We start from the raw sequence: 56,609 nt of genomic DNA on the forward strand, positions 1-56,609 counted from the left end.
GCGTCCAGTTCTTCCTTGACGCTCATCACCTCGCACTTTTGCACGAGCACGTTCTTCACGTACTGCTGGGTGACGGAGGAACCGCCGGAGACGTCGCCGCTCTCGTTGAGAGTCGACAGCGCCCCACGGATGGTGCCCTGCAGGTCAATGCCGCCGTGTTCGTAGAAGCGCGGGTCCTCACCGGCGACGACGGCGTCGCGCACGAACTGGCTGGTGGCCTGGAGCGGTACTTCGATGCGGTTCTGGTCGTAGAAGGAGGCCAGCGCATACGGGGTGCCGTCGTTCTGCACGGCGTAGATGGTGCTCACCTGGGAGAGCTCTTCGATGGCGAGGTAGTTCGGCAGGTTTTCGAAGGTGTTGATGGTGCTGCGCGTGGCAACCCCGGATATCGCGAGGGCGGGCGTGATCGCCACGGTGATCAACAGGCCGGCCACGGAGCTCATCGCGACGATTCCGATGAGGCCTCCGACGACGCCGGCGAATGATCTTCTGTAGTCCCCCATGGACGTGAGCCTATTCGAAGATTGCCTTTCGGCCCACTTGGCCCGCCCTCCAATGCCGGGGACGGGCATCCGGCTAGGCCGCGGTGAGGGTCAGCAGGGTCGCTTCGGGCGGGCAGGCGAAGCGCACCGGCGCGAAGATCGAGGTGCCCAAACCCGCGGAAACGTTGAGGTACGCGGTGCGCAGGCCCACGTTCCACAGGCTGAGCCCCTTCACCTGGCGGCGGGGAATATCACAATTCGTCACCAATGCGCCGAACTTGGGGATGCAGACCTGGCCGCCGTGGGTGTGCCCGGCCAGGATCAGCTGGGCGCCGTGGTTGACGAACGAGTTCAGCACCCGCTGGTACGGCGCGTGCACCACACCGACGGTGAGCGTGGAGCGGGCCGCGGCCGGCTGGCTGGGATCGGGCCAGGTTTCCTCGGCGAGCGGGTCGTTGCCGCGCATCTCATCGATCGCGCCGGTGATGAGGTCGAGCCGATCGCGGCGGATGTGCGGGTCGTCCACCCCGAAGATCTCCAGGTGGGTGCCGTTGATGTCCATCGACTCCGCGGCGTTGTTCAGGTCGGTCCAGCCCAGCTCGGCGAACACCCGGTGCAGGTCGTCGGTGTCGAGCTCCACATGACGCACCCGCAGGCTCGACGGGCCGGTGAAGTAGCGAAGCGGGTTCTTCGGCTGCGGGCCGAAGAAGTCGTTCGACCCGTTCACGAAGATGCCCGGGATGCCCGTGAACGGTTCGAGGGCGTACTCCACGCCCGCGATGCCGTCTTCGTGGCCGAGGTTGTCGCCGGTGTTGACCACCAGGTGCGGCTGCAGCCGGGCGAGGTCGCGCACCCAGTCCTGCTTGTCGCGCTGCCACGGCGCCATGTGCAGGTCGGAAAGGTGCAGCACCCGGATCGGTTCGGAGCCGGGGGCGAGCACTGGCACGGTTACCTCACGCAGGGTGAACCGGCGGCGCTCCACGAGCGACCCCCAGGCGAAGGCGCCCAGCCCGGCCGCGGTCACCGTGGCGGCCGAGGCCAGGAGGGCGCGGCCCACTCGTGCTGCGCTCATTCGTCGTTCCCCGCTCCGTTGTTGCCGTTGTTGTTCCCGTTGCCGTTGCCGTTGCCGTTGTTCGTGTCGGCGCCGGCTGCGTCGACCCTGCCCACGACCAGGGTGACGGTGCCGCCCGTTGTGGTCGGGACGCCGGAGACCGGGCTCATCGAGATGACTTCGCCGTCGGCGCCCTCGTCGGTGATGACCTGGTCGGTGGTCACCACGGTGAAGTCCGTGAGGGCCGCCTGGGCGTCCTCGATCGAGTCGCCCACCACATCCGGCAGCAACACCTGGTTGCCGCGGCTGGTGTACAGGGTGACGGTGGCGCCGACAGTGGCGGTGGTGCCGTTGCCCGGGTCGGTGCCGGCGGCGGTGCCCTCCGGCAGTTCGGAATCGACCATGCCGCCGTCGAGTACCTCGAAGCCGGCGCCTTCCAGCGCGTCGGTGGCCTCGTCGATGTCGTCCCCGCGGACGTCCGGCACGGACACCTGCGCGCCCTGGATGACGTTGTTGGTCGCCTCCTCGAAGTCGTCCCCGCCGTACTTGGCGTTGGCGACGCTCATGATGTCCGGCCACATGCGGTGCCGGGCCGTGGCGGCCTGGCCGCTGTCGAAGTAGGTCTGGCGCTGGTTGCGCTCGCCGGTGACGCTCACGACGCCCACGACGGTGGCGATGTTGCTGCTCGCGCCGCTCATCCAGGTGTCCTTGGCGAAGTCGGTGGTTCCGGTCTTACCGATCATCGGCACCTTGGGGAAGGTGTTGCCGTTCGACTGCACGGCGGATCCCTCGGTGAGCACCTTGCCCATGGCATAGGCCATGCCGGCGGCGACCGACGGCTCGACCGACTGGGTGCAGTTGGACTTGGGCGGGTCGATCTCGGTGCCGTCCGCCCCAACGATGCGGTCGATCGCGATGGCGGAGCAGGTCAGACCGTCGTTGGCGATGCCGGCGAAGGCCACGGCCATCGACAGCGGCGCGATCTCCTGGGTGCCGAGCACCGAGCTGGCGCCCTCTGACAGCTCACCGCCATCGGCCCGGGTCACCCCGAAGGACTCGGCGGTCTTCTTGATCTCACACAGGTCGAGTTTCTTGGCCATGCCGATGAAGCCGGTGTTGATGGAGTTGATGGTGGACTGCAGGGCGCTGTAGTTGGTGCCGCTCTCGTTGGCGTCATTCTTGGGGTTGAAGCCCGTGCCGTAGCTGACCGATCCGCTGTCCACGCAGGTGTCCTTGAAGGTGCCCCAGTTGGCCTTCCGGGCCGAGTCGACCCGCTCGTTGAGGGAGTGGCCCTCCTTCAACCATTCGGCCAGGGTGAAGACCTTGTAGGTGGAGCCGGGCTGGAACCCTGACGAACCGCCCTCGGTCTTGTTGGTGTTGTAGTTGATGCTGGTGTACTCCGGGCCCAGCGCGAGCACATCCGGGTCCTGGCTGTAGATCTTGTTCTGCGCCATCACGAGCACCCGGCCGGTGCCGACCTGCACGGTCGTGGCGACCCCGCCGACGTCCCAGGTCTCCCCGGTGTCTTCGTCCACGTAGGTCTCCGGCACGTTGTCGGAGATCGTCTGCTCGGCGGCGAACTGCAGTTCGAGGTCGAGGGTGGTGTAGATGTCGTAGCCGCCGCGACGGAAGTTGAGCATCCGGGTCTCTTCGTCTTCGCCGAAGGTCGGGTCGCTCTTGAGGATGTGGGTGACGTAGTCACAGAAGTAGGCGCTGCCGCCGGCGGTCTGGCATCCGGTGCTCGGCTCGGTGATGGTCGGCTCGATGACGGTGGCCACGGCCTCGTCGTACTGCTCCTGGGTGACCTTCTTGTACTTGAGCATCTCGCCCAGGATGTAGTCGCGGCGCTCCTTGTTGGCCTGGTAGGCGTTGGCGGCGCCGTTGGTTTCGCTGTTCGGCTTGTCGAGGCGGAACTTCTCCGGGTTGTTCACGATCGCGATCAGGCTGGCCGACTGCGCCAGGGTGAGGTTGGCCGCGGTGGTGTTGAAGTAGTAGTTCGCGGCGCTCTCGATGCCGTAGGTGCTGCCGCCGAACAGGGTGATGTTGAGGTAGCCCTGCAGGATCTCGTCCTTGCTGTAGGTCTTCTCCACCCCGATCGCGTACCGCATCTCGCGCAGCTTGCGGTCGGGGGAGGTCTCGGTGGCGTCGAGGTAGCAGGCGTCGAGTTCTTCCTCGTCGGTGAGCACCTCGCACTTCTGCACGAGAACGTTCTTCACGTACTGCTGGGTGATCGACGAGCCACCCTGGGTGCCGCCGCCGGTGATGGTGGAGAGGGCGCCGCGCACGGTGCCCTGGATGTCGACGCCGCCGTGCTGGAGGAAGCGCGGGTCTTCACCGGCCACCGCGGCATCCTGCACGAACTGGCTCATGCTCTCCAGCGGAACCTCGATGCGGTTCTGGTCGTAGAAGTTGGCCAGCGGGTACGGGTTGCCGTCGTTCTGCACGGCCCAGATGGTGCTCACCTGCGACAGCTGGTCGACCTTGAGGTAGTCGGGCAGGCTCTCGAACGCGTTGATGGTGTTCGTGGCAGTCATGCCGGTGATGGCTAGTGCGGGGGTGACACCGACGGTGACCAGCACACCCGCGACGGCGCTCATTCCAATGAAACCGAGGAGGCCGCCGAGCGCTCCACTAACCGTACGTTTTTTGGCAGACATACAATTGAGCGTAAGGGACAATTCTGAATAACAGCCTGAATCGGAGCCGCATGACTGCCTGGGAATACCTCACCACACCGCTGATGATCCACAACACCGCAGCGATCCTGAACAACTGGGGATCCGAAGGCTGGGAGCTCGTGCAGGTGGTCACCGGACCGGAGGGCGGCCTTGTCGCGTACCTGAAGCGTCCGGTCGCCGGCGCGCAGGGCGCCTGATCGTGTCGATGATCGAAGCTCGGCTGGCCGAGCTCGGCATCGAGCTGCCGTCGGTGGTTCCGCCGGTCGCGTCGTACGTTCCCGCGGTGGTGAGCGGTTCGATGGTGTTCACCTCCGGGCAGCTGCCCATGGTGGCCGGCTCACTGCCCGCCACGGGCAAGGTCGGTGACGGCGCCGGCCTGGTGCCCGCCGCGGATGCCCAGGGCTACGCCCGGCAGTGCGCGCTGAACGCGCTCGCCGCCGTCCAGAGCGTGATCGGGTCGCTGGACCGGATCACCCAGGTGGTCAAGGTCACCGGTTTCGTCGCCTCCGACCCGTCGTTCACCGGCCAGCCCGGTGTGGTCAACGGCGCATCCGACGTGCTCGGTGAGATCTTCGGCACCATCGGCGTGCACGCCCGCTCCGCCGTGGGTGTGTCGGTGCTGCCGCTGGACTCCCCGGTCGAGGTCGAGCTGATCGTCACCTTCGCCTAGTAAATCTCTCAGAAAAGCGCGTGGCGCGGCCGGTCCGCGGTCGCGCCACCCCGCTGGTCGAGCTTGTCCGCTGGTCGAGCTTGTCCGAGACCCCGTGACGTGCCTGCGTGTCGCGCCCCGTCCGCTCCGCCTAGGGGTGCGGATGACTGGCCGCGAACGCCTTGCCGGCCCGGTTCGCCAGCTTCTGGGCCGGCAGCTCCACCCAGCGGTACATCAGCTGGGCCAGCAGCAGGCTGAGCGGCAGCGACACCAGCGCGCCCGCCCACCAGTACTCCGGCCCGAACAGCTGCCCGAAGCTGACCACCACCGGGAAGTGCACGAGATACAGGCTGAAGCTGATGGCGCCGAGCCAGGCCAACAGCCGGCCGCTGAGCATCCGCTGCACGGGCGGCCACAGCGCCACGGTCGCCACGATGAGCGCCGCGCCCGGCACCCGTAGCGCCAGGGTCAGCTCGTTCCACGGTGCGGTGAGCACCGGCCGGAACAGCCAGTACGACACGAGCAGCACCGGCCCGAGCACCGCGATGCCCGCCCACACCAGGGTGCCGCCGCGGCTGGCGGCCAACCGCTGCGAGCGGGCCTGCAGCGTCTCGTGGTTGGCGGCGAGCAGCGCGCCCAGGCCGAACGCGGGCAGGTACATCAGCGGTTCGCTGCCGAGCAGGTAGCCGGCGGTCGATGCGGCGAGCAGCAGCGCCACCCAGGCGAGCGTCCACCGGCGGGAGGCGACGGCAAGGATCACGCCCACCGGCAGCAGCAGGGAGAACCACATCTCCCAGGCCAGCGACCAGAGCGGCGGGTTGACGTCGGGCCGGCCGGTGTAGCCCAGGATGCTGGCTTCGCGCAGCAGGTTGCCGATGCCCAGGTCGGGGCTGCCCTGCTTCGCCATCCAGGCGCCGCCCTCGCCGGTGCGCGGCACGAGCAGGATCCACGCGGCGGCCAGCGCCACCGAGACGACCACCGGGATGGCCAGCCGGATGATGCGGCGCGGGTAGTAGGCCAGCCAGTCGTACCCCTGCGGGGCGGTGGTGGTGGCCGCGGTGGGCGCACCCTCGACGGCCAGCGCCGGGGTGCTGGCGGACACGGCCGGGACGCCGGACGTCGGCTCAGCGGAGCCGGCAGCCGGAGCGGGGGCGCTCGCAGCCTGCTCCGGGGCAGGGCGGGGCGTCCACGGCCAGCGACGCAACGGCGTGAGCACGAGCACGAACCCGCTGAGCACGAAGAACACCAGCACGAACTCCGGGCCGGCGAAGAGGATCTTCAACGGCGACAGGGTGACCCACCAGCCGGTGGAGAAGATCGCCACGTTCTCGCTCGACGAGTATGCGGCCGAGACCGAGGGCGCGGTCATCGACACGTGGTGCACGAGCACGATAGCGGCCGCCACCCCGCGCAAGGCGTCGAGGGCGACGAGTCTGGTGCGGGGCTCCTCGCGTGACATTCGGCCTACCGTAAATGCCCTTCGTGAACGTTTCCTCAACGCCTGTCGGCGGTTCGCGCCCGCGCCCGCCGGTCGAGTCGCATCCGCGGACAAGGATTTAGTGAGTAAATTAGGACGCAATCGCCGCAAGGGTCCTTTTTTCCGCACTATCTCCTTGTTCGCGGTCGACGAGCGCGGGGGACGACCTGCGCCGGCCTCGGCTAGCGCATGCCGTCCGTGATAATCTGCATGATCGAGGTGTCGGCGAGGGTGGTGGTGTCACCGATCTCGCGGCCCTCGGCCACATCGCGCAGCAAGCGCCGCATGATCTTCCCCGAGCGGGTCTTGGGCAGCTCGCTCACGATGAAGATCTCCCGGGGCCGGGCGATCGCCCCGATCTGCAACGTCACATGCGCCCGCAGCACCGCGCTGATGTCGGCGTGGCTCACGGCATCCGTCTGGCTGAACTTGATGATCACGAACGCCACCACCGCCTGCCCGGTCGTCTCGTCGTGGGCGCCCACCACCGCGGCCTCGGCCACCGCGGGGTGTGCCACCAGCGACGACTCGATCTCCGCGGTCGACAACCGGTGGCCCGACACGTTCATCACGTCGTCCACCCGGCCGAGCAGCCAGATGTCGCCCTCCCGGTCGAGGCGGGCACCGTCGCCGGCGAAGTAGAGCGGGCCGTTCGGGGCGTCGGGCCATTTCTCCCAGTACGTCTCGATGAACCGGTCTGGGTCACCCCAGATGCCGCGCAGCATCGACGGCCAGGGTTCGGTCACCACGAGCAGGCCACCGTTGCCGTGCCCCACGTGGTGGCCGTCCTCGCCGAGCACGTCAATGGAAATGCCGGGGATGGCGACCTGCGCCGCGCCCGGCTTGACCACCGTGAGCCCGGGCAGCGCGGACACCATGATCGCGCCGGTCTCGGTCTGCCACCAGGTGTCCACGACCGGGGTGACGTGGTTGCCGATCACCTCGCGGTACCACATCCACGCTTCAGGGTTGATCGGCTCACCCACCGAACCGAGCAGCCGCAGGCTGGTCAGGTCGAACTTCTGCGGTTCCTGCCGGCCGATCTTCATGAACGTGCGGATGGCGGTGGGCGCGGTGTACAGGATGCTCACCTTGTACTTTTCGATGATCTCCCACCACCGGCCGGGGTGCGGGGTGTCGGGGGTGCCTTCGTAGAGCACCTGGGTGGCGCCGTTGGCGAGCGGCCCGTAGACCACGTAGGTGTGCCCGGTGATCCAGCCGACATCCGCCGTGCACCAGTAGACGTCCTTCTCCGGCTTGAGGTCGAAGACCTGCTTGTGGGTGAACGCCGCCTGGGTGAGGTAGCCGCCGCTGGTGTGCAGGATGCCCTTGGGCTTGCCGGTGGTGCCGGAGGTGTAGAGGATGAACAGCGGGTTCTCGGCCGGGAACGCCTGGGCCTCGTGCTCGTCGGAGACCGCGGCGAGTTCCTCGTGCCACCACTTGTCGCGCTCGTTCCACTCCACGTCGCCGCCGGTGCGTTCCACGACGAGCACGGTGCGCACCGAGGAGTCGCCGCTGGCCAGGGCCGCGTCGACGGCGGGCTTGAGCGGGGTGACGCGGCCCTTGCGGTAGCCGCCATCCGCGGTGATCACCACAACGGCTTCGGCGTCGTCGATGCGGGAGCGCAGGCTCTCGGCGCTGAAGCCGCCGAAGATGACCGAGTGCACCGCGCCGATGCGGGCCACGGCCAGCATCGCCACCACGGCCTCGGGGATCATCGGCAGGTAGATGGCCACCCGGTCGCCGGCCTGCACGCCCAGGCCGATCAGCACGTTCGCGGCCCGCTTGACCTCGCTGGTGAGCTGCGCGTAACTGATCGAGCGGGAGTCACCCGGTTCGCCCTCCCAGTGCAGGGCGATGCGGTCGCCGTCGCCGGCGAGGACGTGCCGGTCGAGGCAGTTGTACGCCACGTTGAGTTCGCCGTCGTCGAACCATTTCGCGAACGGTGGGTTGGTCCAATCCAGGGTGCGGGTGAACGGTTTGTGCCAGTGCAGCAGCTCGCGGGCCTGGTTCGCCCAGAAACCCAGGCGATCCTCTGCGGCCTGCTCATAGAGCGACTCGGTGGCCACGGACGCGGCGGCGAACTCCGGCGAGGGCGGGAACCGGCGGGATTCATGGAGGAGGTGGTCGATTTGCACGCTCATAGATGTCGCTCCTTTGCGATTGCAGGCAGTGTCGAGGGGCCGCGGCAGCCTCATTCCTGAACCATACACGGCGAAACAAGCCGGTTCGAGGATGTTCCATGGCGGAAGTAGAGTCGTTATTCTGCACCGAACATGATCGGAAAACATCGTCCAATAGCCGATTCTTTCCATGTCCTCATTTAGGGGGACCCAGGGGACTTGCGCATTAGATTTTCCCAAGTATGCTTATCAATGTCTGAACGAAAGTTTTGACCTGTGGTGCGTTTGGTTCCCCCCAATCAACGCGCTGCCGCGGCGGCACCTGTTCCCCCCAATAGGTGCCGCCCCCCCTCTTTTAACGGCACGATTCGCGTCTCTCAACGGCGCTCGTGTTTTCCTCGCACGGCTCGGGCACCCCCCGCCTCGAGCCGTGCACCCGCTTGATCCGCTGTACCGCATCACCGCTGTATTAGCCCCCTCCAGGCAGAACTGTTGCCCGGCCGGACAATTGCGCCCCGCACACCGGACGCAGAAGTCCGTCCGGGCAACAGTTGTCTCCGCCCGCGGATGTGCCCCTCCCACTGGTCGAGCTCGTCGAGACCCCGTGACCTGCCTGTGTGTCGCGCCCCTCGCCGGTCGGGCTCGACCGACGCATGGTCGCGATCCGCCCCCGCCGATTGCGTTCCGCCCGCCCCTCCTCCACACGCGCCGCCCTCGGGCCCCATCGCACCCATCCGGATGCCGCCACCACCGCCACCCGCCCCCGAGCTAGCGTGCCCGCATGCCCGAGCCCTTCGTCGCCGTCCCCTCCTATCTGCCGCATCCCGCCGACCCGGGGGAGCACCCCGAGCCGCCGCCGCCCGACCCGGCCCCGGCGCGCACCGACCTCTCCGCCCTCGGCCCGCTCGCCCGGTTCGCGCGCGACGCCGCCGTCACCGACCTCTTCGTGAACGGTGAAGCCGGCCTGTGGCTGGATGCCGGCGCCGGGTTGGTGCGCGCAACCGACTGGCACGACGACGAGACCGGCATCCGCGACCTGGCCGTGCGACTGATCGCGCTGGGCGGCCGGCACATCGACGAGGCCAGCCCGTGCGTGGACGTGCGGCTGGCCGATGGCATCCGGGTGCACGCCGTGCTGCCGCCGGTGTCGAGCACGGGCACGCTGCTCTCCATCCGGCTACCGCGGGTGCACCGCCTCAGCCTCGAGAACCTGCACGCCGGCGGCCTGTTCGGGGAGGGCGCTGCGGCCGACGACCAGGTCACCCGGCTGCGCGCCGCCGTGCACGGCCGGGAGAACCTGCTCGTGACCGGGGCCGCGGGCAGCGGCAAGACCACCCTGCTGGCCGCGCTGCTCGCCGAGGCCCCGCCGGCGGAGCGCATCGTCGTGATCGAGGACGTCGCCGAGCTGCACATCGACCACCCGCACGTGGTGGGCCTGGAGTCCCGGCAGGCGAACCTGGAGGGCGCCGGCCGGATCGGCCTGGACAGCCTGCTGCGCGAGGCCCTGCGGATGCGCCCCGACCGGCTGGTCCTCGGCGAGTGCCGCGGCGTGGAGATCCGCGAACTGCTCGCGGCCCTGAACACCGGCCACGACGGCGGCGCCGGCACCCTGCACGCCAACTCCCTGGCCGACGTGCCCGCCCGGCTCGAGGCGCTCGGCGCGCTCGCCGGAATGAGCGCCGCGGCCGTCGCCCGCCAGACGGTGAGCGCCATCAACCTGGTGCTGCACCTCGAACGCCACGGCGGTACCCGCCGGCTCGCGCAGGTGGGCCGGTTCGTGCTCGACCCTGCCGATCGGCTGAGCACGGTGCCCGCATGAGCCGGCCCGCCGAGATCCCGCCGATCGAGGAGGTCGCCCGGGTCGCCGAACGCCTCGCGGTGCTGCTCGCCGCCGGGGTGTCGCCGGTGTCGGCGTGGGACTACCTGCTGCCCACCCGGCCGCTCGAGCCGGCGCCGCTCGCGCCTGGCGGACCGATGCCCCTGGGCGCGCAGCCGAGCAAGCCGTGGGCCCGCCGCGCCCGGGCGCAGGCCGAGACCGAGCGGGAGCAGCGCAGCATCCTCGGCGCCGCCGCCCACGCCGCCCGTGCGGGCGACAACGTCGCCGACGCCATCGCCGATGCGACGAGCGGCCTCCCCGACCAGCTCGCGGACGCCTGGCGCGCCCTCGCCGCCGCCTGGGATGTGGCCACCCGCGCCGGAGCGCCCCTGTCCGGCTGTCTGCGCGATCTGGCCGCCGCGTTCCGGGAGCTCGGCCAGCTGCACCGTGACCTCACCGTGGCGCTCACCGGCCCGCGCGCCACCGCCCGGCTGGTGCTGGTGCTTCCTGTGGTGGCGCTGCTGTTCGGCTCTCTGATGGGCTTCGACACCCTGCGCACACTGCTGCTCACCGGTCCTGGCCTGGTCTGCCTGACCGCGGGCTCCGCGCTGATGTTCGCCGCCGCCCGCTGGAACCGCCGGCTGGTGCGGCACGCCCAGGCCGGCGGCCCCGCCCCGGGGCTCGAACTCGACCTCACCGCCATCGGCATGACCGGCGGCGGCTCCCTCGACGGCGCCCGTCGCACCGCCAGGCACAGCGCCGAACGCTTCGGCCTGCGCCCGCCCGGCGCCGCCGACACCACCACGGATGCCGTCATCGACCGGGTGCTCGCCCTCTCGGCCCGGGCCGGCGTGCCCGCCGCCGAACTGCTGCGCAGCGAGGCCGAGCAGCTGCGCCGGGACGCCCGCACCGCCGGCCGCCAACGCGCCGAAACCCTCGCCGTGACCCTGATGCTACCCCTCGGCGTCTGCGTGCTCCCCGCCTTCATGCTCGTGGGCGTCGCGCCGCTGCTGCTCAGCGTGCTCTCCGCCACCCTCACTTCCTTCGACTGACGCGCCCGCGCCGCCGTCCTGCCCCGTCGCGCGGTCGCCGCACCTCTGGTGGCTGAATGCGCCCCCTATAGCGGGCGCATCCAGCCAGAGGGGGTGCGGCGAAGCCAGAGGGGGTGCGGCGAAGCCAGCGGATGTCCGAGCCGCCGCCGACCATCCCGCCAAAACCAAACCTCACAGTGTGCTGTGCCCTGCCGGGGGCTGACAAGGGGCCTGACTTTTCGCGACTCACTCGTACGCAGTCGGAAACAATGGCGGCGCCACTTTTTCGCCTGAACCACGCTGGCCTTTCCAGCGAGTTCATGACGAAAGAGATCCGAGATGACGCAGATCGAGGCAGAGGGCGCACTCCGCGCGGTAGACATTCTGGAGCGCACACTGTCGGAGGAGTACCCGCAGATCGAGCTGTGGGCGGCATCGGCCGCCACCGTGGCCTACCGGCACGACGCGGCGACGACGCCGCGGAACGCCGAGCCCAATCCCGACGTGATCGGCCCCCTGGTGGCCTTCCCGACGAACGCCGAAGAGGTGCAGGCCATCGTGCGCGCCGCCGCCGCCCACGGGGTCACCGTGGTGCCCCGCGGCGCCGGGTCCGGCCTGGCCGGCGGCGCCAGCGCCACCGACCAGCAGCTCGTGATCACCACCGAACGGCTGAACCGCATCCTCGAGGTCTCGCCGCTCGACGAGGTCGCCGTCGTCGAACCCGGCGTGATCAACGCCGCCCTCAACGAGCACCTGGCACGGACCGGGCTGTTCTACGCCCCCGACCCGGCCAGCTTCGAAATCTCCTCGATCGGGGGCAATATCGCCACCAACGCCGGCGGGCTGCGCTGCGCGAAGTATGGCGTGACCCGGGAATCCGTGCTCGCCCTCGACGTGGTGCTCGCGGACGGCAGCCTCGTCAGCGTGGGGCACCGCTCGATCAAGGGCGTGACCGGGTTCGACCTCACGAGCCTGTTCGTCGGCTCGGAGGGCGTGCTGGGCATCGTCGTCAAGGCCACCCTGCGGCTGCGGCCGATCCCGGTGGCCCGCCAGACCCTCACGGCGTTCTTCGACAGCACCGTCGCCGGCGCCGAGGGCCTCGGCGCCATCACGCTGTCGCCGGTGCGGCCATCCGTCATCGAGTTCTTCGACACGGCCACCCTCACCAACATCGACGCGCACTCCGGCACCGGCCTGCGCGACCGCGGCGCCGCGCTGATCCTCATCGAGATCGACGGCTACGGCATCCACGAGCAGGCGGCCGACCTCACCGCCGCGCTCACCCGCGCCGGAGCCCGGGTCACCGTCGAACCCGACATCGACGCCGAGCAGCTGTGGGAGCTCCGCCGGCACGGCCGCGGTTTCCCCGCCGGGCACTGCTTCATCGGCGAGGACATCGCCGTGCCCAAATCCAACCTTCCCCGGGTGTATGCGGCCTTCGCCGCGCTCGAGGCGCGCTTCGGCGTGCACATCTCCGCGGTCGCGCACGCCGGCGACGGCAACCTGCACCCGCTGCTGACCATCGCGGCGGACGCCGGCGCCGACCAGTCGGTCGCGCCACCGGAGTTGCACGAGGCCGCGACCGAACTCGTGCGCATCGCCCTGGCCCTGGGCGGAACCGTGAGCGGCGAACACGGCATCGGCACCCTCAAACGCGACTGGGCCGCCCTCGAACTCACCGAACGCAATCTCGACATCCACCGGGCCCTCAAGGCCGCGCTCGACCCGACGCACACGCTCAACCCGGGCAAGGCCTTCTGACCCGCAGCCGGAAGTACCCCACCGGCACACCGCATCATCCCAAAGCACCGCACAGCCCCACCGCACCATCACCGCCCCCAGCACCCACATTCTCAATCGAAGGACGCCTCATGAAGAACCCCACCCCGCTCAGGCGGGTGCTCCGCGGCCTTGCGGTCGTCGTCGCCAGCACCGCCCTGCTGGCCGCGTGCGCCGGCTCGGCCGCCCCCGCGGCATCCGGCACCGGCACCGGCGAACCCGTCGAGGGAGGCGACCTGACGTTCCTCATCCAGGGCTACGACGGCGGCTGGGTCTCCAGCAAGAGCTCGATCTCCAGCTACGAGGGCAACCTCTGGGGCGAGATCACCGACAAGCTCGTCTACGCCGACGAGGCCGGGGAGCTCAGCCCCTGGATCGCCGAGAGCTGGGAGGAGCTGAACGGCGCCACCGAGTTCGTCCTCAACCTCAAGGAGGGTGTGACCTTCTCCGACGGCAGCCCGCTCGACGCCGCCGCCGTGGTCGCCAACCTCGACCTGTGGGCCAAGGGCAACCCCGACCTGGGCATCCCCAAGGTCGGCCTGTTCCCCGGCAGCAACTACGACCGGGCCGAGGCCACCGACAGCAGCACCGTGCACGTGTACTTCAGCTCCCCGGCGCTGGGCTTCATCCCCACCCTGGGCTACCACGGCACGATCCTGCTCTCCCCGGAGACCCTCGCCCTGCCGCTGGAGGAGCAGGCCGACCTGACCAACCAGATCGGCAGCGGCCCGTTCACCGTGAAGTCCTGGGAACAGGGTGACAGCTACGTGCTTCAGAAGCGCGCCGACTACGAATGGGGCCCGGAGGCGCTCGGCCACACCGGCCCCGCCTACCTCGACACGATCACCTACAAGGTGATCAAGGACACCGCGGTGCGCACGTCCACCGTCGTGTCCGGGCAGGCGGATGTGGCGTTCAACATCGAGCCGCAGGAGATCGAGTCCCTCAAAGCCCAGGGCTTCGGCGTCGCCACCCCGCGCTATCTCGGCTTCACCGACGGGTTCCAGGTGAACACCAGCATCTTCCCCACCAACGACGTCGCGGTGCGCCAGGCCATCCAGAGCGGCATCGACCGGCAGGAGATCCTCGATACCGTCTACACGGAGGACTGGACAGCGGCGACCTCGTTCCTGCAGGGCAACGTGCCCGAGACCGGCGACTACTCCGACCTTCTCGCCTACGACCCGGAGGCATCCGAGCAGCTGCTCGATGACGCCGGCTGGACGGTGGGAGCCGATGGGTACCGCGTCAAGGACGGCCAGACGCTCGAGTTCACCCTCTCGCCCAATCCGTACGTGCCGTCCACCCAGGCCGAGGACGAGCTGATCGCCCAGCAGCTGAAGACCATCGGCATCAAGGTCAACCTCAAGGTGGTGGATGTCTCCGGTTACGCCGCCATCCAGGCCGACAAGCCGCCGCTGTTCCAGACCTCGCGCAGCTTCGTCGACGTCGGCACCGTCGCGGGCGTGCTGACCAGCCAGAACGGCGGGGAGGACTGGTGGAAGCTCGGCACCAGCGACGAGAAGCTCAACGAACTGTCCACCGGAATCGCCACCGCCTCCGACCGGGAGTCCCGCGCGGTCCTCGCCGACGACCTGCAGCAGTACGTGCTCGAACAGGGCTACTCCATCCCCACCGTGCAGCTCGTGCAGCGGCTCTACCTGACCAACCCGAAGCTGCAGGGTGTGAGCTTCAACGGACTGGCCTACGCGAACTTCTACACCGCGTGGTTCTCCGAATGACCGGTCGCTATGGGCGGTACGCACTCCTGCGTGCCGCCCAGGCGGTCATCGTGATCCTGCTGGCCTACGTGCTGACGTTCCTCGTCATCAGCGTGCTGCCGGGGGACCCGATCACCAACACCCTGCGGGACCCGCAGAACGGGCTCAGCGAGGACGAGATCCAGCAGATCGTCGCCCACTACGGGCTCGACAAGCAGGCGATCATCCAGCTGTTCCTCTCCCTGGGCCGGTTCGTCACCGGCGACCTCGGCTTCTCCCTGCAGTCCAACCTGCCGGTGGCGCAACTGCTCGGCGATTCGCTGCCCTCCACCCTCGCCCTGGCGGGCACCGCGCTGCTGCTGGCGGTCGTGTTCGCCGTCGTCATCGCCTACGGCGCCCAGTACCTGCCGGGCAGGGTGGCCCCCGGGCTGCTGCGCTCGGTGCCGTCGCTGTTCCTCTCCGTGCCCAACTTCGTGATCGGGCTGGTGCTGATCGAACTGTTCGCGTTCCGGCTGCACGCGTTCACCATCATCGACCCGGACAGCGCCGTCGCGACCTTCTTCGCGGCGCTCACCCTGGCCATCCCGGTGTCGGCGCCGCTGGCGGAGATCCTGATCGCCAATCTCGACCACGAGTCGCGTCAGGAATACGTGCTCGTGGCCCGGTCGCGCGGGCTGACGAAAACCCGACTCTTCGCCCGGCACCTGGTCAAACCGTCGATGCTGCCCGCCGTGGCGATGGTGGCGTTGATCGTCGGGGAACTGCTCGGCGGCGCCGTGATCACCGAGACGATCTTCGGCCGGGACGGCATCGGCACGCTGGTGCAGAAGGCCGTCACCAGCCAGGACGTGCCGGTGCTCCAGGCGGTGGTGTCCCTCGCCGCGGTGGTGTTCGTCGTGGTGAACCTGGCCGCCGACCTGGTGTCACCGCTGCTCGACCCGCGGCTGCAACCCGACCGGGCCGCGGCCCGCACCGAACCGGGCGTGGTGGTTCCGGCATGACCGCGAACCTGGCCCTCCTCCGCCCCACCGGCATCCCGCGCGCCGTGCGCCGCGCCGCGACCGGCGTGCCGCCCACCGTGCTGCTCGCCGCGCTGGTGCTCGTCGGCGTGCTGCTCTGGTCGGTCGCGCCGGGAGTGTTCACGTCGTTCGACCCGGTCACCGGCAACACCGCCGAGAAACTGCTCGCCCCCAGCGCCGCGCACTGGTTCGGCACCGACTACCTCGGCCGGGACCTGTTCGCCCGGGTGGTCTACGGCACCGCCTCGTCGGTGACCAGCGCCCTCGTCGCGGTGCTGATCGGGCTCGTGCTCGGCAGCGCCATCGGCTTGGCCAGCGGGTTCCTCCGCGGCTGGGTCGACACGGTCCTCGGCCGCGTCGTCGACGTGCTCCTGGCGATCCCCGGTTTCCTGCTCGCCGTCGTCATCGTCAGTTCGCTCGGCTTCCAGACCATCAACGCCGCGATCGCCACGGGCGTGTCCGCGATCGCGGTCTTCGCCCGGCTGATGCGGGCCGAGACCCTCCGGGCGCGCGGCTCCGTGTTCGTGGAGGCGTCCTACCTGCAGGGCGGCAACCGCCTGCACGCGTTGCTGCGCCACGTGCTGCCCAACGCCTACCGCTCCGTGGTGGCGCTGGCCGTGTTGCAGTTCGGCACCTCGATCCTGGTGATCGCCTCCCTCGCCTTCCTCGGCTACGGGGACCCGCCCCCCGCGTCGGACTGGGGCCTCCTGGTTGCCTCGGGCAAGGCCTACGCGACGGCCCCGTGGCTCGTCTACGCGCCGGCGCTTGTCATCGTCGCCACCGTTCTGTCCGTGAACCGCATCAGCAACTGGATGAGGAAAGCCAAATGACCGCGATCGCCCCGCACCCACTGAAACCGTTTCTGACCGGCAGCTCGACCCTGCTCAGCGTGGACGGCCTGTCCGTCGCCTACGGCGACACCACCGTCGTGCACGACGTGAGCTTCACGCTGGGCCGGGGCGAGAGCCTCGCGCTGATCGGCGAGTCCGGCTCCGGCAAGTCCACCATCGCCAAGTCGGTGCTGCGCCTGCTGCCGCACGGCGAGACGTCGGTGACCGGGCGCATCCGCCTGGGCGGCCGGGACCTGCTCGCCCTGCCCGAGAAGCAGTTCCGACCGCTGCGCGGGCGCACCCTGGGCTACATCCCGCAGGACCCGTCCGCGGCGCTGAACCCGGTGCGCACCATCGGATCCCAGGCGCACGAGGCCGCCGCCCTCACCGGCGAGCGGGATGCCGACAAGCGCCGGGCGCTGATCCTGGCCGTGTTCGACACGGTGGGCCTGCCCGACCCGGTGCGGGTCTACAACTCCTACCCGCACCAGCTCTCCGGCGGCATGCTGCAGCGGGTGCTGATCGGCCTGACCGTGCTGCCGCGCCCGGCGCTGATCGTGGCGGATGAGCCGACATCCGCTCTCGATGTCACCATCCAGAAGCTCATTCTCGACCTGCTCACCGACCTGCGCCAGGAGCACGGCATCAGCCTGCTCCTGATCACCCACGACCTCGCGATCGCGGCGGAACGCACGGAGTCGCTGGTGGTGCTCAAGGACGGCGTGGTGCACGAGAGCGGCTCGTCCGCGCGGGTGTTCGCCGACCCGCGCTCCGACTACGCCCGCACCCTGCAGGCGGATGTGCCCGCGCTGAACCCGGATCGCTACTGCAGCCAGCGGGCGGCGGAGGCGCAACCGGCCGAGACGTCGGGTCGCGCCCAGATCGAGGTCCGCAACGTGTCCAAGCGCTTCCGGGTGGGCGGCACCGAGATCGCCGCCGTCGACGGGGTGTCCTTCGCCGTGGGCCGCGGCAAGACGCACGCGCTCGTCGGCGAGTCCGGCTCGGGCAAGACCACCGCGGTGCGGTTGCTGCTGGGCCTTGAGCAGCCCGACTCCGGTGAGATCGCGGTGGCCGGCGAGACCGTTCACGGCACCTCCCGCGCCGAACTGCGCACGCTGCGGCGGCACTTGCAGCTGGTCTACCAGAACCCGTTCACCTCCCTCGACCCCACCTGGCGGGTGCGCCGCATCGTGCGGGAGCCACTGGACCGGTTCCGAATCGGCGCACAGGCCGACCGCGCTCAACGGGTGCGGGAGGCCATTGCGGCCGTGGGCCTGCCCGAATCCGCCCTGTCCCGCCGCCCGACGAACCTGTCCGGCGGCCAACGGCAACGCGTCGCGATCGCCCGGGCGCTGGTCTCCCGGCCCGACGTGCTGGTGCTCGACGAGCCGACCAGCGCCCTGGACGTGACCGTGCAGGCCGACATCCTCGAACTGCTCGCCCGGCTGCAACGCGAACTCGGGCTCACCTACCTGGTGGTCTCGCACGACCTCGCGCTGGTGCGCCAGATCGCCGACACCGTCTCGGTGCTGCAGCGCGGCCGGGTGGTCGAGGACGGCGCGGTCGAGCAGATCTTCGCCCGGCCGCAACATCCGTATACCCGGGCCCTGCTCGACGCCATCCCGCAACCGACCGGTTTGCCCCGGCCGGCGCTCGGCCAGCGCACGCCCGGCCGGCCGACGCTCGGCCAACCCGCCCAGCCCCTGTTCACCCACTGAAGGAATCGACCCTCATGAGCCTCACCACCACCGCGCCCGCCCGGCGCCCCGCCCTCATCACCGGTTTCACCGCGCCGAAGGGGTTCGGCGACGCCACCCTGCGCGACCGCCGCGCCGACGCCATCGAACTGCTCGGCGGCATCCCCGACCCGCAGCTGCTGCCGGCTCTCGAACTGGCGGATGCGACGGCCCGGGTGCTGGCCCGGCCGGGCGTGCCCGCGCTGCAATACTCGCGCACCGAAGGCATCTCCCCGCTGCGGGAGTGGATCGCGGCGCGGGAGGGAGTGCCGGTGGAGCGGATCATCATCACCAACGGCGGCTTCCACGGGCTGTCGCTGGGGATCCAGACGGTCCTCGAACGCGGCGACCTGGTCGCGGTGGACAACCCGGTCTTCCCGCTGTTCCTCCGCGGCCTCGAGCTCTCCGCCGCGCAGATCCTGCCCATCCGCGTCGGCGCCGACGGCCTCGACATCGACCAGCTCGCCGGCCATCTCCGGGCCGGCGCCCACCCGGCGGCGCTCTACACGGTGCCCGACTTCCACAACCCGACCCAAGGCACCCTGCCGGCCGGGGCCCGCGCCGAGCTGGTGCGGCTGGCCGAGCACTACGGGTTCACGGTCTTCGCCGACAACCCGTACCGCGAGCTCTGGTACCAGGGCGGGCCGGAGAGCACGAGCGTCTTCAACGAGTCGGACCGGGTCATCCACATCAACACCTTCACGAAGACCCTCGGGCCGGGCCTGCGCCTGGGCTGGGTGGTGGTACCGGCCCAGTTGGCGCCGGACATCGTGGCGCTGCGCAGCCGCCAGGACTCGCACAGCTCCACCCTCGTGCAGGCGATCGTCGGCGAGCTGCTCACCCACGACCCCGGCCTGTTCGACACGACGCTGGGCCGCGCCCGCCGGGTGTACCGCGGCCGCGCCGAGACCCTCGTGGCCGCGCTGGAACGCGAGGCGCCCGGCGCGTTCGACGCGACCGTGCCCGACGGCGGCCTGTTCCTCTGGCCGCGGCTGACCGACGATGCTCTCGACGCCGACCGGCTCGCCGCGGATGCCAGCGCCGAAGGCATCGAGTACCAGCGCGGCTCGTTCTTCCCGTCCGGACCCGGCACCGATGCCGCCCGGCACCTGCGACTGGCCTACGGGCACGTGCCCGAAGCGCAGCTCGACGAGGCGGCCGCGCGGCTGGGCCGGGCGCTGCGCAAGCAGACCGGGCTCTAGGCATCCACTCGTCGTCGCGGTCGTGTGGTTGCTTCACCGCCGTGAGGTCGGCTCAGGGCCGCTCGCGTGAGGTCGACGGGCACGGTCAGGCACGCCTCAGTGCCGGCCCGGCGAGACGAGGTCAGGTGCTGCTCGGCGGCGCAAACCGAGGTGGTGCGGAGGCCGGAACGATGCGCAGGGTGTGCTGGTGGGTGACCGCGTCGGTCATACCGAAGCTGCCGCCGTACTTGTGCACATAGGCCCCGTCGATCTCCGCGTGCACGGGATCGATCGGGTCGACGTGCGAGAAGACCGCCGGCCATTCCTGATGCTCGACGCGAATGATCCCGCCCCGGGCGGCCCTGGCCCGGGGGAGCCACGTGCTCACCCCGCCGTACCCCGCACCCGAGCGCACGTACACATCGGCGCCGACCCGCACCATCCACACGGTCACGAACGGGCGGATGCTGCCATCCGGCCGCCGGGACGCGATCTGCAGCTCGGGCGCGCGATCGACGAGGTCGAGCTCCCCGGCCGACCACGGTCGAGTGGTGTCGCTCATCCGCGTCCCTCCTCGCTGCACGGTGCTGCTCTCCTCCACAGTCTGCCGTTTCCCCCGACTGTGCACCGACGTGCCGCCGCTGCCTCTGCGCCGGCCGGCGCCGGCACAGGCTGGCTGCACTCCAGCCGTCTCGACCGCGTCTTGTGCGCGAAAGGGGATCCATCATGACCACACTGACCAGCCCGCCCGCTCCATCGACCGAGCCCGATTCAGCCGATGAGGCCGACACCGCCACCGCCACCGGGAACGCCCGACCCGCCGCAGATGCCGCCGGGTCGCGGCATCGCCCCAGCGCGGGGACCGGGGTGCGCAACGGCCTCGTGCGCACCCGCACCGTTCGGTCCAATTCCCGGCGGGCCCTGTTGCGGATGAGGAACGACCGTGGCGCGGCCACGGCCGAGTACATCGTCGCGACCATGGCCGCGGTGGGGTTCGCCGGGCTGCTCATCGTGATCCTGCGGGGCGATGAGGTGCGCGGCATCCTCACGGAACTGGTGCGCAGTGCACTCACCGTCGGCTGACCGGATGCGCCACGGCGCCGGCGATCGCGGAAGTGTCACCGCCGAGTTCGCCGCCGCGCTACCCGCCGTCCTCGTGGTGCTGGCCTGTTGCTTGGGCGCCGTGCAGGTGGTGGGTCAGCAGGTTCGCATCACGGATGCCGCCGCCGACGTGGCTCGGTTGCTCGCCCGCGGTGACAGTGCCGGACCGGCCGCCGGGCTGCTGGCCGCGGCCGGTCCCGGTACCTCGCTCGCCGAGGAGCGGCAGGGCGAGTTCGTCTGCGCCCGGCTCAGCGCGCCGAGCGCCTTCGCCCCGTTCGCCGCCGCCGGCCTCTCCCTGGGAGCCCGCTCCTGTGCTCTCGCCAGCGACTTGGAGGGCGCCGGGCCGTGATCGGCTCGCGCCGTATCGTCGCCAGCTCGCGCCGGGCCGTGACGGGGGACCGCGGCGCAGGTTCGGTGCTCGTCGTGGCGCTGCTCGGCGCGGTGTTCACAATGACCGCGGTGCTCATCCCGGTGCTGGCGCTGCTGCCGGCCAATCAGGCCGTGCAGGGTGCGGCGGATGCGGCAGCGCTCGCCGCAGCGGACACCGCCTCCGGCCTCCAACCCGGCGTGCCGTGCGACACCGCGGGCCGGGCGGCCGAACTCAACGGCGCGCGCCTGGGCGCATGCACGGTCGACGGCTTGATCGCCACGGTCACCGTGTCCCGCACTGCGGGTCTGCTCACGATCCAGTCCAGCGCCCGGGCGGGGCCGGCGCCTTGACCGCGTGCGCAAGCGGCCCGCTGCCGGTTCCGAACGGCGGACAGAACGCGACGGCCAGCAGGAGTGGCGGTCATGAGGTCATCGCCAGCGATCGCAACTGAACGACGGCGTTACCGCCTCCCGAACGCTCTGGAGCGTGCCTGCAGGTACTGCCGGCTAGCTGGTGGCCGGGGGAGCGTCGAAGAGCGCCTCGAGGTAGCGGTAGTCCACGGCGGACGGTTTGTCGGGGTGCTCCACGGAGTCGAACTCGAGGCCGGCGCTGCGGGCGTACAAGTAGCGCTTGCCCTTGTCTGCCGGGATCTCGAGCCGCGGGCGCGGATCACCGGATTCGAGGAACTCGGTGGTGACGGTCTTGCCTTCTAGAGGGCCGTCCGTGAGTTTCGCGGTGTACGTGCCCTGCGCTGGTGTACCCATACCTCTATTGTGCGACTGCGGGCGAAGGAGGCAACCCCCAATCCCGAAGCGAGCCGCCTCGGACGGTGTTCGGCCGCATGTGCAAACGGGCAGGGTCACAGAAGATCCACCCCGCCGACACGCCTTGCGACGCCCCGAACTGGCGCTACCGTTGAAGTGATCGGGGGCACTTCCACGCGGGCTCGATAGGGGCACACTCGATTCCTGTGTGTATGGTGTGGCTTGGTCGTTACACAGACCGTTACCTATAAAGAGGAGTCTGGTGCCAGGCACTAAGAAGCTGGTCATTGTCGAGTCGCCGACGAAGATGAAGTCGATCGCCGCCTATTTGGGCGATGGTTACGAGGTTTTGTCGTCGGTCGGTCACATTCGAGACCTGATCGAGCCCAAGAATCTGCCGCCGGAGCTGAAGAAGGGCCCGCTGGGCAAGTTCTCGGTCGACGTCGACAACGGTTTTGAACCGTACTACGTCGTCTCCGACGCCAAGAAGAAAACCGTCAGCGACCTCAAGCGTGCTCTGAAGAACGCCGACGAACTCCTCCTCGCAACTGATGAGGACCGCGAAGGCGAGGCCATTGCCTGGCACCTGCTGCAGGTCCTCCAGCCCAAGGTTCCGGTCAAGCGGATGGTCTTCCACGAGATCACCAAGGACGCGATCATCGCGGCCACCAACAACACCCGCGACCTCGACACCGCCCTGGTGGATGCGCAGGAGACCCGCCGCATCCTCGACCGCATCTACGGCTACGAGATCTCGCCCGTGCTCTGGCGCAAGGTCGGTCCCGGCCTCTCCGCCGGCCGTGTGCAGTCCGCCGCCACCCGCCTCGTCGTCGACCGGGAACGCGAACGCCTCGCGTTCGTCTCCGCCGGCTACTGGGACCTCTTGGCCCAGCTCGCGCCGGGCGCATCGACCGACAACGGTTTCCAGGCCAAGCTCGTGCGCCTCGGCGGTGAACGCATCGCCACCGGCAGCGATTTCGACGACTCCGGCAAGCTCAAGCCCAAGGTCGTCGCCGCGACGCTGGACGAGGCATCCGCCCTCGCCCTCGCCGACGCGCTCAAGGTGCCCGGCGTGCCGATCACGGTCACCAAAGTCGCCTCCAAGCCGTACCGCCGCAGCCCCGCCGCGCCGTTCACCACCTCGACGCTGCAGCAGGAGGCGGCCCGCAAGCTGCGCTTCACCGCCCGGCAGACCATGAGCGTGGCGCAGTCGCTGTACGAAAACGGCTACATCACCTATATGCGTACCGACTCGCCGTCGCTGTCGCAGCAGGCGATCAGCGCCGCCCGCAAGCAGGCCGCGTCGCTGTACGGCGCGGAGACCGTGCCCGACAAGCCGCGTCTGTACAAGGGCAAGAGCAAGAACGCACAGGAGGCCCACGAGGCCATCCGCCCGTCCGGTGACACGTTCCGCACCCCGTCGTCGCTGGCCAGCACGCTCCGCGGCAACGACTTCAAGCTGTACGACCTGATCTGGAAGCGCACCGTCGCCAGCCAGATGGCGGACGCCACCGGCTCGACCGCATCCGTCACCATCGCCGCGGGCCCCACCGGCCAGGCCGCGCACCCCGCGGCGTCCGAGGCGCTCGCCGAGTTCGCCGCCAGCGGCACCGTCATCACCTTCCGCGGCTTCATGCTCGCCTACGAGGAGTCGAAGGACGAGGAGCGCAACGCGCCCACCGACGCCACCGAGTCGAAGCTGCCGCCGCTGGAGGAGGGCCAGAAGCTGGCTCTCGTCGAGGTGGAGGCCAAGGGACACGAGACCACGCCCGCCGCCCGGTACACCGAGGCCAGCCTGGTGAAGAAGCTCGAAGAGCTCGGCATCGGCCGGCCGTCCACGTACGCGTCGATCATCTCCACCATCACCGACCGCGGCTATGTCACCCCGCGCGGCCAGGCCCTCGTGCCCAACTGGATCGCCTTCTCGGTGGTGCGGCTGCTCGAGGAGTTCTTCTCCGACCTGGTGGAGTACGACTTCACCGCGGAGATGGAAGACGACCTCGACCGCATCGCCGGCGGCACCGCCGACCGGGTGGACTGGCTGACCAGCTTCTACTTCGGCTCGGACAAGCACCGCGGCCTCCGCCAGGTGGTCGACAACCTCGGTGAGATCGACGCGAAGTCGATCAACTCGATCCACATCGTCGACGACATCACCCTGCGCATCGGCAAGTACGGCCCCTACCTCGAGGTCGCCGACCCCGAAGCCGGCCCGGATGTCACCCCCCGCCGGGTCAACATCCCGCCGGACCTGGCACCCGACGAGCTCACCCCGGCCAAGGCCCGGGAACTCGTCGACGCCCCCGTCGTGACCGACCGGGTCATCGGTGTGAACCCGGACAACGGCAAGGAGATCGTCGCCAAGGACGGCCGGTTCGGCCCGTACGTGACCGAACTGGAGCCGCCCGCGGACACCGACGGCCCCGGCGAGACCGTGGACCCGCTCACCGGTGAGGTCACCACGCTGGCCGACACCGCCGCAGCGGCTCCGGCCGCGGTTGCCGGTGCCAAGCCCAAGCGCAAGGCCCCGGCCAAGAAGGCAGCCGCCGCGGTGAAGCCGCGCACGGCGTCGCTGTTCAAATCGATGGACATCGCCACGGTCGACCTCGACACCGCTCTGGCGCTGCTGAACCTGCCGCGCGTGGTGGGCATCGACCCCGAGACGCAGACCGAGATTCTCGCCCAGAACGGCAAGTTCGGCCCGTACCTGAAGAAGGGCGTCGACACCCGCTCGCTCACCAGCGAAGACCAGATCTTCGAGATCGACCTGGCCGGCGCCATCGACCTGTACGCGCAGCCGAAGTACGGCGCCCGCCGTGCTTCCAGCGCGCTGAAGGACTTCGACGAGCCCGACCCGGAGAGCGGCAAGGCCATCAAGATCAAGGACGGCCGGTTCGGCGCCTACGTGACGGATGGCATCACCAACGCCACGATCCCCAAGGCCGAGAGTGTCGAGGAGGTCGACTACGAGCGCGCCGTGCAGCTGCTCGCCGACAAGCGGGCCAAGGGCCCGGTCGTCAAGCGTGGCGCCGCCAAGAAGGCCCCGGCCAAGAAGGCTCCCGCCAAGAAACCGGCCGCGAAGAAGGCCCCGGCTAAGAAGGCCGGCGCCACCACGAAGACCGCTGCGAAGCGGGCTCCGGCCAAGAAGACCGGCACCTCCACGGCCACCCCGGGTGTGCGCGCCGAGCGCACGCCGGAGCAGAAGGCCGCCACCGCCGCGAAGGCAGCGGCGACGCGTGCCGCGACCGCAGCAGCGAAGGCAGCCGCGCAGTCGTGACGGATGCCGTGGCGCCCGGCCTGTTCATCACCCTGGAGGGTGGCGACGGGTCGGGCAAGAGCACCCAGGCGGAGTTGCTGGGGGAGTGGCTGCAGGAGCAGGGGCGCACCGTCGTGCGCACCCGGGAGCCCGGCGGCACCGAGGTGGGCGTCGAGATCCGTCAGATCGTGCTGCACCACCGCGGCGAGGTTTCCCCGCGTGCCGAGGCGCTGTTGTACGCCGCCGACCGCGCCCAGCACATCGCCACCAAGGTGCGCCCGGCGCTGGCCCGCGGCGAGATCGTCATCCAGGACCGCTACCTCGACTCCTCCGTCGCCTACCAGGGCGCCGGCCGGGTGCTCGGCGGACCCGAGGTGCGCGACCTCTCCCTCTGGGCGGCCGAAGGGCTGCTGCCGCACCTGACCCTGTTGCTCGACCTCGACGAGACCGCCGCCCGCGGTCGTCTCGACGCCGCGAACAAGGTCTTCGACCGGCTCGAAGCCGAGAAGGGGGAGTTCCACGCCCGCGTCCGCGCCGCCTTCCTCGACCTCGCCGCCGCCGAGCCGGCCCGCTTCCTGGTCCTGGATGCGTCCCTCCCGGTAGCCGACCTGGCCGCCCAGATCCGAGCTCGGGTCTCCGCCCTGCTCTAAGCTCCGACCCCCGCCCGCTCCGCCCGCTGCGCATCCGCGAGATGCCACTTGGGGCCCCTTCAGCGCTCCGCAATGGGCCCGAACTGGCATCTCGCCGGGACACGCTCCGCGTGCTGCCAGTTCGGGCCGAGTGATGCGCATCCAATGGGCCGCAACTGTTATCTCACCGGGCACCCTCCCGCGAGATGCGGCAATGGCCTCTTCCCATGCGCACAACGCTCGCTGAGCGGCATCTCGTGGGGTTCTGCATCCGCGAGTTGCGCCAAGTACCCCCTTCCCGCGCTCCCATCTCGTCAGGACCCCCCCGCCGCGAGATGCCGGTTCGGGCCCGTTCCTGAGCATCGAGTGGGCCTCAACTGGCAACTCGGCGGATGGCAGATGGTGGGTGCCGCATCCGCACCCGGCTGTCACCGGCGGCAGGTACCCTTGTCCAATGGCAGTGTGGGACGACCTGACGGGTCAAGCAGACGCGATCGCCATCTTCCGCGCCGCCGCTGAGCGGCCCGGAGCGGTCGCCACTCTGGAGCGCCCCGGCAGCGGCAGCGCAGAGAGCGCCCCGACCGAAGTGGCCGCCGCCGGCGCAGCCACGCCCGCCGCAAGCACCTCCACGCCCGCCGACACCACCTCCGCAAGCACCTCCACGCCCGCCGACACCACCTCCGCACTCACCTCCACGTCGATGACGCACGCCTGGCTGATCACCGGCCCGCCCGGCTCCGGCCGCTCCAACCTCGCGTTCGCGTTCGCGACCGCGCTGCTCAGCGACGGGACGCCCCAGGGCGACACGTCCACCGGCCGCCTCGTCAACGCCCGCACCCACCCCGACCTCACCGTGCTCACCACCGAGGGCGTCATCATCAAGATGGATTCCGTCAAGGAAGCCGTGGCCCGGTCCCAGTATTCGCCGTCGGTAGGCCGCTACCGGGTCGTCGTCGTCGAAGACGCCGACCGGATGGTCGAGCGCACCTCCAACGTGCTGCTCAAGGCCCTCGAAGAACCGCCGGAGCGCACCGTGTGGATCCTCTGCGCCCCGAGCGAGGCCGACCTGCTGCCCACCATCCGCTCGCGGGTGCGCACCGTGCGCCTGCGGGTGCCGAGCATCGAGGACGTCGCGGCCCTGCTCATCCGCCGCACCGGCGTCGACCCGGCCGTCGCGGAACGCGCCGCCCGCGAAGCGCAGAGCCACATCGGCATGGCGCTGCGCCTCGCCACCAACGGCGAAGCCCGCTCCCGCCGCGAGGAGACCCTGCGCGCGGCGCTGGGCCTGACCGGCATCTCCAGCGCGGTGAACGCCGCCGCCCGGTTGCTCGCCGTCGCCGGCGACGACGCCAAGGCGATCACGATCGAACGCGACGCCACCGAGCGCGAAGGGGTGCTGCGCTCGCTGGGCGTGGAGCCCGGCCAGTCGGTGCCGCCCGCGCTTCGCGGCCAGATCAAGAACCTCGAAGACGACCAGAAACGCCGCGCCACCCGGAGCCTCCGCGACGGCATCGACCGGATCCTGGTCGACCTCACCTCGTTGTACCGCGACGTGATGATGGTGCAGCTGGGCCGGGAGACCACCATCATCAACCGGGAGTTGCTGCCCGAGCTGCACAAGGCCGCGGCCGCGTGCGACCCCGCGGTGACCGTGGCGACGATGGATGCGATCGCCCTGGCCAGGCAGCGAATCGAAGCGAACGTAGCACCGGCGCTGGCGTTGGAAGCCATGCTGGTCTCGATGATCCGTCGATGACAACATCGACAGTGCGGCAGAGCCTGCCGCGAAGAAAGGGAACTTAGTGACCAAGCGCTCTCGCGTATTCACGACCATTGCGGCCGCGGTGGCAGTGACGCTCGGACTCAGCGGTTGCGTGCCGTGGTTCCTGCCCGAGGCGGCCCCGTCCACCTCCACGCCCACCGGCGAGAACGTGGAGTCCGGGCTCGACCCGTTCTACAGCCAGGTGCTGGACTGGACCGACTGCGACGACGGCATGCAGTGCAGCACCGCGACGGTGCCGCTGGACTGGGATGACCCGGCTGCCGGCGAGGCCGAACTCGCCCTGGTGCGCCAGGTCGCCACCGGGGATCGCATCGGCTCGCTCCTCGTGAACCCCGGCGGCCCCGGCGGGTCCGGCTACGACTTTGTCAAGGACTCCGTCGACTACGCCACGGATGCCGCCCTGCAGAAACGCTTCGACATCGTCGGGTTCGACCCCCGCGGCGTCGGCCGGTCCAGCCCGGTGTCCTGCTACGACCCTGCCGAGATGGACGACTACCTCTACGGGCTCACCACGGCCGACCGCGGAACCGACGCGTGGATCGCCGAGCAGGAGGCCAGTTCCGCCGGCTTCGCCGAGGCCTGCGCCGACAAGACCGGTGCCCTGCTGGGCGAGGTCGACACCGAGAGCGCCGCCCGCGACCTCGACCTGCTCCGCGCCGTGCTCGGCGACGCGCAGCTGAACTACCTGGGCTTCTCCTACGGCACCTTCCTCGGCGCCACCTACGCGGAGCTGTACCCCGACAAGGTCGGCCGGCTCGTGCTCGACGGTGCGCTCGACCCCGCGACGAGCAACTTCGAGGTCACCGCCACCCAGGCGCAGGGTTTCGAGAGCGCCCTCCGCGCCTACCTCACCGATTGCCTGGCCGGCACGGACTGTCCCTTCGACGGCACCGTCGACGACGCCATGGCCACCATCCGGGCGTTGCTCGACTCCGTCGACGCGAACCCGATCACTGCCAGTGACGGCCGGCAGCTGGGCGCGAACGCGCTGCTGACCGCGATCATTTACCCGCTCTACCAGGCCACCGCCTGGCAGTACCTCAGTGACATGTTCGACACCGTCCTGCAGGGCAGTGCGGATGGCGCCATGCAGTTCGCCGACGCCTACAACGGCCGCAACGCCACCGGCACCTACGCCGACAACTCCACCGAGGCGTTCATGGCGATCAACTGCGTCGACTACGCCTATGACGACGACCCGGCCGCCATGCGCGCCCAGGCCGCCGAGATCGAAGCGCTCGCACCCACCATCGGCACCTACATGGCCTACGGGGACATCTCCTGCGCCAACTGGCCGTACGCCTTCACCGGGGAGCGTGAGGAGATCCACGCCGCCGGCGCTGCACCCATCCTCGTCGTCGGAACGACCAACGATCCCGCCACCCCGTACGTGTGGGCTCAGAGCCTGGCGAAGCAGCTCGACAGCGGCCAGCTGGTCACCTACGAGGGCGAAGGCCACACCGCGTACAACAAGTCGAACTCCTGTGTGAACGATGCCGTCGACGACTACCTGATCGACGGCACCGTGCCCACGGCCGATCCGATGTGCTGACCCATGGCCGCGCCATCTGACGAGCTGGGCCTGCGCGAGCGCAAGCGCCTGGCCACACGCCGGGAGATCCAGCGGGCCGTGCTGACGCTGTGCGCGCAGCGGGGGATCGACAAGGTCACGGTCGAGGAGATCAGCCGGTTCGCCGAGATCTCGCCGCGCACCTTCTTCAACTACTTCGCCTCCAAGGACTCCGCCCTGGTCGGCGACGAACTGGAGCTGGCCTGCGAGAGCGACATCCAACGGTTCATCGCCGGCGGCCCGGACGGCGACGTGCTGGTCGACCTGGCCACCCTGATCGGGCTCAGCCTGCAGAACACCGACGGCGACCGGGAGATCCACGAGCTGCGCCGCGCCCTGATGAAGGACAACAGCCACCTGTTCACCATGCGGATGGCGACCCTGCGCGATTTCGAAGCGGGCCTGCAGGCCATCGTGGAGCGCCGGTTCGCGGCCGATGATCCCCGTCTCGCCGTGAACCCGCAGGTTCTCTCGCAGCGGGCGCTGCTGTTCACCCTGGTGGCCATGGCCGCCACCCGGCACGCCTGGCGGTGCTGGGCGGAGGCCGACGACTGCAGCCCCTTGTCGGCCTGGGTGGCCAAATCGTTCCGTGAGCTGTACACCGTGACCTCCCCGACCGACTAAGCTTGGATGCTGTGTCACCGAGCGACTTCCCGTCAGGGAGGACATCCGGTCTCACGCCGCCTTAGCTCAGTTGGTAGAGCGATTCACTCGTAATGAATAGGTCATCAGTTCGATTCTGATAGGCGGCCCTCTCATCTCACCCGGATCGGCGGCCCCCTCGGCCCCGGTCCTTTTCTTGTTGAACAGTGCGCGCTCCGACACGCCCGCGCGCCCGCGGTGTGGCCCGCGGCGCGTGGAAATGCTGGCGGCGGGTAATAGTGCTCGCAGCACGCGATATCTGGCGCATTAACCCACGCCGTGAGCATTTTCCCGTGCCACGAGACTTTTCACCCGCCATGAGCATCCGCGGGGTCGCGAAATATGCGGACGACGCGCGTGGTTGACTCGGGTATGGCTGACACAGGGCGCGAACGGGTTCAGACGGATGCGCGGGCGCGCGGACTGGAGATCGACATCGTCGAGCGGCCCGCGGCCGACAGTCTCGAGAGTGCCGCCCGGCTGTTGGGCCTTGAGCCCAGCGGCATCGTAAAGTCCCTCGTGGTGAAGCGGCACGACGGTGACTACATCTTCGTACTGGTGCCCGGCGACCGGCAGATCAGCTGGGCGAAGTTGCGCGCGCTGGTGGGCGTGAACAAGCTCTCGCTGCCGCACGAAGACCTCGCGCTCTCCGCGACGGGCTACTCCCGCGGCACCATCACGCCGCTGGGCAGCACGAGCGACTGGCCGGTGTACGCCGACGAGCGGATGCGCGGCACCCGGGTCGCGATGGGCGCCGGCGAGCACGGCTACTCCGCGTTCGTCGACGCGGACGCCCTGATCGCGGCGTACCGCGCGACCGTCGCCGACATCACCGACGAGCTCAAGCCCCGCCGGTAGCGCCTCGTCACTACTGTGCCCGCACGGGCAACAGTTGGTCGGTCAGACGGTGAGCGGGTTACCGGACCGACGCGGCCTGCAGGGCCGGCCGAATTGCGGCATCCGCCTCATAGGACATGGCGCGGCTGATACCCACGACCACCCGTTCGCCCACCAGATACCGGCGGCCGGGCACCCGGCAGCGCACCGAGATACCCTGCCAGTGCACCACCACATCGTTGCTGGCCCGACCATAGAGCGACGACGTCACCACGGCCTCCGACGCCGCACCGGTGCCCGGTTCCAGGGTGATGTCTTCCGGCAGCACCGCCAGGGTGCCTGGGCCCATCGCTGCACCGCCGGGTTCCAGCAGCGCGCCAGCCACCACACAGGATGCCCGTCGGCGGCGAACCCGCCCGCGCTGCGGCTGCCCGGGAACAGGGTGGCGTCAGAGAGGAACCGGGCCACCTGCGCGGTCACCGGCCGGGTGACTAGTTCCACCGGGCTGCCCACCTGGTAATGCGGCCGCCGTCGAGCACTACGATCCGGTCGGCCAGGGCGAGGGCCTCCTCCCGGTCGTGAGTGACGTGCACCACGGTGAGCCCGATCTTTCGGGTGAGCGACTGCAACTCCAGCCGCAGGCTGTCGCGCAACGGTTCGTCCAGCGCGGACAGCGCCTCGTCGAGCAGCAGCACCCGGGGGGCGGCCCACGATCGCGCGGGCCAGCGCCACCCGCTGGCGTTGCCCGCCCGAGAGGGTGGCCGGGTTGCGCTTCCCGAACCCGGTCAGGCCGACCAGCTGCATCACCTCGGCGACCCGCGCAGCGCGCTCGGCGCGGGCCACCTTCGCCAGAACCAGCGGGTAGGCGATGTTGCGTTCGACGCTCCAGTGCGGCCAGACCGCGTGCTGCTGGGACACCATGCCCAGGCCCCGCTTCTCCGGCGCGACCAGCGTGCTGCGGTCGGCGACGAGGGTGTCATCGAGTCGGATGGACCCGCTGGTGGGGGGAAGGAAGCCGGCGATGGCACGTAGCAGGGTGGTTTTGCCCGACCCGGATGGCCCCACCAGCGCGATGAACTCGCCGTCGGCAATGGCGAGGTCGTTGCCCTCCAGGCCGATCGTGCCGTTCGGGTAGACGAGGCCCACATCGGTGAGGGTGACTGACGGCATAGCGGGGTCCTTTCCCGTTAGTTCGACCGGCGGGCGGCCAGGCCGAGGCCGGCCAGCCCCACCAGGGTGATGAGAAGCGAGGGCGCCGGTGCCGCGTTGTACGCGCCGGCCTGTTGCAGGCTGAAGATGTTCACGCCCAGGGTCTGCGCGCCGGGCGCGAGCAGCAACACCGAGATTGTCAGCTCCCGCACCGCGGTGAGCACCACGAGCACGCCGCCGGCCACCGCGGCGGGCACCGCCATCCGCCAGGAGATGTCGAATAGGGCGCGCAGCCGGCTCGCGCCGGAGATGCGGGCGCCTCCTCGGCGGTCATCGGGGTGGCCGTCAGCGGCCCGGACACCGACTGCACCACGATCGCCACGAACGCCATCACGTAGGCGCACCGGATCAGCCAGGGCGTATTGAACAGGCCGATCCGCGGGGCGATGATCAACCAGCCCACCGCGATGACCAAGCCCGGAATGGCCTGCGGCAGCATCGCGACGGTCTTCAAAGCGGTGTTCGACCGGGCGGTCGTGCGCGTGACGACGGTGCCGATGGCCAGGCCGAGCACCGCGCAGATCACACCGGCCAGCACCGACAGCATCACCGAGCTGAGCGCGCCGGTGCGGGGGGCCGGTGCGCTGGTGGCCCGCACGATGTTGCCTATGGTCAGGTTTGCCCAGGTCAGCGGCCCCCCTGGCGCCGGCAGGAGCGCCTGGCTGAGCAGTGCGAGCAGCGGCAGCAGAGTGATGGCGAGCACGGCGAGCCAGGCGGCCATGGTGAGTGGTAGCCGGGCTCCGCCCAGCGGCAGCAGCTGCACCGCGGATGCCGAACCGTCCAGTTCGAAGCGCGACCGGGAGACCAGCAGGTCCACCACCATCGCCAGCGCCGCCACGATCAGCAGCACCACCCCGATGGTGGAGATCACCTCGAGCGGCGACTGAACGGTGCCCGACTGGATGTAGCGGTAGATCAGCTGCGACAGGGTGACGTAGCGTTCGGCAGGCCGATGATCGAGGGGATGCCGAAGTCGGCCAGGTTACCCACCGCGATGAGGGTGAACGCCGACAGCATCGCAGGTCTAAGCAGCGGCAGGGTGATGGCGCGGACGGCTCGGGAAGCGGAGGCGCCGGCGATGCGGGCGGCCTGTTCCAAGTCGGTGGGAATGCGGCGGAGTGCGGCGGAGACGATCATGTACGCGATCGGGTACGAGTGGATGGCCAGCAGCACGATCACGCCGTCGCCGCCGTAGATGTTCCACAGCGAGCCACCGAACCATTCGGTCCACGCCACGTTGACCGGCCCGGTGGGGCCGGCGATCCCGATCCAGGCGATCGCGCCTACGAACGGCGGCACCAGCAGCGGCGTGGGTGCGAACAGGCGCAGCGCCTTGCGGCCGCGCAGGTCCGTGCGGTCCAGCAGCAGCGCGAGCAGGGTGCCCACGACGACGGCGATCAGGCCAGAGACGCTGGCGGAGACCAAGCTGTCAGTCCGGCCTGCAGGATGTCCCCGCTGAGCAGCAGCGGCAGGTGGTTGGCCGAAAAGGCGAGCACCACGATGGCGCCGAGAGGCACGAGCACCACGGCGGCAGAGATCAGCCAGAGAGCCAGCCGGAGCAGGTCGATGCCGGCGACGGTGCGCCGCGCATCCGCTCGCGGAGTATTGAGGGGTAAGCGGGCACGGGCCCGGTCGAGGACGACCGGGCCCGTGCCCGTTGCTCTACTGGAAGAGCTCATTGAACCGCGCGACAGCAGCGGCCTTGGTGTCGTTGATCACGTCGAGGTCGGGGGTGAGGGTCTCGATCTCGTCCATGGCCGGGGCGCCCTCGGGGGCGCCGACGTCGTTCCGCACCGGCAGGTAGGACTGCTCGACGGCCCGTTCCTGGCCCGCGGCGCTGACCAGGTAGTCCACGAACGCCTCGGAGGCGGCCTGCTCGTCGGTGCTGGCGAAGATGCCGACCGGCTGGGAGACGTAGGGCACGCCCTCCGTGGGGTAGGCCACGTCGATGGGCGAGCCGGCGGCCTTGAGCTCGCGCACCAGGTAGTCCACGACCACGCCGACCGGCTGGGTGCCGGATGCGACGGCCTGGGAAACCGGTCCGTTGCTGTCGGCGATGACCGGCTTGTTCGCGGCCAGGTCGACGAGCCACTCGTCGCCGAGGTCGGCGTTGTGCAGCCAGACGGCGGCGTTGTACGCGGCCGCACCCGAGACATCCGGGTTGGGCATGGTGATCTTGCCGGCGTACCCGGGGTCGGTGAGGTCAGCCCAGGAGGTGGGCGGGTTGTCGATGGCGGTGGTGTTGTAGGCGATGGCGGTGGGGATGATGCGGGTGCCCACGGAGAAGCCGTCGGGGTCCACAACGTCCTGGTTGAGCGACTCGACGTCGGCGGGGCTGTAGGCCAGCAGCAGGTCGTCGGCCTTGTAGGTCTCGAAGGTGCCGGAGTCGGCGGCGAGGAGGATGTCGGCCTGCACGTTGCCGGTGGTGCGTTCGGCTTCGATGCGGGCGGTGAGGTCGCCGGTGCCGGCGCGGAACACCTCGACCGTGACGTCGGGCTGGGTCTCGTTGCAGTCGGCGATGATCGCGTCGATCTTCTCCTGCGGCTCGGAGGTGTACAGGGTGATGGTGGCCGCCTCGAGCGCGGCCGTCGCGGAAGCTTCCGGGCTGGTCTCGGCGGTGGCCTCTGCGGTGGAGTAGCCGGCCAGGGTGAGCCCGAGGACCACGAGAGTGGCGACGCCGGCGACCTGAGTGGAGCGTGACATGGGGTTCCTTATCGAGTTGTGATGCTGGTGAGGGTGGGAAACGGACCTAGACAAGAGGGGATGCACCGCCTGCAGGCTGACCGGGGCGCAGCTGAGCTGATCGGCGGTGAGCTGCACGAGGGAGAACATTGCGAAGTCGTGCCCGCTGACGGTGGCTGGCCCGGCGTTCATGACCTGGTGGTAGGCGAGCGAGGGGCCCACGGCCACGGGGATGCCGTGGAAGAGGGAGTTCATCGGGTGGTGGTAATGGCCGGCGAGGATCAGCCGGGCGTCGGAGCCTTGGAGGGCCCCGGCGAGCGGCTCGGGCTCGCGCAGGCCGATCTTCGACAGGGTGGGCAGCGGCGACGGCACCGGCGCGTGGTGCACGGCGAGGACAGTGCCCATGCCGAACGGTTCGGCGACGGTCTCGGCCAGCCAGTCCAGCTGCTCGGCGTCGAGCGCGCCGCTGCTGGAATTTAGCAGCACGAACCGCACCGCGCCCACGGTGACCACCCGGTGGTGGCTTGGACCGTGGCCGGTCAGGCGGCGGGCGGCGACCGGGTCGTCGTGGTTGCCGAGCACCGTGAGCACAGGGGCGGCCACCCGCTCACCGAGTTCGAGCAGTGCGGCGTCGACCCTGTCGTAGACCTCGGCGTGGCCGCGCTGCAGGAGGTCGCCGGTGACGACGACGGCTTCGGGAGTGACGCCGGCAGCGGGGCTTCGGCGGCGCGGCCGAGGGTGGCGAACCGCATCGCGGCATCCTGCAGCGGCGGCCCGGAGAAGCCGGTGCCCACCAGCACCAGCCGGCGCGCGCCGGCGAGCACCTCGACGGCCGCGTCTATGCCGGCCGCGTCGACGCTGGCCATGCCGAGGCTGATGGCGACGCCGGCGTCGGCGAAGATGCGGGCAAGCGGATGCGCATCCTCCGCCGGCTCGGCGTCGGTGGGCGCCGCCCGGGCCACCTCGAGTCGCAGGTGCTGGAAGCCGCGGAAGCCGAGGTTCTGGCAGGCGCGCACCACGGTGGCCGTGGAGGTGCCCGCCTCGGTGGCAAGCTCGGCGGTGGACCACTCGGTGACCGCGCCCGGCCTCTCGAGGATCACCTGGGCGACCCGGCGCTCGCTCGGCCCGAGCAGCGGCAGGGCGGCGCGCACGCGCAGCAAAGCACTGCCGTCGGTGGGCCGCGGCAGGAGGGGGTGGAGGCCGGCCATGGTGTGCTCCCGTGCTTGGTCTGCGCGCTGTCCCGGTGATCACAGCGACCCTGATCGTGTCGGCAGCATAGCCAACCCGGGGAAACGGCCGGGGCTCCTAAGCTGGTCCAATGCCTGTTGACCTCCCGACGCGCGCCGCACCCCGTCGGGGCCGGCTCCTGTTCCTCGCCGTACTTGGCCTGATGGGCCTCAGCGGTGCCGGCGGCGCTGTCGCGGGCGGGCACGGCGCGGGCGGCGCATCGGCCGGTGGCCCATCGGCTCCGCCGGCCCAGGCGGCGCGGCCGTTGGCCGTGTTCCTCGGCGACTCCTACACCGCTGGGGCGGGCGCGACCACGGCGTCCCTGCGCTGGTCGACGCTCGTGGCGCGGGAGGCCGGCTGGACCGAGCTGAACCAGGGCGGGGTGGGCACCGGGTACGACACCATCGCCGAATCGAACGGGTGCGGCGCCGGCTACTGCCCCGCGTACGTGCAGCGGGCGATGCAGGTGGTCAAGCGGGCACCCGATGTCGTCGTGGTGGCCGGCGGGCAGAATGACCGGCCGGCGCTCGCCACTGAACCCGATGCGGTGCGGGCGGCGGTCAACGAGACGTTCCGCCTGATTCGGCAGGGCCTGCCGGATGCGCGCATCATCGCCGTCGGGCCGTCCACCCCCACCCCGGCCACCCCGGCCGTCACGGAACTGGACTCCTGGGTGCACGCCGCCGCGGACGAGGTGGATGCCGAGTACGTCAGCCTGCTCGCTCCCACCGTGATCGCCGCGCCGATGGTCGTGCCCGACCGGGTGCACGTGAACAACACCGGTCACCTTGCTATCGCACGGCGGGTGCTCGCAGACCTGCGCGCTCACTGAACGATGCCCGGCGCCGGCGGGCCTGAGTGCGCGGATGCTCTTATGCTGGGGCCATGGACACCGGGCGCTTGCGAACGTCTTCGCCCGGCGCAGCACCCCGGCGCCGGTGGCTGTGGCTGTGGTTGCTGGCCGGCGCGGCGCTCGCCGTCGTGATCGGCGGGGCCGTCGCGGCGGTCGTGCTCGGCGGAGCCGGCCGGAATGTGCCCGAATCGTTGCTGCCGCCGGCCGAGCCGTCGCCCACGATCCCGCCCGGCGACACCGCGGCGGTGTTCCTCGGCGACTCCTACACGCAGGGCTGGGGCGCCTCCGAGCCGTCCCGCCGCTGGTCGGCGCTCGTGGCCGAAGAGGCCGGCTGGGTGGAGGTGAACCAGGGTCAGGGCGGCACCGGATTCGTCACCACGTCGGGGCTCGGCGGCTGCGGCCTGGCCTACTGCCCGACCTACCTGGAACGCGTGCCGGACGTAGTGGCCGCGCAACCCGACATCGTCGTGATCGCCGGCGGCCAGAACGACCTGGCGGCGCTCGCCGCCGACCCCGACGCGGTGCGCGCGGCCGTCACCGAGACCTACGACCTGATTCGGGAGGGCCTGCCGCAGGCCCGGATCATCGCGGTAGGCCCGTCGACGGCGCAGCCGGGGAACGAGCTGATCGTGGAGCTCGACGAATGGGTGCAGGAGACCGCGGCCAGCGTCGGCGCCGACTACGTGAGCCTGATCGACCCGGTGGTGATCGAACCGGGGATGGTGACCGTGGACGGGGTGCACGTCAACGATGAGGGCCACCGGGCGATCGCCGAACGGGTGCTGTCGGGCATCCGCGACCGCTGAGGCGCCGGATGGCGCCCAGACGGTTCGCCCAGTAGCGCGTCCGGTCGGCGCGCGGCGATCTACGCTCGCGCCGGCCGGGCCCGCCGACGGATGACGTATTCCGCCACGGCCAGGTTGATCATCCAAGCGGTCCCCATGGTCACGGCGCGGGGCAGCTGTTCGGTCTGGTCGAAGATCATCGTTTCGGGGATGAGCAGCAGGGCCTGAGTGCCGGCGGCCACCGCAATGGCGTACGCCCGCGTCATCCACTCGCCGTGGCGGATGAAGTCGCGCCGCACGATCGCGGCAATCCCGAGGATGAGGCTGGCCAGCATTGCGGAACCGAAGACCAACCGCACCACCAGCAGGAGCGTGCCGTCACCGGGCGGATGCGGGTAGAAGGCGGACATCCACAGGCCCGTCAGGGCGGTGAGCAGGCCGGCGGGCAGAAGGACGCGCCCGGCGACACGATGCCAACCGCCGCGGCGTCGCCGCAGTGCGGGCACGAATTGAAAGGCCCCGAGCAGGCTGTACAGGGTGGCGCTGATGATGTGGGTCACGACGGGGACGGGGGAGCCGAGGAACCGGGCGTTGTGGTCGGTGACGACGGCTCCGCCCGTCAGCTCCGTCAGGCGAGCTGCCCCGGCCAGCACCGGGATGAGGCTGAGGAGGATGAGCCCCGTCGGTGCGAGCCACGCCCGTCGGGACCGGCTCGGCCGGTCGCGGCGGGGCGGCGCTGGTGCCGGGATGCTTCTTGTCATGAGTGCCGTCTCCTCAGGGGGTTGACCGAGATCAAGGGCACCCCCAGGTCGCCGACCCGTCTCATCAGCCCGTGCAGCGCGGCCTGATCGGCGACCGGCCCGGTGAGGGTGGTGGTGCCATCGCTGTCGGCCGTGAGCGTGAGGCCGTCGAACCACTCGGCCCAGCTCGAATCGAGCTGACCCTGTAGGCGGATCTCATACCAGCCGGGGTCGGGGGACGGGGAGGATGACGTGCTCATCGCGCTGGCTTTCGGCGGGTCAGACGGCGTGCGTGCGGTGCTCGTGCCCGGTTCGGTCGGCCTGCTCCACCAGGCCGCGCCGGGCGGACCAGAGCGAGTAGCCGAGCCAGATCAGGGCCAGTCCCATGGGAACAGCGGCCATCCGTTCGATGGCATGTGGCAGCAGGCCGGCGACGGGGGTCAGGGCGGCCGCGACGATCAGCAGGATGCCGGCTCCGCGGGACAAGACGCGGGCGCGGAGGATGGCGATACCGAACACCAGGGCACCGAGGACGTAGAACAGCAGCCCCACCAGGGGGAGGGCGGCCAGCGGGCCCAGGTCGGTCACGGCCGGGTACCGGCCGAAGAGTCCGACGATGTCCACCGCGAGCTGCGGCGCGTCGACTGCGATCAACGGGGCGATGAACGCTTCGGCGAAATTGAACGCCGACTGCAGGACGAAAAAGAAGCCGAACATCAGGTATCCGATCAGGCCGAGCAGCCCGATCCTTGTCACCTGGTGCAGGTAGAGGCCAGTGAGCCCGATCAGGCCGAGCACGGCCATGCCGAAGCTGAGGACGTGCACAGTCGCCCACAGCGCGGTGGTGAGGGATTCGATCCGATCCGGGGGATGGATGAACTGGATGACGATGTAGATGAGCCCGGACAGGGCGGCGGCGAGGCCGGCTCCCCGGGTCAGCGTGGCAGGCGTGATGTTCATGGCCGTTCTCCTTGCTTGTGGGTTGCCCCAGGCGGGCGCCTGCGGACAATCTGAATCTACGAAGGCAGCTCTCCGCCGGCATCACCCCGCGATGTGATGCCGGGTGGTGATTGTGCGCGGATGGGCCTAGATCAGGCCCAGGGCCTCCGCACGCCGCACGGCTGCCGGCCGGCTGTTGACCTCGAGCTTCGCGAAGATGTGCTTGGTGTGCGTGCGCAACGTGTTGACGGTGACATACAGTTCGCCGGCGATCTGAGGGCCGCTCAGCTCGGTGGCCATCAGCCTGAGCACGTGGAGTTCCCGCTCGCTGAGAGCCGTCAAGGGCCGGTCGGACCGGGCCGCCGCCATGGCCCCGGCCGTGCCGTCGGCCTGCCGGAAGGCTCGATTGAGTCGGCGAACATGGTCGCCGACGACCCCGGTCTCCGCCGCCGCCCGCAATAGCACCGCCAGGGGTGCGCCCTCGTCGAGGAAGAGCCGGATGTACCCCTCGGGTTCCGCCTGCCGGAGCGCCCGGTTCAACGGCGCGAGCCCTTGAGCTGTGCGGCCGTTGGCGGCGTGCACCAGCGACTGCAGGATGAGGATTTCGGTGGCGGATCCGGTGCGCCCGGCCGCGTCCGCCGCCGTGAGCAGCCGCTCCAGCAGCCCCGTCACGTCGTCCAGGCTGCCGGGCTGCCGGGCACCCGTGTGCGTGCCGAGCAGCAATCTGGCCAGGGTGATGTGTTCGAACTCGCGCCGGTAGCTCAGGTCATCCGCCGCCGTGAGCCCCTGCTCATCGGCCCACGCCTCGGCCTCAGCGAGCCGGCCCTGTGAGATCCAGAGGCGGGCCTTCATCGCGGCGATCGGGCGCACCTCGGGGAAGAACCCCCGCAGGTACAGGCGTTCGGCGGTGGCGAGCAGGTCCAGGGCGGCTTCGGGCTGCCCCTCGGCCTCCCGGAGCCGGGCCAGGGCGAGATACGACCGGTGCCGGTTCTCGTGCGTGGATGCCCGTCCACCCAAGGCCTCGGCTGCCGCGAGGTGTGCGGCGGCGGCCGGAAGGTCGTTGCGTTGCAGGAACAGTTCACTGATGCCCACGTGCAGGTCCGCGGTGGACTGCGGGGGCGGGTCGCCCTGCTCGGCCGCCAGCTGCAGGGCGCGCTCGAAAGCGGACTGGGCTTCCCACAGGCGCCCCTGCGGAATGAGCATGTCGGCCAGCACGATGGTGGTGGCCAGGAGGTCCGCCGTATTTCCGGCCAATCGCAACCCGGTCTGGACCTCCCGGAAGGCCCGCACCCCCGCCTTCAGGTCACCGGCGGCCCAGGAGGCCAGACCGAGGAAACCCGCCGCCGCGCTGCGCCCCAGGTGGTCATCGGGGCGGGTGAGGTCCAGGGCTCGTTGAGCGTGTTGCCGCGTGCCGGCCACATCCCCTCGCGACTGCGCCACGGCCGCCCGGTACACCTCGATCGAGACGGGCAGCTTCTGAAGCTCCTCACCCGGCAGCGACAGGTGTGTGTTGGCGCCGTCGGCGGCGGTGGCCGCGAGCGCCATCTCCACGGCGTGCAGTCTCGGTTCGACGGCCGCCAGATCGCCCGCCACGATGGACGACCAGGCACGGTAGACACCGAGCACTGGTCGCCGGTCGATGACGTGTTCGGGGAGGAGCGCCAACCAGCGCAGCAGCGTGGCGTCCTGCCGGCTCCTCCTGATGGAGGGAATGATGCTCTCGATCACACGCGCCGCCCGGTCGAAGTCCGCGGCCGCCAACGCGTGGGTGACGGCCTCCTCCGGCAGGTCGTGCTCCTCATACCAGGCGCTGGCCAGGCCGTGCAGTTGCGGCACCAGGTCGGGCCGGTCCCGCAACAGGCGGGCTCGGAGAGCGTCCGCGAAGAGGTGGTGATAGCGGTACCACCGGCGACCGTCGTCCAGCGGAATGACGAACAGGTTGTCGCGGTCCAGCGATTCCAGGATCGCCGCGCCGCCCGGCTGGCCGGTGAGCTCATCGCAGAGGGAGGCGGTGAGCCTCTCCAGGACCGCTGTACGGAGCAGGAAATCACGGGTGCTCTCGTTCTGGCTCTGCAGGACCTCTTCGGCGAGGTAATCGATCACGAAGCGGTTACTCCCGGTGAACCCCTGAATGAAGCCGGCGACATCCGTTCGTTCCTGCATGGACAGGGCCGCCAGCTGAAGGCCGGCTATCCAACCCTCCGTGCGGGTTTCGAGCGCGTCGACGTCCGCGGTCGAGAGCCCCAGTCCCATCATCTCGTTGAGGAAGGCGGCGGCCTCGACGGTGCTGAAGCGCAGGTCCGCCGCACGCAGCTCGGTGAGCACTCCGCCCGCCCGCAAACGCGCCACCGGCAGCAGCGGGTCGGAGCGGCTCACGATGACCAGGTGCAACGCCGACGGAGCGTGTTCGAGCAGGAAGACCAGGGCGTCCCGAATCGACGGGTCCTCGATCAGCTGAAAGTCGTCGAGAACCAGGATGATGTCGAACTCGCCGGCGGCGATGGCGTTGATCAGGGCGGTCAACGTGGGAATCAGGGAGCCAGCCGGCTGGTTCGCCGCTTCTCGGCCGATTCCGGGATCCGCCCGGTGCAGGGCGTGGCCGAGATAGGTGAGGAACCGGGCGGGATCGTTGTCGCTCTCGTCCAGCGACAGCCAGCCCACCCGGATCCGGGAATTCCGCCGTTGGGCGTCCGCGATCCACTCGGACACCAGCGCGGTCTTGCCGAAACCGGCCGGGGCAGAGATGAGCGTCAGTCTTCGGCCGGAGGAAAGCCCCTCGTGCAGCCGTTCGACGAGGCGAGGCCGTGGCACAGCTCGCTTCCGCAGCGGCGGAACGAAGAGTTTGGTGCCCAGGACCGGCATCGCCATGGTCTCATCCTAGGGACATCGCAGGGACAGTCGCCGGACGGACGGGGCGGCTCCCCCCGATGCCGTCTCCCGGTCACTGTGGAAGCTTGCGGTCCTTGACCAGCAGCACCAGGAACACGTAACCGCCCACCAGCTGCCACAGCGCCCGGAACAACAGGTCGACAGGGGAGTTTCGGGCGGCGAAGGCCGGCTGGGCCGGAACCGCGGGCCGCGGCGGGGCGACGGGACTCGGCACGGCCTGGTGCGGAACCGGGCGGCGGTGGAGAAGCAGATTCTCGCTCACGACCGCCAGCGTAGGCGGCACCGGTGACCGGCGGGCAAACGCCGGGTGACGGTTGTCGCGCCGGCCGCACCCGGTATGCGGTGTGCCGCGGGATGTTCCCGGGTTGCGTTGTGCCGCGGGATGCCCATGGCTGATCGGCCGGTCAGGCCCGCGGCACCAAGCCGCGTCGGCTACTCCCGGACGGGCTTGCCGGGTCGCACGGCGGCGGTGTCGGCGACGTCGATGCGGGTCACCCCGTCGTCGGTCTTCTGCACGGTCACCCGCGGCGCGGCATCCGCCTCGTCGGCCCGCGGCGCGGTCGTGAGCTGGTCGTGGCGCTTCTCGTCGAACGACTTGTCGGCCGGGTCTTTTTCAGTCATGACCGGCACAATAACACAGCTTTCTTGAGTGCCGCCAAGCGGATTCGCTAGGCTCGCAGCATGACTGATGCACTCCGCTGGGGAGTCCTGGCCACGGGCGGAATCGCCCACCAATTCGCCGGGGACCTCGTGAAGAACGGCTTCACGGTGCAGGCCGTGGGTTCCCGCAGCCAGGCCGGTGCGGATGCGTTCGCCGCCGAGTTCGGCATCCCCACCGCGCACCCGAGCTACGCGTCGCTCGCGGCCGACCCGGAGGTGGACATCATCTACGTGGCCACCCCGCACCCGTTCCACGTGGACCACGCCACCCTCGCGCTCGAGGGCGGCAAGCACGTGCTCGTGGAGAAGCCGCTCACCGTCAACGCGGGAGAGGCCCGGCAGCTGGCGGCGCTCGCCGAGAGCAAGAACCTGCTCCTGCTCGAAGCCATGTGGACCCGGTTCCTGCCGCACATGGGCCGCATCCGCGAGATTCTCGCCGCCGGTACCCTCGGCGACGTCCGCAGCCTGATCGCCGACCACACCCAGGACCTGCCCGACGACCCCGGCCACCGCATCAACGCGCTCGAGCTCGGCGGCGGCGCGCTGCTCGACCTGGGCATCTATCCCGTGTCGTTCGCGTCGGCCCTGTTCGGCCGGCCCGAGACCATCCTCGCCTCCGCCACGTTCAAGGACACCGGGGCGGATGCGCAGGTCGCCACGATCTTCCGATACCCCGGCGGCCAGATCGCCACCCTGATCTCCGCGAGCGACACCAAGGGACCCAACACCGCCAGCATCCTCGGCACCGAGGGCCGCATCCAGATCGACGAGGTCTGGTACTCACCCACCACGTTCCGCGTGTACAACAGCGCGAACGAGGTCGTCGAAACGTACGAGACGCCCGAGATCACCGGGCGGGGCATGCACTTCCAGGCCGTCGAGGCGGAGCGCCTGGTGGCGGCGGGCCTGATCACCAGCGAGCTGCTCACCGTGACCGAGTCGGTGCAGATCATGGAGACCCTCGACGAGATCCGCGCGCAGATCGGGCTGGTCTACCCCGGCGAATAGCCGGGCTGCTCGGGTCTGCTCCGCTCGCGGCGGTACTGAACGTTCGCGGCAGACGAAAATGTTCGCGGCGTGTGAAAAAGCGCGCAATATCGCATGCTGCGAGCACTATCGCGAGCTGCGAGAACTTTCGCACGCGGGGAGTTACCCACGCCCGGATGCCGGGGCGCGTGTGTGAACTCGTGCCGCGAGCACCGACGCGCGAGTAAGGGGCCTGTGCCGCGCGGGCTGCCTCCACGGAGAACGGCGGCACACGGCCCCGCACCTCTGGCCCCGCACCTCTCTGGCCGGCTCACACCCACGCTCGCTAAAATGCCCGGGTGGATACTCCAGACCGGCCTGAGCCTGAGCGAGGCGACCCTTCCGCCACAGGAGCCGACCAGCCGACCGAGCTCCAGGCTGCGCATCCGACGACGACGCACGCGGCAACTGACGCTTCTGACCGAGGCCGCCGAGTGAAGGTGCTCGTCGCGGCAGCCGTGGCCTTCGTGCTGCTGGGCAGCGGAGCCGTCTGGGCCGGCGCGGCCACCGCCGGCACCGAGCCCGCCGCATCCATCGCCGCCGGGGAGACCAGCGCAACCCCGACCCCTGCCCCTGCCCCTACCCCCACCCCGACGACGCCGGCGGCCCGCCCCGCCCCCGGTGCGGCCACCGTCTCCACTCCGCTGCGCACTTGCTCGGTCGCGGGCCTGGCCGAGGACTCCCGCCTGGGGGAGTTCCAGGCGCAGGTCGTGAACGCCGACACCGGTGAGGTGCTCTTCGACCGGGGCGGCAGCACCGCATCCCGCGCCGCCAGCGTGCTCAAGGTGCTCACCTCCGCCGCCGCGCTGAGCGTGCTCGGCGCCGACTACCGGGCCACCACCACCGTCGTGGCCGGCCCCGAACCGGGCCAGGTGGTGCTCGTCGGCGGCGGCGACCTCACTCTGTCGAGTACCTCCACCGGCGACGAGTCGTTCTACGACGGCGCCGCGCACCTCGACGACCTCGCCGACCAGGCCCGCGCCGCGATGGGCGACACCGAGATCACCTCGGTGCTGCTGGACTCCGGCTACTTCGGCGGCCCGGACTGGGAACCCAGCTGGGACCGCAAGGAACAGACCGACGGGTACATGCCGCCGATCACCGCGCTGCAGGTCGACGGCGGCAGGGCCGACCCGTACGCCAGCACCTCCGCGCGCAGCGAGGACCCGGTCGGCCAGGCCGGCGCGGCGTTCGCCGACGAGCTCGGCGGCGCCGTGGACGTCAGCGTCGGCACCGCCCCGGCCGGCGCCGCGGTGCTGGCGTCCGTGCAGTCCCAGCCCGTCGGGGTGCTGATCAAGCAGTCCCTGATCGTGTCCGACAACGCTCTCGCCGAGATGCTCGCCCGGCTCGTGGCGGTGGAGTCCGGCACCGGCAACACCTTCACCGCCATCCAGCCCGCCGTGCTCGCGGGCCTTGCCGAGTACGGCATCGACACCACCGGCATCCTCATCGCCGACGGCTCCGGCCTCTCCGACAACAACGCCGTGCCGCCGGCGTACCTCACCAAACTGTTCCGGCAGATCAACGCCAGGGAGGGCAGCCTCGGCGAAATCTTCGACGGTCTGCCCATCGCCGGCGGCCCGTCCGGCTCACTGTCGTACAGCGACCGGTTCTCCGGTGCCAACGCGGATGCCGACGGTGCGGTATTCGCCAAGACCGGCTGGATCGACACCGGGTACACCCTCGCCGGCGTCATCCGCGCGCAGGACGGCAGCACCCTCACCTTCGCCGTATACGCGCTGGGCGATGTGGGCGATAATGCGAAGCAGGCGATCGACACCATCACGACGGGGTTCTTCCGCTGCGGGAACAACCTCTCGAACAACTGATCCACAACCGACAGGAGTGCTTCCGTGACCCGCGCACTGATCATCATCGACGTTCAGAACGACTTCACCGAGGGCGGTGCACTTCCGGTGACCGGCGGCGCCGACGTGGCTGCGGGCATCAGCACGTTCCTGGCCGCGAACGCCGGCCAGTACGGTCACATCTACGCCTCCCGGGACTGGCACGACGCCGACGGTGACAACGGCGGCCACTTCGCGGTCGACGACGCCCCCGACTTCACCGCCAGCTGGCCCGTGCACTGCGTCGCCGACACGGCCGGTGCCGAGTACCATCCGGCGCTGACCCTGCCGGAGGCGACCGTGCACATCCAGAAGGGCCAGGGGACGCCCGGCTACTCGATCTTCGAGGGCGTCGACTCCGGCGGGGAGAAGTTCGGCGAACTGCTCATCGCCGCGGGGGTGACGGATGTCGACGTGGTCGGCCTGGCCACCGACTTCTGCGTGCGCGCCTCGGGCCTGGACGCCCTCACCCACGGCCAGCACGTACGTGTGTTGACCGACCTCGTCGCCGGCGTCGACTCCGGCGCGAGCGAGCGGGCCCTCGCCGAACTCGCCCACGCCGGCGCGGTGCTCGCCACCTCCGACGCCCTCGCCCGGTAGTCCCGAGCGCGCGCCAGCACCATCCGCGCCAGTTGTGTGGTGCGCGGAGTCGCCCCAACATGCCCCTTCGCGGCCGGCGAGAGGTGTGACTACTCACGGCCGACATGCCCGGCAACCCGGCCCACTCCGGCGACTCGATCGTGCGCGGCCCCCTCTCGGGGCTGTAGCCCGCGTGCGAGATGACAGTTGAGCCCCCTTGGGGCGCGCCCAACGGGCCTCAAGTGGCATCTCGCGGATGCGTCGCTGGGTGAGGTGGCCTGTGCGGCCCCTTCCCGGTGTGGCCCGAGCGGGGGATTGTGGGCCTCTCGAGCGAGGAACAGGATGGCGGCATGGCCACCTCGACCCCCGTCCATTTCGCAGTGCCAGGCACTGATACGCACGCACCCCGCCGCTGGTGGGTGGCGCTGCTCGTGGTGGGCTGGTTCACTCTGGTCTCGGCGGTAGGCGGAGCGCTCGGCCTGATCTTCGCGAACGGGATGGGCATGCCCATCAGCTGGCTGGTGGGCACCCCGTTCGACTCCTTCCTGGTGCCGGGCCTCATCCTGCTGCTGGTTGTGGGCGGCACCCAGGCGAACGCGGTGCTGCTGCAGCACCTTCGGCATCCGTGGTACCTGGCTGCGGCCGCCATCGCCGGGTTCGGAATGCTCATCTGGATCTTCGTGGAAGTGGCGATCCTGCCCGGGTATTCGCTGCTGCACACGCTGTACTTCGGCACCGGGGTACTGCAGCTCATCGGCGTGCTGCTCTGCTTGGGCGTCCTGCCGACCGACAGGGCAGCGACGGCCGGAGCGGACAAGCGGTAGCCTGCGGCGGAGTCACATCCACGGCCGACACGCCCGCACCGACCACGCCGCAACGCCCCAGCTACCTCCAGTGGCACGCGAGTACATTTGAAGTCGACGACTTCACGGGAGGCATTTGTGGCGCACGTAACCGAAGCAGAGCTACTCCAGCACGTACCCAACGAGCTGTACATCAACGGTGAGTGGGTGCCCGCCGCCGACGGGAACACACTCACCGTGCACGACCCGTCCACGGGCAAGGTGATCAAGACCATCGCCGACGCCGGAGTCGCCGACGGTCTGGCGGCCCTCGCCGCCGCCGCCAATGCACAGGATGCCTGGGCCGCGACGCCGCCGCGGGTGCGCGGGGAGATCCTGCGCCGCAGCTTCGATCTCCTGCACGGGCGCCGGCACGAGTTCGCGCTGCTGATGACGCTGGAGATGGGCAAGCCGCTCGCCGAATCGTACGGGGAGGTCACCTACGGGGGCGAGTTCCTGCGCTGGTTCAGCGAAGAAGCCGTGCGCATCACCGGCCGGTACGGCACCAACCCCGAGGGCACCGGGCGCATGATCGTGTCGCAGCACCCGGTCGGCCCGAGCTACCTGATCACCCCGTGGAACTTCCCGCTGGCGATGGCCACCCGCAAGATCGCCCCGGCGCTCGCCGCCGGCTGCACCGTCGTGATCAAGCCCGCCGAGCTGACCCCGCTCACGACCCTGTACCTGGTCAAGCTGTTCGAGGAGGTCGGCCTGCCCGCCGGCGTGGTCAACGTGCTCACCACCTCCACCTCGGGCGCCGTCTCCGAGCCGATCATCGCCGACCCGCGGCTTCGCAAGCTCAGCTTCACCGGCTCCACCGGGGTGGGCCAGAAGCTCATCGCCCAGTCGGCGCAGAACGTGCTGCGCACGTCGATGGAGCTCGGCGGCAACGCCCCGTTCCTGGTCTTCGACGACGCCGACATGGACCGCGCCGTCGAGGGCGCCCTGGCCGCGAAGTTCCGCAACGTGGGCCAGGCCTGCACCGCCGCGAACCGGTTCATTGTGCAGGCATCCGTCGCCGACGAGTTCGCCCGCCGCGTCACCGAGGCCGTCGCCGGCTTCACCGTGGGCCGTGGCACCGAGGACGGCGTCAAGATCGGCCCGCTGATCAACGCCGACGCGGTGACCAAGGCCGACACCCTGGTGCAGGATGCCCTCGGCCGCGGCGCCACCCTGCTCACCGGCGGGCACGCCCTCGACGGCACGGGCACCTTCTTCGAGCCCACCGTGATCAACGGGGTGCAGCCGGGCAGCGACATCCTGCGCGAAGAGATCTTCGGCCCGGTGCTGTCGATCGTGCCGTTCGACGACGAGGACGACGCCGTGCGCATCGCCAACGACACCGAATACGGGCTGGTCAGCTACGTTTTCACCCGTGATCTCGCCCGTGGCCAGCGGATGATCGAACGCCTGCAGACCGGCATGATGGGCCTGAACATGGGCGTGGTCTCCAACGCCGCTGCCCCGTTCGGCGGGGTGAAGCAGTCGGGCCTGGGCCGCGAGGGCGGTTCAGAGGGCATCCACGAGTACCTGTCCACCAAATACACCCTCACCCCCGACCCCTTCGTGGACTACGACTGACCCCGTCTTTCGACAGCGGTCAAACGGTCACGTGAGCGCTCCGAAGCGACCGTTAGACCGCTTTCGCGGACCCGGAGCGGACCGAGCGGGACCGGGCGGGACCGGCGCGGCGCGTCGGTAGGCTTTTCGGATGCCCGTCATCGAGATTTCCGACCTGAGCGACCCGCGGTTGGCCGACTTCACCGTCTCCACGGATGTGGCGCTCAAGAAGGCGCGCGGCACCGAGCACGGCCTGTACATCGCCGAGTCCGCGCTGGTGCTCGAGCGGGCCCTCCGAGCCGGGCACCGGGCGCGCTCGGTGCTCACCCTGGCGAACACCCGGCGTGAAGCGGTCGCCCTCGTCGGCGACGACGTCCCGGTGTTCGTGGGCGCCGGGGAGCTGCTCACCGACCTCACCGGGTACGTGCTGCACCGCGGCCTGATCGCCGCGATGCACCGGCCCGCACTGCCCGAGCCGGCGGCGTTGCTGGCGGATGCGCGGCGCATCCTGATCCTGGAGAACGTGACGGACCCCACCAACGTGGGCGCCATCTTCCGTTCCGCCGGGGCGATCGGGGCCGATGCGATCCTCGTCACCCCGCGCTGTTCCGACCCCTTCTACCGGCGCGCGATCCGCGTGTCGATGGGCACCGTGCTGCAGGTGCCGTGGACCCGGGTCGGTGACTGGGCGAGCACCCGGCAGCTGCTCACCGAGCACGGCTTCCACGTCGCCGCGCTCGCGCTCACGGATGATGCGGTGAGCCTGCGCGACTTCCACGGCGAGCAGCACGCCCGGCTGGCGCTGCTGCTCGGCGCCGAGGGGGAAGGGCTCACGCCCGACGCCCTCGCCGCGGCCGACTCCGTGGTGCAGATCCCGATGAAGCACGGCATCGACTCCCTCAACGTGGCCGCCGCCAGCGCCGTCGCGATGTGGGCATTGTCCGGCTGACCGGCAGATCATCTCCGAGCAAACGCCGACCGCAACCTTCCTCAACGCTGAATATCGGCGAACGCTGGGCCTCGTGTTACCTGTTGTTTACCCAACGGCGCTCTCTGGAACATGCCCGAAACAAAGTGCTACAGAGTGTGAAACACGCCGCTGGCAATGTGTCATGTACCCGACGCGAGCCGCTGCGTCCTGCAGAGAGGTTTTTCCAGTGGATCAAGGTAATACTGCTTTCATACTGCTGTCCGCAGCGTTTGTCCTGCTCATGACTCCAGGACTCGCGTTCTTCTACGGTGGTCTGGTCAAGGCCAAGAGCGTCATCAGCATGATGATGATGAGTTTCGGAGCCCTCGGCCTGATCGGCGTGCTCTGGGTCATCTACGGTTACGCGATCGCGTTCCCCGGCGCGGAGGGCACCGTGGCACCGTGGGCGATCGACTGGTCCAACATCGGCCTGACCGCTGCCCTCGAGACTCCTGAGGGCGCCGCTTACCCGCCGCTGGCCTTCGTCGCATTCCAGGCGACCTTCGCCATCATCACGGTCGCGCTAATCTCCGGTGCGATCGCCGACCGCGCCAAGTTCGGCTCCTGGATGATCTTCGCCGGTATCTGGGCGACGGTCGTGTACTTCCCGGTCGCCAGCTGGGTCTTCAACTTCGGCCTCGCCGAGGACGGCAGCTTCGCCTACGGCGGCTGGATCACCCACGGCCTGCAGGATGTCTTCGGCCTCGGCGCGATCGACTTCGCCGGTGGCACCGCGGTCCACATCAACGCCGGTGCGGCGGCCCTCGCCCTCGCCCTGGTGCTCGGCAAGCGCGTCGGATTCTCCAAGGGCGTTCACGTCCCGCACAACCCGCCCTTCGTCCTCCTCGGCGCCGGCCTGCTCTGGTTCGGCTGGTTCGGCTTCAACGCCGGCTCGGAGCTTGCCGCTGACGGCACCGCGGCCCTCGCCTTCGTCAACACGATTGCGGCACCGTCCGCAGCCCTACTGGCCTGGCTCGTGGTCGAAAAGATCCGCGACGGAAAGCCGACCTCGGTCGGTGCCGCATCCGGAGCCGTCGCCGGCCTCGTTGCGATCACCCCGGCCTGCGGTTCGCTGCAGCCGATCTGGGCGATCGTCCTCGGCATCATCGCCGGTGCGGTCTGCGCCATCGCCGTCGACCTCAAGTTCAAGCTGGGCTTCGATGACTCGCTCGACGTCGTGGGCATCCACCTCGTCGGTGGCATGATCGGCACCCTGTACCTGGGCTTCTTCGCCAACGGCACCGGCCTGTTCCTGGGCGGCGACGGCACGCAGCTGCTCGTCCAGGCGATCGCCGCGTTCTCCGTTCTGATCTACTCCTTCGTTCTCGCCTTCGTCATCGCCTTCGCCATCGAGAAGACGATCGGCTTCCGCGTGAAGAACGAGGACGAGATCGCGGGCATCGACTCCGTCATGCACGGCGAAGAGGGCTACGTCCTCACCGACGCCAAGGCCTGATCACCCCGAAAGTCCGAGCAAGCCGAAATGTGCTGGATGGTTGATATGCAAACCATCCAGCACATTTCTGTGTCCGCGCCCCACGACCGAACCCTCCGATGAGCGTCACCGCAGAGAACGACGGGCTCGACACGCCTCGAACTCCTCCCCGCAGCATCCGTCTGGCCGACCTGCCCCGCCAGCACCTGGACCAGGGCCGGGGCAGCGCCCGGGAGATCTGGGCGGATCTCGACCACGACCTGAACCTGCGGTGGCAGCTCCGGGTGGTCGACATCAAGGACTCCACCGGGTTGCTGGTCGGTCCGGCCGGGACCCACCACTACGTGGTCGGGGTCGCGGGGCCGCAGGTGGCGGTGCGGAACGCCGAATCGAGCCGGGTGCTCCGCCGGGACCAGGTCATGCCCGTGCTCTCCTCCAGGGTGCACTTCGAACGACCCAAGCTGCGACCTCCCGGCGTGAGCTCGCTGATGGTGCTGACCTTTTCCGGCGCCGCCCAGCCGCCCGTGTTCATCACCGGCACCGTGGCGCAGGGTGCCGAGCTGCGGGCAGGCGCGCAGCTCCTGGTCGCGCTGCGCGGCACCGTGCACCTGGACGGGATGGAGGCGGACCCGGGGTCGGCACTGCTGCTGGACCCCGCGCAGACGCACCGGCTGCGGGCCACGACCGCGAGCATCCTCACCGTCAACCTGCCTCGATCCGACGAGGCGACATCCGTCTGAACCCGCCCCGAACCGGCCCCGAGCCGGCTGGGCGAGGCGCGGGCCTAGGCTGGGTTCATGAGCAATGATGCTGTCATCGTCGATGTCGTCCGCACGCCCTCCGGACGCGGCAAGCCCGGCGGCGCTCTCGCCGGCGTGCACCCCGCAGACCTCCTCGCCGGGGTGCTGAAAGACCTGGTCAGCCGCAACGACCTGGACCCGGCCCTGGTCGACGACGTGATCGGCGGATGCCTCACCCAGGTCGGCGAACAGAGCACCAACATCACCCGCACCGCGCTGCTGGGCGCCGGGTTCCCCGACTCGGTGCCCGGCACCACCATCGACCGGCAGTGCGGCTCCAGCCAGCAGGCCGCGACGTTCGCCGCGCAGGGTGTGCTCGCCGGCAGCTACGACATCGTCATCGCCTGCGGGGTGGAGTCGATGAGCCGGGTGCCGCTCGGCTCGGCGGGCGGTCCGGTTCCGGCCGGCGGCTCCGACGCGGCGGGCCGCACCGAGGGCTGGGGCTCGCCCACCGCCTGGTCGGCGGTGGCCAGCCAGGACCCGCACGGCCGGCTGATGCACGAGCGCTATCCGCAGGGCCTGGTCGGCCAGGGTGTCGCCGCCGAGCTGATCAGCGCCACTTGGGGCCTCACCCGCACCGAGCTCGACGAGTACGCCGCCCGGTCCCATCGGCTCGCCGCGGCGGCCGCCGACCGCGGCGAGTTCCGGGCATCCCTGCTGCCGGTGACCCTCGCCGACGGCCGCCGGGTCGCCGCGGATGAGACCATCCGCCGGCGCAGCACCGTCGAGACCCTCGCGGACCTGCCGCTGGCGTTTCGCACCGACGAGCTCGCCGCCCGGTTCCCCGAGGTGAACTGGCAGATCACCGCCGGAAACTCCTCACCGCTGACGGACGGCGCCTCCGCCGCCCTGATCATGAGCGCCGACCGGGCCGCCGCGCTCGGCCTCACTCCCCGCGCCCGGTTCCACAGCTTCGCGGTCACCGGCAGCGACCCGCTGCTGATGCTCACCGGTGTGATTCCCGCCACTGAGCGCATCCTGGCCCGCTCCGGCCTGACCATCGACGACCTGGACGCCTACGAGGTCAACGAGGCGTTCGCCTGCGTGCCGCTGGTGTGGCAACGCGAACTGCGCGCCGACCCGGCCAAGCTCAACGCCTCCGGCGGCGCCATCGCCCTCGGCCACGCGCTCGGGTCCTCCGGCACCCGGCTGCTGGGCACCCTGCTCGGCAGCCTCGAGGCCGGCGGCGGACGCTACGGCCTGCAGACCATGTGCGAGGGCGGCGGCATGGCCAACGCCACAATCATCGAACGGCTCTGATGCGCATCGACGGATGCTCCGCCCTGGTCACCGGCGCCGCCTCCGGCCTCGGCCTGGCCACAGCGCGGGCCCTGCACGCGGCTGGCGCAGCCGTCGTGCTGTTCGACCTGGCCGGCTCAGCGGGTGCGGAACGCGCCGCCGAATTGAGCGCGGAGGCCTGGTCAACACCTGATTCCGACCCTGCGGGCGACCCCCCGGGTTCCACAGTGACCGGGCGCCAAGCCGCGCCGAGGCGTCCGGCCGAGGCTATATTCCTTTTGGGGAATGTAACCGATGAGGTGGATGTGCAGGCCGCGGTCGAGGCTGCGGGCGCGCGTGCGCCGCTGCGGATCGTGGTCAACTGTGCCGGCATCGCCCCCGCCGCCCGCACCGTCGGCCGGTTTGGTCCCCAACCCCTGGCCGACTTCGAGCGGGTCCTGCGCGTGAACCTCCTCGGCTCCTACAACGTGGTGCGCCTCGCCGCCGCCGCCATGCAGGCCACCGCCCCGATCGGCGACGACCCGGCCAGTACCGACCCGGCCGGCACCGGCTTGGCCGGCACCGACCCGGCCGGCGCCCGCCCCGCAGCTCTCCGCCTGGTCGGCACCCCCGAGCGCGGCGTCATCGTGAACACGGCATCCGTGGCCGCCTTCGACGGCCAGATCGGCCAGGCCGCCTATGCGGCCTCGAAGGGCGGTGTCGCCGCAATGACACTGCCGCTGGCCAGGGAATTCGCGCGCTCCCTCATCCGCGTCGTGACCATAGCACCCGGCCTTTTCGACACCCCGTTGCTACAGGGCCTGCCCGCTGAGGCGCGCGCATCCCTCGGCGCCCAGGTGCCGCATCCGGCCCGGCTCGGCGATCCGACCGAATACGCCGCCCTCGTGCGCCATATCGTGGAGAACCCCATGCTCAACGGCGAAACCATCCGCCTCGACGGGGCCATCCGGATGGCCCCCCGGTAGCAATCCTTTCCGCGGCACGCAATAACGCTCGCGGCGTGCGATATCCAGGCTCATATCGCCCGCCGCGAGCACTTTCGCACGCCGCGAGAGTGGGCCTTGACTTGACCAGTACACTCATCAGAAAAACCCCCACAGGGAAGGTGCCGGCGTTGAGCTCATTCGCGACCGAACTGCGTCGGGTCGTGCAGCCGCGCGCCCGCATCATCATCGACAACGACTTCTCCGGCGACCCCGACGGGCTGGTGCAGCTCGTGCACCACGTGCTGTCGCCCTCGGTCGAGATCCGCGCGATCATCGGCTCCCATCTCAAGCCGGGCGACGGGTTCGACCCGTCCGAACGGACCGCCGACAACGCCGCCGCGGCCGCCCGCACCGTGCTCGACCTGCTCGGCCGCACCGGCACGATTCCCGTCCTGGCCGGGTCGAACGTCGGGATGGTCAACCCGCTTTCGCCCATCCGGTCCGCGGCAACGGATGCCATCATCGCCGAGGCCATGCGCACCGACACCGACCTGCCGCTCTTCGTGGCCTGCGGGGCCGGCCTCACCGAGATCGCCAGCGCCTATCTGCTCGAGCCGCGCATCGCGAGCCGGCTCACCCTGGTCTGGATCGGCGGCCCCGAGCACGCCGGACTCGCCGTGCCGCCACCGGGCTCGCACGGCCCCGAGTACAACCTGGCCATCGACATCCCCGCCGCCCGGGTGATCTTCGACTCGTTCATGCCGATCTGGCAGGTGCCCCGCGACACCTACCGGCAGACGCTGTTCACCTGGGCCGAACTGCTCACGGATGTGCGCCCGCACGGCGCCGTCGGCGCGCACCTCTACGACGCCCTCGCGCACGTCGCCGACATGGTCAGCAAGCACGGGATGAACATCGGTGAAACGTACATCATGGGCGACAGCCCGCTCGTGCTCCTGACCGCGCTGCAGTCGTCCTTCGAGGCCGACCCCTCCTCGAGCGAGTACGTCACCCGCACCGTGCCGCGCATCTGCGCCGACGGGTCGTACGACATCATCCCGCGGCAAGGCCCCCGGCCGATGCGGGTGTACACCCGGCTCGACCTGCGGCTGCTCTTCGCCGACTTTACCGCCAAGCTCGCCGCCCACGCCGCCGGCTGACCCCACGCCCGACCCGCGCAACGGCGCAACGACTCGATTGAGCTCGGCGGTGCCGGCGGTACCGCTGGCCTAGAGCTCCACGGCGAGCAGCGGCCGCAGGTAGTTGCGTATCTCCTGGGCCATGTCCACCGTGTCCCGGTCGAGCAGCCACTGCACCTGCAGGCCGTCACTCATGGCGATCATGCCGCGGGCGGCGCTGCCGGGGGAGACGCCGGCGGCAAGCTGGCCGGCATCCTGCACGGCCTGGAACGCCGCGGTGAGGAACGACAGCACCCAGGCGTAACGCCGCACGAAATACTCGTGTGCCGGATGCTCCGGCGAGGTCGCCTCGGCGGAGAGCACGCAGTGCAGTTCCACCAGGCCGGGCACCTGATGAGCGTTGTAATCGATCAGCCGGACGAAGCCGCGGATGGTGTCGATGCTGGCCGGTGCCGAGAGGTCGACGTACTCCGTCGCCCGGTCGTCGCGCAGCTCAAGCACGCCGGCGAGGAGCTCGTTCTTGTTCGCGAAATGGTGCAGCAGGCCGGCCTGGCTGATGCCCACCACCTCGGCGATTTCCCGGATCGATCCGGAGCGGAAACCGTTGGTGGCGAAGACGTCCATGCCCGCCTCGAGGATCTCACGGCGCCGCCCCGCTGTCTTGGCGTAGGCGCCGCGCGGCTTTCGGGTTGCAACGGTGGGGATCATGGGCCGACTTTAGCGCGCTCGGTAACAATTTAGCTAAAACCTACCAACCGCTCGCTTTTCGTGTTAGCTTCGGTCTTCGAGGCGGGCCAACGACGGACTGCACGTAGCGAAAGGGAACACCGATGTTCCGATGGAAAAGCGTCACAGCGGCGGTCGCCGTTGCAGCTCTAGCCCTCACGGGCTGCTCCGGCAGTGGTTCATCCTCTGAGGATTCCGCGTCCAGCACACTCACCCTGGGCGTCATCGTCCCGGCCACGACCTTCGAGGCCGCGAACATGAACTTCGCCAACGAGTCGCCCTACGGACAGGCCGTCTATGACACCCTGCTGAAGGAAGACCCGGCCGGCGAGCTGCTGCCGAGCCTGGCCACCGAATGGTCGTACAACGACGACAACACCGTACTCACCCTCACCCTCCGCGATGACGTAAAGTTCACCGACGGCACCCCGTTCAACGCCGACGCGGCGGCGCAGAACCTCACCCGGTTCCGTGACGGCACCTCGCCGAACAAGTCCTTCCTCGCCTCCCTCGGTTCGGCCACGGCCATTGACGAGACCACAGTGGAGCTCACCCTCACCCAGCCCGACCCGGCACTGCTGCACTACCTGAGCCAGAACGCCGGCATGCAGGGCAGCCCCGCCGCCTTCGGTGCCGCGGATGCCAAGACCAACCCGGTCGGCTCCGGCCCGTACATCCTCGACACCGACAAGACCGTCGTGGGAACCTCGTACGAGTTCACCGCGAACCCGGACTACTGGGACGAGGAGAACGTGCACTACGACAACCTGTCCCTCAAGGTCTACGCCGACAGCACCTCAATGTTGAACGCCGTCAAGGGCGGCCAGGTCAACGGCGCCAAGCTGCTCGACAACACCAACAACGCCGAGGTCGAATCGGCCGGCTACACCCTCAACCCGTTCGAGCTCGACTGGACCGGCCTGATCATCTTCGACCGTGACGGGTCGATGAACCCGGCACTGGGCGACGTGAAGGTTCGCCAGGCGCTCAACTACGCCATCGACGGTGAGG

At 69.9% G+C, this 56,609-nt stretch carries 55 protein-coding genes, 1 tRNA gene and 2 pseudogenes (1 of these 58 running past the window's edge); 34 read left to right on the plus strand and 24 right to left on the minus strand.

Going from position 1 to position 56,609, the window contains the following annotated elements:
- The 3 genes from JWP54_RS04090 to JWP54_RS04100 form a co-directional block, all read right to left on the minus strand.
- On the minus strand, positions 1–503 hold a 503-nt coding region (locus JWP54_RS04090; RefSeq protein WP_297367653.1), incomplete at its 3' end, for a transglycosylase domain-containing protein.
- 73 nt (positions 504–576) lie between these two features.
- Positions 577–1,554 (minus strand): metallophosphoesterase, encoded by a 978-nt coding sequence (locus JWP54_RS04095; RefSeq protein WP_297367655.1) that lies wholly within the window; start codon positions 1,552–1,554, stop codon positions 577–579.
- The gene (locus JWP54_RS04100; RefSeq protein ID WP_297367658.1) at positions 1,551–4,130 is read right to left on the minus strand and encodes a transglycosylase domain-containing protein; all 2,580 of its coding nucleotides are present in this window, start codon (positions 4,128–4,130) and stop codon (positions 1,551–1,553) included. Before JWP54_RS04100 ends, JWP54_RS04095 begins: the two co-directional genes overlap by 4 nt.
- Before the next feature lie 110 nt (positions 4,131–4,240).
- Between JWP54_RS04100 and JWP54_RS04105 the strand changes: the two genes are divergently transcribed.
- Both JWP54_RS04105 and JWP54_RS04110 read left to right on the plus strand, forming a co-directional pair.
- Positions 4,241–4,408: a hypothetical protein gene (locus JWP54_RS04105; RefSeq protein ID WP_297367661.1), complete on the plus strand. Its 168-nt coding sequence runs from the start codon at positions 4,241–4,243 to the stop codon at positions 4,406–4,408.
- Between the two features lie 8 nt (positions 4,409–4,416).
- Complete coding sequence (locus tag JWP54_RS04110) at positions 4,417–4,881, plus strand: RidA family protein (RefSeq protein WP_297367921.1); 465 nt, start codon at positions 4,417–4,419, stop codon at positions 4,879–4,881.
- Between the two features lie 130 nt (positions 4,882–5,011).
- Here JWP54_RS04110 and JWP54_RS04115 read toward each other — a convergent pair whose 3' ends face one another.
- Together JWP54_RS04115 and acs are read right to left on the minus strand one after the other, a co-directional pair.
- Positions 5,012–6,319: an acyltransferase gene (locus JWP54_RS04115; RefSeq protein ID WP_297367663.1), complete on the minus strand. Its 1,308-nt coding sequence runs from the start codon at positions 6,317–6,319 to the stop codon at positions 5,012–5,014.
- A gap of 200 nt (positions 6,320–6,519) precedes the next feature.
- Positions 6,520–8,481 (minus strand): acetate--CoA ligase, encoded by a 1,962-nt coding sequence (gene acs / locus JWP54_RS04120; protein ID WP_297367665.1) that lies wholly within the window; start codon positions 8,479–8,481, stop codon positions 6,520–6,522.
- A gap of 760 nt (positions 8,482–9,241) precedes the next feature.
- On the opposite strand from acs, the gene JWP54_RS04125 reads away from it, so the two are divergent.
- From JWP54_RS04125 to JWP54_RS04160, 8 genes are all read left to right on the plus strand, one after another.
- Positions 9,242–10,279: a TadA family conjugal transfer-associated ATPase gene (locus JWP54_RS04125; RefSeq protein WP_297367667.1), complete on the plus strand. Its 1,038-nt coding sequence runs from the start codon at positions 9,242–9,244 to the stop codon at positions 10,277–10,279.
- The gene (locus tag JWP54_RS04130) at positions 10,276–11,328 is read left to right on the plus strand and encodes a type II secretion system F family protein (RefSeq protein WP_297367669.1); all 1,053 of its coding nucleotides are present in this window, start codon (positions 10,276–10,278) and stop codon (positions 11,326–11,328) included. Before JWP54_RS04125 ends, JWP54_RS04130 begins: the two co-directional genes overlap by 4 nt.
- Before the next feature lie 318 nt (positions 11,329–11,646).
- On the plus strand, positions 11,647–13,068 hold the full coding sequence (locus JWP54_RS04135) for an FAD-linked oxidase C-terminal domain-containing protein (protein WP_297367671.1): 1,422 nt from the start codon (positions 11,647–11,649) through the stop codon (positions 13,066–13,068).
- 110 nt (positions 13,069–13,178) lie between these two features.
- The gene (locus JWP54_RS04140; protein WP_297367674.1) at positions 13,179–14,828 is read left to right on the plus strand and encodes an ABC transporter substrate-binding protein; all 1,650 of its coding nucleotides are present in this window, start codon (positions 13,179–13,181) and stop codon (positions 14,826–14,828) included.
- On the plus strand, positions 14,825–15,808 hold the full coding sequence (locus JWP54_RS04145; RefSeq protein ID WP_297367677.1) for an ABC transporter permease: 984 nt from the start codon (positions 14,825–14,827) through the stop codon (positions 15,806–15,808). Before JWP54_RS04140 ends, JWP54_RS04145 begins: the two co-directional genes overlap by 4 nt.
- Positions 15,805–16,656, plus strand: coding sequence for an ABC transporter permease (locus JWP54_RS04150; RefSeq protein ID WP_297367680.1), 852 nt, complete (start codon positions 15,805–15,807; stop codon positions 16,654–16,656). Before JWP54_RS04145 ends, JWP54_RS04150 begins: the two co-directional genes overlap by 4 nt.
- Positions 16,653–18,374 carry an ABC transporter ATP-binding protein gene (locus tag JWP54_RS04155; protein ID WP_297367683.1) on the plus strand — a complete coding sequence of 574 codons (1,722 nt, stop codon included), beginning with the start codon at positions 16,653–16,655 and terminating at the stop codon, positions 18,372–18,374. The genes JWP54_RS04150 and JWP54_RS04155 overlap by 4 nt, the downstream gene beginning before the upstream one ends.
- A gap of 14 nt (positions 18,375–18,388) precedes the next feature.
- Complete coding sequence (locus tag JWP54_RS04160; RefSeq protein WP_297367686.1) at positions 18,389–19,594, plus strand: PLP-dependent aminotransferase family protein; 1,206 nt, start codon at positions 18,389–18,391, stop codon at positions 19,592–19,594.
- Between the two features lie 121 nt (positions 19,595–19,715).
- Here JWP54_RS04160 and JWP54_RS04165 read toward each other — a convergent pair whose 3' ends face one another.
- Positions 19,716–20,135 (minus strand): DUF2255 family protein, encoded by a 420-nt coding sequence (locus tag JWP54_RS04165; protein ID WP_297367689.1) that lies wholly within the window; start codon positions 20,133–20,135, stop codon positions 19,716–19,718.
- A 164-nt stretch (positions 20,136–20,299) separates the two neighbouring features.
- Between JWP54_RS04165 and JWP54_RS04170 the strand changes: the two genes are divergently transcribed.
- From JWP54_RS04170 to JWP54_RS04180, 3 genes are read left to right on the plus strand one after another with little or no spacing between them, the layout of a single operon-like run.
- Positions 20,300–20,656, plus strand: coding sequence for a DUF4244 domain-containing protein (locus tag JWP54_RS04170; protein WP_297367692.1), 357 nt, complete (start codon positions 20,300–20,302; stop codon positions 20,654–20,656).
- 4 nt (positions 20,657–20,660) lie between these two features.
- Positions 20,661–21,023 (plus strand): TadE family type IV pilus minor pilin, encoded by a 363-nt coding sequence (locus JWP54_RS04175; protein ID WP_297367695.1) that lies wholly within the window; start codon positions 20,661–20,663, stop codon positions 21,021–21,023.
- A complete protein-coding gene (locus tag JWP54_RS04180; protein WP_297367698.1) occupies positions 21,020–21,394 on the plus strand; it encodes an Rv3654c family TadE-like protein in 375 nt (124 codons plus the stop codon). Before JWP54_RS04175 ends, JWP54_RS04180 begins: the two co-directional genes overlap by 4 nt.
- A 156-nt stretch (positions 21,395–21,550) precedes the next feature.
- Here the strand turns inward: JWP54_RS04180 and JWP54_RS04185 are convergent, their stop codons facing one another.
- Positions 21,551–21,808: a hypothetical protein gene (locus tag JWP54_RS04185; RefSeq protein ID WP_297367700.1), complete on the minus strand. Its 258-nt coding sequence runs from the start codon at positions 21,806–21,808 to the stop codon at positions 21,551–21,553.
- A gap of 262 nt (positions 21,809–22,070) precedes the next feature.
- Between JWP54_RS04185 and topA the strand changes: the two genes are divergently transcribed.
- The 7 genes from topA to JWP54_RS04220 all read left to right on the plus strand — a co-directional run bounded on the left by topA (position 22,071) and on the right by JWP54_RS04220 (position 30,546).
- The gene (topA, locus tag JWP54_RS04190) at positions 22,071–25,085 is read left to right on the plus strand and encodes a type I DNA topoisomerase (RefSeq protein ID WP_297367703.1); all 3,015 of its coding nucleotides are present in this window, start codon (positions 22,071–22,073) and stop codon (positions 25,083–25,085) included.
- Between the two features lie 8 nt (positions 25,086–25,093).
- The gene (gene tmk / locus JWP54_RS04195) at positions 25,094–25,714 is read left to right on the plus strand and encodes a dTMP kinase (protein ID WP_297367924.1); all 621 of its coding nucleotides are present in this window, start codon (positions 25,094–25,096) and stop codon (positions 25,712–25,714) included.
- A gap of 433 nt (positions 25,715–26,147) precedes the next feature.
- Positions 26,148–27,449, plus strand: coding sequence for a DNA polymerase III subunit delta' (locus tag JWP54_RS04200; protein ID WP_297367706.1), 1,302 nt, complete (start codon positions 26,148–26,150; stop codon positions 27,447–27,449).
- A gap of 46 nt (positions 27,450–27,495) precedes the next feature.
- A complete protein-coding gene (locus JWP54_RS04205; RefSeq protein WP_297367709.1) occupies positions 27,496–29,028 on the plus strand; it encodes an alpha/beta hydrolase in 1,533 nt (510 codons plus the stop codon).
- Positions 29,029–29,031: 3 nt separating this feature from the next.
- A complete protein-coding gene (locus JWP54_RS04210) occupies positions 29,032–29,670 on the plus strand; it encodes a TetR/AcrR family transcriptional regulator (protein WP_297367712.1) in 639 nt (212 codons plus the stop codon).
- A 55-nt stretch (positions 29,671–29,725) separates the two neighbouring features.
- Positions 29,726–29,798: transfer RNA gene (locus tag JWP54_RS04215), tRNA-Thr, on the plus strand.
- Positions 29,799–30,060: 262 nt separating this feature from the next.
- Entirely contained in the window at positions 30,061–30,546 is a 486-nt protein-coding gene (locus tag JWP54_RS04220) for an aminoacyl-tRNA deacylase (protein ID WP_297367715.1), read from the plus strand.
- A gap of 58 nt (positions 30,547–30,604) precedes the next feature.
- Here the strand turns inward: JWP54_RS04220 and JWP54_RS04225 are convergent, their stop codons facing one another.
- The 10 genes and pseudogenes from JWP54_RS04225 to JWP54_RS04270 form a co-directional block, all read right to left on the minus strand.
- On the minus strand, positions 30,605–30,874 hold the full coding sequence (locus JWP54_RS04225) for a hypothetical protein (RefSeq protein WP_297367934.1): 270 nt from the start codon (positions 30,872–30,874) through the stop codon (positions 30,605–30,607).
- Positions 30,875–31,016: 142 nt separating this feature from the next.
- Positions 31,017–31,220 (minus strand): hypothetical protein, encoded by a 204-nt coding sequence (locus tag JWP54_RS04230; protein WP_297367936.1) that lies wholly within the window; start codon positions 31,218–31,220, stop codon positions 31,017–31,019.
- A gap of 64 nt (positions 31,221–31,284) precedes the next feature.
- Positions 31,285–31,695, minus strand: a pseudogene (locus tag JWP54_RS04235) (ATP-binding cassette domain-containing protein); the annotation flags it as partial.
- 17 nt (positions 31,696–31,712) lie between these two features.
- Positions 31,713–31,931 carry a hypothetical protein gene (locus JWP54_RS04240; RefSeq protein ID WP_297367718.1) on the minus strand — a complete coding sequence of 73 codons (219 nt, stop codon included), beginning with the start codon at positions 31,929–31,931 and terminating at the stop codon, positions 31,713–31,715.
- The gene (locus JWP54_RS04245) at positions 31,874–32,605 is read right to left on the minus strand and encodes a hypothetical protein (RefSeq protein WP_297367721.1); all 732 of its coding nucleotides are present in this window, start codon (positions 32,603–32,605) and stop codon (positions 31,874–31,876) included. The genes JWP54_RS04240 and JWP54_RS04245 overlap by 58 nt, the downstream gene beginning before the upstream one ends.
- Positions 32,606–32,649: 44 nt before the next feature.
- Positions 32,650–33,159 carry an iron ABC transporter permease gene (locus JWP54_RS04250; RefSeq protein ID WP_297367724.1) on the minus strand — a complete coding sequence of 170 codons (510 nt, stop codon included), beginning with the start codon at positions 33,157–33,159 and terminating at the stop codon, positions 32,650–32,652.
- Positions 33,132–33,413 carry a hypothetical protein gene (locus tag JWP54_RS04255; RefSeq protein ID WP_297367726.1) on the minus strand — a complete coding sequence of 94 codons (282 nt, stop codon included), beginning with the start codon at positions 33,411–33,413 and terminating at the stop codon, positions 33,132–33,134. Before JWP54_RS04255 ends, JWP54_RS04250 begins: the two co-directional genes overlap by 28 nt.
- Positions 33,397–34,671 carry an ABC transporter substrate-binding protein gene (locus JWP54_RS04260; RefSeq protein WP_367274181.1) on the minus strand — a complete coding sequence of 425 codons (1,275 nt, stop codon included), beginning with the start codon at positions 34,669–34,671 and terminating at the stop codon, positions 33,397–33,399. Before JWP54_RS04260 ends, JWP54_RS04255 begins: the two co-directional genes overlap by 17 nt.
- A 60-nt stretch (positions 34,672–34,731) precedes the next feature.
- A pseudogene (locus tag JWP54_RS04265) lies at positions 34,732–35,058 on the minus strand (phosphoesterase); the annotation flags it as partial.
- The gene (locus JWP54_RS04270; protein ID WP_297367729.1) at positions 34,956–35,624 is read right to left on the minus strand and encodes a MurR/RpiR family transcriptional regulator; all 669 of its coding nucleotides are present in this window, start codon (positions 35,622–35,624) and stop codon (positions 34,956–34,958) included. The gene JWP54_RS04270 and the pseudogene JWP54_RS04265, both read right to left, overlap by 103 nt.
- Positions 35,625–35,734: 110 nt before the next feature.
- Here JWP54_RS04270 and JWP54_RS04275 point away from each other — a divergent pair, with 110 nt between their 5' ends.
- Positions 35,735–36,475 (plus strand): SGNH/GDSL hydrolase family protein, encoded by a 741-nt coding sequence (locus tag JWP54_RS04275; protein ID WP_297367732.1) that lies wholly within the window; start codon positions 35,735–35,737, stop codon positions 36,473–36,475.
- 53 nt (positions 36,476–36,528) lie between these two features.
- Complete coding sequence (locus tag JWP54_RS04280; RefSeq protein ID WP_297367735.1) at positions 36,529–37,302, plus strand: SGNH/GDSL hydrolase family protein; 774 nt, start codon at positions 36,529–36,531, stop codon at positions 37,300–37,302.
- Between the two features lie 59 nt (positions 37,303–37,361).
- Here JWP54_RS04280 and JWP54_RS04285 read toward each other — a convergent pair whose 3' ends face one another.
- The 6 genes from JWP54_RS04285 to JWP54_RS04310 all read right to left on the minus strand — a co-directional run bounded on the left by JWP54_RS04285 (position 37,362) and on the right by JWP54_RS04310 (position 42,470).
- Positions 37,362–38,042 (minus strand): DUF2306 domain-containing protein, encoded by a 681-nt coding sequence (locus tag JWP54_RS04285; protein ID WP_297367738.1) that lies wholly within the window; start codon positions 38,040–38,042, stop codon positions 37,362–37,364.
- Positions 38,039–38,281 (minus strand): hypothetical protein, encoded by a 243-nt coding sequence (locus JWP54_RS04290; RefSeq protein WP_297367741.1) that lies wholly within the window; start codon positions 38,279–38,281, stop codon positions 38,039–38,041. The genes JWP54_RS04285 and JWP54_RS04290 overlap by 4 nt, the downstream gene beginning before the upstream one ends.
- A 19-nt stretch (positions 38,282–38,300) precedes the next feature.
- Positions 38,301–38,981 (minus strand): hypothetical protein, encoded by a 681-nt coding sequence (locus JWP54_RS04295; protein WP_297367744.1) that lies wholly within the window; start codon positions 38,979–38,981, stop codon positions 38,301–38,303.
- Positions 38,982–39,107: 126 nt separating this feature from the next.
- Complete coding sequence (locus tag JWP54_RS04300; protein WP_297367747.1) at positions 39,108–41,828, minus strand: LuxR C-terminal-related transcriptional regulator; 2,721 nt, start codon at positions 41,826–41,828, stop codon at positions 39,108–39,110.
- A 73-nt stretch (positions 41,829–41,901) separates the two neighbouring features.
- Entirely contained in the window at positions 41,902–42,111 is a 210-nt protein-coding gene (locus JWP54_RS04305; protein ID WP_297367750.1) for a hypothetical protein, read from the minus strand.
- Positions 42,112–42,281: 170 nt separating this feature from the next.
- Positions 42,282–42,470: a multidrug transporter gene (locus JWP54_RS04310; RefSeq protein ID WP_297367753.1), complete on the minus strand. Its 189-nt coding sequence runs from the start codon at positions 42,468–42,470 to the stop codon at positions 42,282–42,284.
- A 60-nt stretch (positions 42,471–42,530) separates the two neighbouring features.
- On the opposite strand from JWP54_RS04310, the gene JWP54_RS04315 reads away from it, so the two are divergent.
- From JWP54_RS04315 to JWP54_RS04365, 11 genes are all read left to right on the plus strand, one after another.
- Positions 42,531–43,517: a Gfo/Idh/MocA family oxidoreductase gene (locus JWP54_RS04315; RefSeq protein WP_297367756.1), complete on the plus strand. Its 987-nt coding sequence runs from the start codon at positions 42,531–42,533 to the stop codon at positions 43,515–43,517.
- 452 nt (positions 43,518–43,969) lie between these two features.
- Positions 43,970–45,364, plus strand: coding sequence for a D-alanyl-D-alanine carboxypeptidase/D-alanyl-D-alanine-endopeptidase (dacB, locus tag JWP54_RS04320; protein WP_297367759.1), 1,395 nt, complete (start codon positions 43,970–43,972; stop codon positions 45,362–45,364).
- A gap of 24 nt (positions 45,365–45,388) precedes the next feature.
- Positions 45,389–45,982: an isochorismatase family protein gene (locus JWP54_RS04325; RefSeq protein WP_297367763.1), complete on the plus strand. Its 594-nt coding sequence runs from the start codon at positions 45,389–45,391 to the stop codon at positions 45,980–45,982.
- A 329-nt stretch (positions 45,983–46,311) separates the two neighbouring features.
- On the plus strand, positions 46,312–46,785 hold the full coding sequence (locus JWP54_RS04330; protein ID WP_297367766.1) for a hypothetical protein: 474 nt from the start codon (positions 46,312–46,314) through the stop codon (positions 46,783–46,785).
- A 117-nt stretch (positions 46,786–46,902) separates the two neighbouring features.
- Positions 46,903–48,384 (plus strand): NAD-dependent succinate-semialdehyde dehydrogenase, encoded by a 1,482-nt coding sequence (locus JWP54_RS04335; protein WP_297367768.1) that lies wholly within the window; start codon positions 46,903–46,905, stop codon positions 48,382–48,384.
- A 130-nt stretch (positions 48,385–48,514) separates the two neighbouring features.
- Positions 48,515–49,312 carry an RNA methyltransferase gene (locus JWP54_RS04340; RefSeq protein ID WP_297367771.1) on the plus strand — a complete coding sequence of 266 codons (798 nt, stop codon included), beginning with the start codon at positions 48,515–48,517 and terminating at the stop codon, positions 49,310–49,312.
- Between the two features lie 208 nt (positions 49,313–49,520).
- Positions 49,521–50,789 (plus strand): ammonium transporter, encoded by a 1,269-nt coding sequence (locus tag JWP54_RS04345; protein WP_297367774.1) that lies wholly within the window; start codon positions 49,521–49,523, stop codon positions 50,787–50,789.
- A gap of 98 nt (positions 50,790–50,887) precedes the next feature.
- On the plus strand, positions 50,888–51,508 hold the full coding sequence (locus tag JWP54_RS04350) for a hypothetical protein (protein WP_297367776.1): 621 nt from the start codon (positions 50,888–50,890) through the stop codon (positions 51,506–51,508).
- 57 nt (positions 51,509–51,565) lie between these two features.
- Positions 51,566–52,828 carry a thiolase family protein gene (locus tag JWP54_RS04355; protein WP_297367779.1) on the plus strand — a complete coding sequence of 421 codons (1,263 nt, stop codon included), beginning with the start codon at positions 51,566–51,568 and terminating at the stop codon, positions 52,826–52,828.
- On the plus strand, positions 52,828–53,772 hold the full coding sequence (locus tag JWP54_RS04360; RefSeq protein WP_297367782.1) for an SDR family NAD(P)-dependent oxidoreductase: 945 nt from the start codon (positions 52,828–52,830) through the stop codon (positions 53,770–53,772). Before JWP54_RS04355 ends, JWP54_RS04360 begins: the two co-directional genes overlap by 1 nt.
- A gap of 149 nt (positions 53,773–53,921) precedes the next feature.
- Complete coding sequence (locus tag JWP54_RS04365; RefSeq protein WP_297367785.1) at positions 53,922–54,893, plus strand: nucleoside hydrolase; 972 nt, start codon at positions 53,922–53,924, stop codon at positions 54,891–54,893.
- A 69-nt stretch (positions 54,894–54,962) separates the two neighbouring features.
- Here JWP54_RS04365 and JWP54_RS04370 read toward each other — a convergent pair whose 3' ends face one another.
- Positions 54,963–55,580: a TetR/AcrR family transcriptional regulator gene (locus tag JWP54_RS04370; protein ID WP_297367789.1), complete on the minus strand. Its 618-nt coding sequence runs from the start codon at positions 55,578–55,580 to the stop codon at positions 54,963–54,965.
- Positions 55,581–55,702: 122 nt separating this feature from the next.
- Between JWP54_RS04370 and JWP54_RS04375 the strand changes: the two genes are divergently transcribed.
- On the plus strand, positions 55,703–56,609 hold the 5' portion of the coding sequence (locus JWP54_RS04375; RefSeq protein WP_297367792.1) for an ABC transporter substrate-binding protein. 614 nt of this gene lie beyond the right edge of the window; the window shows 907 of its 1,521 coding nt (coding positions 1–907); it begins with the start codon at positions 55,703–55,705; the stop codon falls past the right edge of the window.

It is taken from the genome of Cryobacterium sp. (assembly GCF_025463825.1).
In the GTDB taxonomy this organism is placed as follows: Bacteria; Actinomycetota; Actinomycetes; order Actinomycetales; family Microbacteriaceae; genus Cryobacterium.

Coding starts and splice junctions, on each gene's coding strand:
- JWP54_RS04095 (WP_297367655.1), bottom strand. CDS start 1,554: ATGAGCGCAGCACGAGTGGGCCGCGCCCTCCTGGCCTCGGCCGCCACG.
- JWP54_RS04100 (WP_297367658.1), bottom strand. CDS start 4,130: ATGAGCGCCGTCGCGGGTGTGCTGGTCACCGTCGGTGTCACCCCCGCA.
- JWP54_RS04105 (WP_297367661.1), top strand. CDS start 4,241: ATGACTGCCTGGGAATACCTCACCACACCGCTGATGATCCACAACACC.
- JWP54_RS04110 (WP_297367921.1), top strand. CDS start 4,417: ATGATCGAAGCTCGGCTGGCCGAGCTCGGCATCGAGCTGCCGTCGGTG.
- JWP54_RS04115 (WP_297367663.1), bottom strand. CDS start 6,319: ATGTCACGCGAGGAGCCCCGCACCAGACTCGTCGCCCTCGACGCCTTG.
- acs (WP_297367665.1), bottom strand. CDS start 8,481: ATGAGCGTGCAAATCGACCACCTCCTCCATGAATCCCGCCGGTTCCCG.
- JWP54_RS04125 (WP_297367667.1), top strand. CDS start 9,242: ATGCCCGAGCCCTTCGTCGCCGTCCCCTCCTATCTGCCGCATCCCGCC.
- JWP54_RS04130 (WP_297367669.1), top strand. CDS start 10,276: ATGAGCCGGCCCGCCGAGATCCCGCCGATCGAGGAGGTCGCCCGGGTC.
- JWP54_RS04135 (WP_297367671.1), top strand. CDS start 11,647: ATGACGCAGATCGAGGCAGAGGGCGCACTCCGCGCGGTAGACATTCTG.
- JWP54_RS04140 (WP_297367674.1), top strand. CDS start 13,179: ATGAAGAACCCCACCCCGCTCAGGCGGGTGCTCCGCGGCCTTGCGGTC.
- JWP54_RS04145 (WP_297367677.1), top strand. CDS start 14,825: ATGACCGGTCGCTATGGGCGGTACGCACTCCTGCGTGCCGCCCAGGCG.
- JWP54_RS04150 (WP_297367680.1), top strand. CDS start 15,805: ATGACCGCGAACCTGGCCCTCCTCCGCCCCACCGGCATCCCGCGCGCC.
- JWP54_RS04155 (WP_297367683.1), top strand. CDS start 16,653: ATGACCGCGATCGCCCCGCACCCACTGAAACCGTTTCTGACCGGCAGC.
- JWP54_RS04160 (WP_297367686.1), top strand. CDS start 18,389: ATGAGCCTCACCACCACCGCGCCCGCCCGGCGCCCCGCCCTCATCACC.
- JWP54_RS04165 (WP_297367689.1), bottom strand. CDS start 20,135: ATGAGCGACACCACTCGACCGTGGTCGGCCGGGGAGCTCGACCTCGTC.
- JWP54_RS04170 (WP_297367692.1), top strand. CDS start 20,300: ATGACCACACTGACCAGCCCGCCCGCTCCATCGACCGAGCCCGATTCA.
- JWP54_RS04175 (WP_297367695.1), top strand. CDS start 20,661: ATGCGCCACGGCGCCGGCGATCGCGGAAGTGTCACCGCCGAGTTCGCC.
- JWP54_RS04185 (WP_297367700.1), bottom strand. CDS start 21,808: ATGGGTACACCAGCGCAGGGCACGTACACCGCGAAACTCACGGACGGC.
- JWP54_RS04200 (WP_297367706.1), top strand. CDS start 26,148: ATGGCAGTGTGGGACGACCTGACGGGTCAAGCAGACGCGATCGCCATC.
- JWP54_RS04210 (WP_297367712.1), top strand. CDS start 29,032: ATGGCCGCGCCATCTGACGAGCTGGGCCTGCGCGAGCGCAAGCGCCTG.
- JWP54_RS04220 (WP_297367715.1), top strand. CDS start 30,061: ATGGCTGACACAGGGCGCGAACGGGTTCAGACGGATGCGCGGGCGCGC.
- JWP54_RS04225 (WP_297367934.1), bottom strand. CDS start 30,874: ATGGGCCCAGGCACCCTGGCGGTGCTGCCGGAAGACATCACCCTGGAA.
- JWP54_RS04255 (WP_297367726.1), bottom strand. CDS start 33,413: ATGAGCTCTTCCAGTAGAGCAACGGGCACGGGCCCGGTCGTCCTCGAC.
- JWP54_RS04260 (WP_367274181.1), bottom strand. CDS start 34,671: ATGAACTCCCTCTTCCACGGCATCCCCGTGGCCGTGGGCCCCTCGCTC.
- JWP54_RS04270 (WP_297367729.1), bottom strand. CDS start 35,624: ATGGCCGGCCTCCACCCCCTCCTGCCGCGGCCCACCGACGGCAGTGCT.
- JWP54_RS04275 (WP_297367732.1), top strand. CDS start 35,735: ATGCCTGTTGACCTCCCGACGCGCGCCGCACCCCGTCGGGGCCGGCTC.
- JWP54_RS04280 (WP_297367735.1), top strand. CDS start 36,529: ATGGACACCGGGCGCTTGCGAACGTCTTCGCCCGGCGCAGCACCCCGG.
- JWP54_RS04285 (WP_297367738.1), bottom strand. CDS start 38,042: ATGACAAGAAGCATCCCGGCACCAGCGCCGCCCCGCCGCGACCGGCCG.
- JWP54_RS04290 (WP_297367741.1), bottom strand. CDS start 38,281: ATGAGCACGTCATCCTCCCCGTCCCCCGACCCCGGCTGGTATGAGATC.
- JWP54_RS04295 (WP_297367744.1), bottom strand. CDS start 38,981: ATGAACATCACGCCTGCCACGCTGACCCGGGGAGCCGGCCTCGCCGCC.
- JWP54_RS04300 (WP_297367747.1), bottom strand. CDS start 41,828: ATGGCGATGCCGGTCCTGGGCACCAAACTCTTCGTTCCGCCGCTGCGG.
- JWP54_RS04310 (WP_297367753.1), bottom strand. CDS start 42,470: ATGACTGAAAAAGACCCGGCCGACAAGTCGTTCGACGAGAAGCGCCAC.
- JWP54_RS04315 (WP_297367756.1), top strand. CDS start 42,531: ATGACTGATGCACTCCGCTGGGGAGTCCTGGCCACGGGCGGAATCGCC.
- JWP54_RS04330 (WP_297367766.1), top strand. CDS start 46,312: ATGGCCACCTCGACCCCCGTCCATTTCGCAGTGCCAGGCACTGATACG.
- JWP54_RS04340 (WP_297367771.1), top strand. CDS start 48,515: ATGCCCGTCATCGAGATTTCCGACCTGAGCGACCCGCGGTTGGCCGAC.
- JWP54_RS04350 (WP_297367776.1), top strand. CDS start 50,888: ATGAGCGTCACCGCAGAGAACGACGGGCTCGACACGCCTCGAACTCCT.
- JWP54_RS04355 (WP_297367779.1), top strand. CDS start 51,566: ATGAGCAATGATGCTGTCATCGTCGATGTCGTCCGCACGCCCTCCGGA.
- JWP54_RS04360 (WP_297367782.1), top strand. CDS start 52,828: ATGCGCATCGACGGATGCTCCGCCCTGGTCACCGGCGCCGCCTCCGGC.
- JWP54_RS04370 (WP_297367789.1), bottom strand. CDS start 55,580: ATGATCCCCACCGTTGCAACCCGAAAGCCGCGCGGCGCCTACGCCAAG.